This is a genomic window from Roseobacter sp. MED193 (assembly GCF_000152965.1).
Lineage (GTDB): Bacteria > Pseudomonadota > Alphaproteobacteria > Rhodobacterales > Rhodobacteraceae > Pseudophaeobacter.
Genome location: NZ_CH902583.1, coordinates 1,050,546 through 1,108,216, shown reverse-complemented (window position 1 = coordinate 1,108,216; position 57,671 = coordinate 1,050,546). Strand labels below are relative to the sequence as shown.

The window sequence follows — 57,671 nt, the reverse complement described above, 5'->3', positions numbered from 1 at the left end:
CGTTGGCACAAAAGATCTTTGTGAATGGTGTGGATATGTTGAACCTCGCCATCCAGGTGGATGGCGTGTCGCAAAACAACCGCGTATTCCACCATGTAAGCGCCAATGCCTTTGACCCCGGCTTGATGAAATCTGTCCGGGTCGATCCTGGTGTTGCACCGGCGGATGCAGGGCCGCGTGCAATGGCTGGTCGCGTGGTGATGGAGACTGTTGACGCTGAGGATGTCCTTACCGAAGGTCAGAGCATCGGCGGGGTCGCCCGCCTGAGCTATTCAGACAACGGCGACACAGCACAGGGATCCTTGACCCTGGCAGGAGAAAGCAACGGTTTCGAGATCCTCGCCTATGGCAAACGTGCCACCGGTGATAATTACAAAGACGGTAGCGGTGTTGAAATGACCGGCACCGCGGCAAACCTAACTACGGGTCTGCTGAAATTGGCCTATGAATCTCTGCAGGGACATCGCGTTGAATTCTCAGCACAACAGATCGAAGACAACGAGATCCGCAATATGCGGCCAAACTTTGGGCCCAGCGTTAGCGGAGAATACGCGTACCTGACCACGCGCAGCAACTTTTCTCTGCGCTATGAAAACGTGAACAATACAGGACTCTGGGATCCATCGGCGACACTTGGCTATTCTGTCACAGATATTGACCGGCCAGACGATGCCTATGGCAGCTCCACCTTTTCGACCTCGCGCACCTATTCGGTTGTCTTGCAGAACGAATTCCATCTTTCGCAGAACAATACCATCACTGCCGGTGTCGATTTTCAGAACCGGGAAACCTCCATCGAGGGGAGCTGGGTTGCCCCAGATAGGGCCCGCGAAAAGTCTGATAACATTGGTCTCTTTGCGCAGGCGCGTCTCGAGCCGACGAACCGGCTGAGCCTCTCTGCCGGGGCGCGCTATGATTGGCAGGATTTCACCGGCTATCAGTGGCTTAGCACAGATGCGGTTCATAACTCTTCCCATAGTGGCGCCAGTGGAAACCTGTCTTTGGCCTATGATCTGACCGACGACTTTTCGGTTCGCGCCGGGTATTCGAATGTGTTTGGCGGCATAGATCTGGGCGACAGTTTTGAGTTTTGGCTCACGCGAGACTATTCCGGCTTGCGCGCTTCTAGGGCTCAGAACATCATTATCGGGGCAGACTGGACGCCGGGCGCCTGGACGGTCAGCGGGGAGGTGTTCCAGACCGAATTTGACGATGCGCGCGATGGCACGACGACAGTCGATTTCAAAAGTCAGGGCGTGAACCTAGGGGCAACCTATGGCTGGGCAAGTGGTTTTGCGCGCCTGACATATTCCTATAGCGAAGCCGAACTGAATGGCGTGCCCTCCAGCAACTACGATCTGCGGGATTTTGGTGCTCCGCTTGGGCATATTATCGCCTTGGAAGTGCAACAGGAGCTGCAGCAGTATAACATGCTGGTCGGCGGCAGCCTGCAAGCAGCGGCCTCCTATGACCCACAAGGCTCTTATGCCGGGCAAGCCATCCCAGGCTATCAGGTCGTCAATCTTTTTGCAGAATATTCTCCCCCGTCCTTGAATGGGGTGACTATTCGCGGCAGCATCAATAACCTGTTCAATGAAAACTATGCAGACCGAGCAACCTATGGCGGTGAGTTTACAGGCTTTAGCACGATGAACGAGCCTGGCCGTACCCTGCTGATCGAGGCCGTCGCCCGTTTCTAGTAGCCTAGCCCGGAGGCCCCGCTTTCTGGGCGCCTCCGGGCAGCAGTTTGATCAAGAGCCGGGACAGCTGGTAGGCTTCGTCCGTTGTCATATGGGGGCCGATCTCGGCCTGCATGGCGTCCCAGTAGACCGGCCAGATTTCGCCGTGCAGCCCTTTGCCTTTGTCGGTCAGAAACAGGATCTGCTTGCGCCGTCCGTCGCTGATGAATTGACGGCGCAGCAGGCCTTTTTGCTCCATCCGGGAAATATGGCGCGAAAGCGCATATTGGGCGACAAAGAGTTTGTCCTCTAGCGCGGCCATGGGCTGGCCATCTTTGCCTGCCAATTCGACCTCCAACAGGATCTCATACCAGATTGGATCATTGATCCCGCAAGCCTTGAGAGCCTTGGCGATACGCGGCAGGAACTTACGCTGGGCGCGCATGATATTGAACCACACACGGTTGTAGGACACGACAGGGGTGTCGTCTGCGAAAAACTCTGCGTCGCTGGAGCGCTCATCTCTGGCTGTCATGGGGGAACCTACCTGGTTGTACCAGACCCATTCTAGTCGGCGGTGAGATGTGAGTGCAACACTACTGCTGGAAAAAACAACGAAAAGCCAAAATGTTAGCAGGATGTGAGGCCAAAGGGGTCTGAGCCGAAGTGCTGAGGGCGGTGGCCGGGTTTCACTCTGGGCTTGGTTCGTTGAGAAGCGACAAGGCTCTCTAGCTATTGGCGGTGACCCTGCCGAAGAGGTCTAGATCCCCCCCCACCACAGAAGCGCTGGACAGGGCAAAGACAATTGAATACTGACGGGGCCACCCACCCCCGCAGAGCCAGCTTCGGTCAGCCATGCAATATTGATGGAGAAATCAATGTTGAAATCGCTGACTCTCATTGCGGCCCTCGTCTGTGGATCTGCAGCTGTGGCACAAACAGTTGAGGTTCGTACCTTCAGAGGTCTGCAGCAGGCAGAGGCACAACCTGAAAAGGTTGCTGTTTTTGATCTGGCTGCTTTGGATACCCTTGTTGCACTGGGGGTGAAACCCGCCGGTGTGATTGGTAATCTTTATGTAGATTATCTGGATAAGGGGGTTGAGGGCGCGGAAGTCGTGGGTTCATTGTTTGAGCCCGATTTTGAGAGCATCTATGCGCTGCAGCCGGATCTGATCCTTGTTGGCGGGCGCTCCTCCGATCAGGCAGAGGCCCTTGCAGATTTTGCACCGACTCTGGACATGACCATCGACGGCGACGATCTGGTGCAAATCGCGCTGCATCGCCTGGAAGACTATGGTCATCTGTTTGGCAAGGAGGCCGAAGCAACAGCCCTGCGTGACAGTTTTCTGACCAAGCTTGAGGCGACCAAATCGCTCGCCCGGGGCAAGGGTACAGCGCTGCTGATCATGACCAATGGCCCCAAGATATCTGCCTTTGGCGCCATGGGACGTTTTGGCTGGCTGCATTCAAAGCTGGAGGTGCCTCAGGCCGCGGAGGGCTTGGGGGAGAATTCTCATGGCGAGGCGATCTCGTCAGAGTTTATCCGGGATGCCAACCCAGATTACCTTTTCGTGGTCGATCGGCTATCGGCAATCGGGCAGGGGGGGGAAGACGCCAAGGCGACACTCGACAATGATCTGGTGCGCCAGACCTCCGCCTGGAAAAATGGTCATGTGATCTATCTGGACGCTGCGAGCCTCTATATCGCTGGTGGCGGCATCCAGTCGATGAACCGGGTTCTGGATCAACTGATCTCGGCCTATGAGGGCAATGGATAAGCCATGCCACGTCTCTGGCTTTTGACCTGTCTGGGATTGATAATAGCCCTTTCAGTTGTCTCGATCTTTGTTGGGGTGATTGCGCTGTCACCTCTCGACTTGTTTCAGGACCCGGAGGCGTTGCAGCTGCTTGCGGTGAGCCGGTTGCCACGCACGGCGGCAGCGGTTTTGACCGGATGCTCCATGGCTGTGAGTGGCCAGATCATGCAGATCCTGGTGCGCAACAAATTTGTCGAACCCATCAGTGCAGGCACCGGCCAGGCCGCGGCGCTGGGGATACTACTGTCTGTCTTGCTGTTCCCTGCGGCAGGGCTGGCAATCAAGATGAGCCTCGCTGCTGCCACGGCGCTGCTAGGCACCATGGGGTTTTTGGCCTTGGTGCAGCGCCTTCCCCCGACCGAGCCCCTGTTGGTCCCACTGGTTGGGTTGGTCTATGGCGGTATTCTGGGGGCCGTGATGGTGTTTATCGCCTATCAGGCGGATCTGCTTCAATATGTTGATGTCTGGATGCTGGGCGAGTTCTCCGGTGTCATGCGAGGACGTTATGAACTGCTTTGGATTGCCGGGATCGCTGCTCTTGTCAGCTATCTGATTGCCGATCAGTTTGCCATTTTGGGACTGGGTCGCGATATGAGCCTGAGCCTTGGGCTTAATCATCGACAGGTCATGGCGCTGGGACTGCTCTGTGTCTCGGTGGTTTCGGCGCTGACCGTGGTCACGGTGGGCATGTTGCCCTTTATTGGGCTGGTGGTTCCCAATCTGATCAGCCGCCGGCTGGGCGACAACCTGCGCGTGACCCTACCGGTGACGGCATTGCTGGGCGGAGTCTTTGTCTTGGCATGTGACATTCTGGCCCGCGTGATACGCCATCCGTATGAGGTGCCGGTTGGAACGGTTTTTGGAGTTCTGGGAACCCTTGCCTTTTTGTGGCTGATCTATGCGAGGCCACGTCATGCTTAGGCGGCGCTTTTTCTGGCTGCTCCTGGTTCTGGTGGTTGTCTCGGTGTTGTTTTTGACCCTGGGGGCCAAGGGAAGTTGGGGCTTTACCCTGTGGTTTCGTGGTCAAAAACTCGCCAGCCTGCTGTTGATAGGCGGAGCGATCTCTACCGCGACGATCCTGTTTCAGACCATCACCCATAACCGTATCCTGACTCCTTCGATCATGGGGTTTGACGCGCTGTTTCTTCTGATCTTGACGGTGATGGTTTTTGGACTGGGGGCGGGGGGCTATACGCAACTACCCAAAGTCTGGCTGTTCTTCTTGAACCTCGGGGTGTTGACGCTCGCCTCTGTGGGGCTGTTTGCACTGCTGCTGAAAGATCAGAGCAGTGATTTGATGCGCATGGTTTTGACGGGCATAATTTTGGGGGTGATGTTTCGCTCTCTGTCATCGCTGATCCAGCGACTGATTGATCCCAGTGAATTTGCCGTCTTGCAGTCGGCGTCTTTTGCACGGTTCAACCGGGTTGATGCGGATCTGTTATTGCTAAGCACGGGCTTGGTCCTGGTAACCTGGATCTGCCTGTGGACCATGCGCCATCGGTTAGACATCCTCGCGCTGGGAGAGGTGCTGCCCGTTAGCCTTGGGGCCGATCCCAAACGCGGGCAGCTTGTGATTTTGATGTTTATTTCGGTTTTGGTGTCGGTCTCTACCGCCTTGGTGGGACCGGTGGCCTTTTTGGGCCTTTTGGTCAGCAGTCTGACCTACCGTTTGATCCCAAGTTGGCACCATGGCCATATCCTGCCTGCCGCGGTCTTGATTGGCGGCATAACTCTGGTGGGCGGGCAGCTGGTGCTTGAGCGCATCCTGCACTTGGAAACGCCGCTTGCTGTGGTGGTGGAATGTCTTGGTGGTCTGGTCTTTTTGTTCTTGATACTGCGAAAGGGCAGCACATGATCCGTATTCGCAACCTTAGCCATCAGATTGCTGGCCATGACATTCTGCGGAATGTGGATCTCGACCTTTCCAAGGGCGGGCTAACGGCGCTTGTGGGGCCAAACGGCGCTGGCAAATCGACGCTCTTATCTCTGGTGGCCCGACTCGCAGCGACGCAATCAGGGGCGATAGAGATAAACGGTCTGGACCTGAAAAAGATCAGCCATGGCGATCTGGCGCAGCTTTTGGCGATCCTGCCGCAGGTTCTGACCAGCACTCATCGCATCAGCGTTCAGGATCTGGTGGGGTTTGGCCGCTACCCCTATAGCCACGGCCGACTGACCTCAAAGGATCGGCAGGTGATCGAACAGGTGCTGGCGAGTTTTGAGCTCGAGGGCATTCGCCATCGGTTTCTTGACACCCTGTCGGGGGGGCAAAGACAGCGCGCCTATACGGCCATGGCCTGGGCACAGGACACAGAATATCTGCTGCTGGATGAGCCTCTTAACAACCTGGATATCGCCGCCTCGCGCAGCCTGATGGCGCGGCTCAAACGGCTGGCAGAGCAAGAGCGCCGCACAATTGTCATTGTCTTGCATGATATCAACTATGCGGCGGGCTATGCGGACCACATTGTTGCCATGAAGGCCGGAGAGATTGTCGAGGCAGGGGCGCCGGAGGCGATTGTCACGGAGGCGTTTCTTAGCCGTGTCTTTGACACTGAGGCCCAGGTGACCCATGTCGCGGGTCGGCCTCTCGTTGTTGTATGATCTCTTTCAGGGACTGTGACCAGGGCGCTGTAGTGTGGCATTTTTTCATTTTCTTCCCAAAGAAAGAACAGCTTCACCTTGAAGATCCAGAGCCGCTACCTTAGCAGCCTATCGTAGCCAACCCCGCACGGATGTAGCCATTGACCCCACCCTTTAGGAGGCGAAAATGGCCGCTAAAAAACTATCCGTATTATTGTTGATGAGCATGGCACTTGTGCCAGGGTTGGCATCTGCCGAAGAAATCCTTCTTGATCCCATCAATGTCAGTGGTGAAACCGAAGCGCAGCACGGCACGCTCTCTGTGTCTGGTGAGGCCCTGGAGGACCTTGCGCCAAAAGAAATGAGCAGGCTCTTTGCGGGTGAATCCTCGGTCATGAGTTCGGTAATTCCCACCGGAAACAAGACCTATGTCAATGGTCTGGACAGTTCGATGATGAACGTCACTGTTGACGGCACCTTGCAGTCTGACGGTGTTTTCCACCATGCTACAACGGGTATGTTCAATCCGGCACTGTTCAAGGCCGCCACTGTTAAGCCAGGGGTTGTCGCGGCCGACGATGGGCCACGGGCCAATGCCGGCTCCATTTCCTATGAAACCAAAGACGCCGCAGACCTGCTTGAGGTAGGGGACAACTTTGGCGGACTGGCTGGCATGTCCTTTGACAGCAACAGCAAGACCTTTCGTAGCAACCTTGCTCTGTTTGGTCGTCAGGGAGGCTTTGAATATTTGGTCTATGGTGATCGGGCGACAGGGGATAACTACAAAGATGGCTCTGGGACTACCTACCGTGGTTCTGCTGCGGACCTGACCTCTTTCCTGGGAAAAATTGCCTATCAATGGGACAATGGCTACCGCCTGGAGTTTTCGGGTTCCGAAAGCCGCGATGATGGCTGGCGCCAGGCACGGCCAAATTTTGGTGATCTGACGGGCGCCGTCTTCCCGCTGTTTGATACTGAAGTAAAGCAGAGCAACTACGCCCTGTCCCTGAAGAATGAAAATGCTGCGGGGGGCTTTTCCCCTGAATTTCACCTTGGCTTTTCGTCCAGCTTCCTCAATCAGGGGAACCCGAGCGACCCGAGCTACACCAGAGCGCTCTGGGGCGGTGAAGTGGAGACCTGGAACGGCAAGGTCCAGAATGAATTCCTCTTTGGCAAACACAGCCTGACAGCGGGTATCGATTTCTTTAACCAAGAAGGAACCGGCGGTGCGATTGCGGGGACCTATACTGATCCGCTCACACTGAGCGGCTCCTTTGGCCCCTATACCGAGAAAACCCGCAATCTTGGGATCTTTGCCCAAATGCGATCAGAGTTCAGTGATGTCTTTTCAATGTCTTATGGACTGCGGGCGGATTATCAGAGTTTCACGGGCTGGGATGGCACCAAGATCTCTGATGAAGGTATTTCCTACAATGTCGCGGGTAGCTACGCTGTCAGCAATGCGGTGACGCTGGAGGCCGCCTATTCTCAGGTTTGGGGCGGCTATGAACTGGGGGAGACTGGGATCATCAACTACAGTTTCCCTTGGGTGAATTACCAAGGCATGCGGGCGCAAGAGACTGAGAATATGCGGATCGGGGTGACGGTCAATACAGGCAACTGGGACGCCCATTTTGCGCTGTTCCGCACGGATGCAGAAAATGTGCGCGCCCGTAACAGCGCCGATCAGGCGCAGGCCAGCAATATTGTCAGCGAGGGGATTGATGCATCGCTAGGCTATAGCTTTGCAACGGGGTATCTGCGCGGAACCTATACCTATGCGGATGTCACCGAAGATGGTCAAACATCGAGCACCACCAACTATTATTCTGCGCAACCGGTTGGTCATATCCTGGCGCTGCAGGGGGCCTTTGATGTGGCGACAGACTGGAAAGTTGGGGGCACCGCCGAAGCTGCCCTGTCGCTTGATCTCGCGGCGAGCAGGCTTCCAGCCTATGAGGTGGTCAATCTCTTTGCAGAGTATAAACCTTCAAAGGTTGAGGGGCTTACGGTGCGTGCAGAGATCAACAACCTGTTTGACAGCTACTATGTCTCGCGGGCGACTCAGGGCAGCGACAACAGCAGAGTCCTCCCGTTCAGCGAGCCGGGGCGCAGCTTTGCGCTTTATGCGACACTGGCCTTCTGATCCAGAGCTCCTAAGTGAGAACGCAGCGGCCCCAACATGTGTTGGGGCCGTCTTTTTAATTCTAAAACAATCGTTGGGGGCTGGCTCTGGTGAAGGCGCAGAGTTTCAAAGGCCCGGGGTCAGTCCTTCTCTGGCCTTTCTCTTGCCCTTCTCACGATATTTATCTGAGCCTTCCTGTGAGCTGTGAGCTGTGAGCTGTGAGCTGTGAGCTGTGATGCGCCTGACAGGCGGATTGGAGGCTGAGGTTTACGCAAAGGCGTAGTCGCCGCCTTTTTCCAGGGCCCACTTATAGGCTGGGCGGGACTGAATACTGGCCACAAAATCTGCCAGTTTTGGCAGGCTCTTTGCCTGGCCCTGCCGCATTGCGATTTCAGCCGGGAAGCTCAGCATGATGTCTGCTGCAGACAGATCATCCAGCACAAAATGGCCAGAGGGCCGCAGTATCTGCTCCATATAGGCAAAATGGCTCTGCAGTTGCTGGGTGATGCGCGGCGCCAGCGGCGCGCCTGCCTCGCCCAGTTTGCCAACATAGAGCTGCAACAGGATGGGCGTCATGGCAGAGCCTTCGGCAAAATGCATCAGTTCCAGATGGCTGATATAGGCATCGGTGTCGCGGGCTGGCAGCAGATGCGGCCCATGGTTGGCGCAGAGATATTCAACAATTGCCCCACTTTCTGTGATCACGCGCCCGTCCACCTCGATCATCGGGGATTTTCCCAATGGGTGTTTGGCGATCAGGGAGGGAGGCGCCAAATTTGTCACCGCATCGCGTTGATGGTGAACTATTTCATAGGGCAGGCCCAGCTCCTCCATCAGCCAGAGGATGCGCTGTGAGCGAGAATTGTTGAGGTGATGTACGGTATACATTGAGGCCTCCTGACCCGGTCTTTCCCTGTCTTCGCACAGAGGGTGTCGCCCTTTGCTGCGAAGCGCCAGAGTCACGTTGGGTCACGGAGAAGGTGGTATCTTCAGCCCGTCGAGGGCAGGCCGCCAATCTGGCGGATTTCGGCCCAGACCTCTGCCACTCCGACGCGGGCTTTGAGGTTGGTGAAATAGGTTGGCAGGCCCTTGCGCATACGCGCGGCATCCTGCGCCATCACGTCCAGGCTTGCTCCTACATGGGGAGCGAGGTCGGTTTTATTGATCACCAAAATATCCGAACGTGTCACGGCTGGGCCGCCCTTGCGGGGGATTTCTTCGCCCGCCGCCACATCGATCACATAGATGGTCAGGTCAGCCAGCTCAGGACTGAAGGTGGCTGATAGGTTGTCCCCGCCGCTCTCGATCAGAACGATTTCGACCTCAGGGTGCCGGTCAACCATTTCCGCAACCGCTGCCAGATTGATTGAGGCATCTTCGCGGATCGCCGTATGGGGGCAGCCGCCGGTTTCAACCCCTATGATCCGTTCTGAGGGCAAGACCTGCATGCGCACGAGGGCCTCGGCGTCTTCCTGGGTGTAGATGTCATTGGTGATGACACCGATGGAATGTTTGTCCCGCAGGGTTTCTGCCAGGGCAGCAGTCAGTGTCGTCTTGCCGGCACCGACCGGGCCGCCGATGCCAATACGAAGGGGGCCATTGGGGCTACTCATGTGCGAAAAATCCTTGAGCGTTGTGTTTCGTGTTTCATTGCGGCGATATCTGCCAGAAAGGCGGTGGCGGAAAGCCGGGTGAGATCGCCAGAAGCTGTCTCGGCGGCGATCTTGGGCAGACGGGCGCTGAGGCGCTGCAGGATCTGTTGCCCTTCAGTCTGGCCCACCGGCAGCAAGCGCTGGCCTGCTGCGATCAGGTTGGAGACAAAGGCCTGAAGATACATCACCTGTGTCAGATCCAGTGGCAGGTTTTGCGCGGCTGCAGCCGCTCCCAATGCCACTGGGTAGGTCAGGCCGGTGAGCCTGCCCCCCCAGATCGTTTCGGTAACCAGGCCAAAGCTTTGACCTTGCTGGCTCGTTTCAAACAGCCGTTCCTTGCTGGCTGCAAAGGCGCGGGCGTTGGCGTCGACCTCTTCCAGCTCTTGCGCAGTCTGTGCGTGCCAGGCCGCTGCCAGAAAGAGTGCATCCGAACGTCCTGCGCCAAGCTCCAAGACCTCGCCGAGCCAGTCCTCCAGACTGGGGCCGTGGGTGACCCAGCCTTGATCTGCTGCGGCTTCCAGCCCGTGGCTATAGGCAAAGGCGCCAACCGGATAGCTGGGGGTCAGCCATTGGCTTAACGTCAGGATCTGGTTGTTTGTGGCTGTGCTAATGGCTGTGGCCATGGGTGCGTCCGTGGCCATAGGCCCCGCCTTCCGGTGTAAAGGGGGCCTCTACCTCCCGCAGAGTTGCACCAAGTTTTTGCAACATATCACGCAGGACATGGTCCGCCTGGATCAACAGGCGGTCCTGTTCCACCTGGCAGGGGGTGTGGCGATTTCCGATATGCCAGGCGAGCCGGGGCAGATCGCCTGTCACCTCCAAGAGGGTCTCGCTGGCGGGGATCACATCAATCAGTCGGCCATCTGACAGCTTGAAGGCATCGCCTTGCCCCACAGAGGAGGTCTGCGCCAGATCCACCAGGAACTGCGTTCCTCCACTGGTGGTCAGCACTTTGCGCCGCAGGAAACGCGCATCATAGGTGAGAGTGACCTCATCGTCGCCATGGTGGCTGTGGATCACTTCGCGGGCAGTTGGTAGCTCCATCTTCGGCTCCTCAGAACATAAAATAACGTTGTGCCATGGGCAGGACCTCGGCGGGCTGGCAGGTCAGCAGCTCACCATCGGCGCGCACCTCATAGGTTTCAGGGTTCACTTCCATCACCGGGGTGGCGTCATTCAGGAGCAGATCCTTTTTGCCGATGTTGCGGGTGTTTTTCACCGCCAGCGTCTGTTTCGCCAGACCCAGTTTATCGCCGATCCCAGCCTGCTGCGCCGCTTCGGAGACAAAGGTCACAGCGGAGTTTTCAACCGAACGGCCAAAGGCTCCAAACATCGGGCGCGAGTAGACTGGCTGAGGCGTCGGGATCGAAGCATTGGGGTCTCCCATCTGAGCCATCACGATAGAGCCGCCCAGCAGGACCATTTCCGGTTTGACACCAAAGAAGGCCGGATCCCAAAGTACCAGATCGGCGCGCTTGCCCTCGGCCAGACTGCCGATTTCATGGCTCAAGCCATGGGCGATGGCGGGGTTGATGGTGTACTTTGCAATGTAACGGCGCACCCGGTAGTTGTCGTTGTCGCCGGTTTCCTCCGCCAGGCGACCACGTTGTTTCTTCATCTTATCGGCGGTTTGCCAGGTGCGGATTAGGACCTCGCCGACGCGCCCCATGGCCTGGCTATCAGAGGCGATGATGCTGAAGGCGCCCATGTCATGCAGGATATCTTCGGCGGCAATTGTCTCGCGGCGGATGCGGCTTTCGGCAAAGGCGACATCCTCTGGGATGGATTTGTCCAGGTGATGGCAGACCATCAACATGTCCAGATGCTCTTCTAGGGTGTTCACGGTAAAGGGGCGGGTGGGATTGGTCGATGAGGGGAGGACATGGTCTTCGCCGCAGATCTTGATGATATCCGGTGCGTGGCCGCCACCTGCGCCTTCGGTGTGAAACGCATGGATCGTACGGCCCTTGATGGTACCGACCGTGTGTTCGACAAAACCACTCTCGTTCAAGGTATCCGTGTGGATCATCACCTGAACATCCATGGCGTCTGCCACCGAGAGGCAGCAGTCAATCGCCGCGGGCGTGGAGCCCCAGTCCTCGTGCAGTTTCAGCGCGCAGGCGCCCGCCAGAACCTGTTCCTCCAGGGCGGCGGGCAGCGAGGCGTTGCCCTTGCCGGCAAAGGCAAGGTTCATGGGAAAGGCGTCTGCCGATTGCAACATGCGGCCAAGGTGCCAGGCACCGGGGGTGCAGGTGGTGGCCAATGTCCCATGGGCCGGCCCGGTGCCTCCGCCCAGCATGGTGGTGAGGCCAGAATGCAGCGCATCTTCGATTTGTTGCGGGCAGATGAAATGGATATGGCTGTCAAAGCCCCCCGCCGTCAGGATGCGGCCCTCGCCTGCTATCACCTCGGTGCCGGGGCCAACGATCACATCAACGCCGGGCTGAGTATCTGGATTGCCTGCTTTGCCGATCTTGGCAATGCGCCCATCGCGCAGGCCCACGTCGGCCTTGTAAATGCCAGAGTGGTCGACAATCAGCGCATTGGTGATCACCGTATCCACCGCACCTGCGGCCCGTGTCGCCTGTGATTGACCCATGCCATCGCGGATCACTTTGCCGCCGCCAAACTTGACCTCTTCTCCATAGAGTGGCGCATTGGCCGATCCAGCCGCGCGCTCGGCGGTCAGGTCGCGCTCGACCTCGATGATCAGATCAGTATCGGCCAGGCGCAGCCTGTCACCGGTGGTAGGGCCAAACATGGCGGCGTAATCGGCGCGTGAAATCTGGGTGGGCATGATCGCGAAACCTCTGCGTAGCATATTCGTATCAGGTCATCGGCACGGCGGCGTGACCCAGCGACATCAAGGGAGCCTCAGAGCGCCCCCATGACCTTTTGATTGAAACCATAGACATGGCGGTTGCCTGAAATCGGCACCAAATTCACTTCGCGGCGTTGCCCGGGCTCAAACCGCACGGCAGTACCGGCGGCAATGTCCAGGCGGTAGCCATGGGCTGCCGCGCGGGTGAACTCCAGCGCTGGGTTGGCTTCGGCAAAATGGTAGTGGGAGCCGACCTGGACCGGGCGATCCCCGGTATTGGCCACCATCAGAGTGATCTGCGCGGCCCCGGCATTCAGGGTCAGTGCGCCAGCAGCGGGCAGCAGCTCTCCGGGGATCATGTGCGCTTCTTCCAGGCCAGGTAACCGCCCACGACCACCAGGGCGACAAGGGCTGCCAGCCCGACCATCTCTTCAGGGTGGGTATGAATATCTGTAGACCCATGGGCCAGGGCAGGAGAGGCGGCAAGGCTTGCAACGAGGCCGAGAGACAGGTTCTTCATCGGTGAATTCCTTTACAGAGGAGAAGCGTTTAGCGGATCGGGTTGTGGACGGTCACCAGTTTGGTGCCGTCCGGAAAGGTGGCTTCGACCTGGACGTCATGGATCATCTCTGCGATGCCTTCCATGCATTGGTCGCGGCTGACGACTTCGGCCCCGGCTTCCATCATATCCGCGACCGAGCGCCCATCGCGGGCACCTTCGACCACGGCGTCAGTGATCAGGGCAATGGCCTCGGGGTGGTTCAGCTTGACGCCCCGCGCCAGACGGCGGCGGGCGACCTCGGCGGCCATGGCAATCAGCAATTTGTCTTTTTCTCGGGGCGTGAGGTTCATGTCAGATCATCCAGCATCGGGGAAGGGTGTCGCGGGTTAAGCGGTTGAGAATAGGCAGCAGGCTGCGGCGCAGATCATGGGCGTCTGTGGCCAAAATGCGCAGCACCAACAGGTCCTCGCCGATCAATGAGGCCCCGGCCTGATCGGGCAGCATGGCGCGCAGTTGTGCCAGCTGTCCCGGCGCATCCGGGGCGATATAGATCAATGAGACAAGCGCGCGGGCCCCTGCCGCCACATGGGGGCGGTCGAGCTGGGCCTGCATATCACCGTCAAAGCGCATGGCGTCGCGGTACAGGACCTGCCCATCGCGGCGCAGCAAGATCTGATCCTGAAACAGCCCCTGTGTGACCACTTCGCCCATGGCTTTGCGGCCAAAGACAAGCGGTTCGACCACCAAGGCGCTGGCCTCTGGCGCCAGATCGACTTCCAGCCTGCGCCGCAGGGCACAGCTTTGAAACAATATGGTTTCTTGCGGCAGCCAGTTCACATGCCCTGCCGCTGCTACGGTCAGCTTTGTCTGCAATTTGCCCACCTCGCCCGGTTGGGCCCGGTAGGCGCGCTCTGCCGTCTGACTGGTGAGCGTGAGGTTCGCCCCCTTGCCAACCTGTGCTGCGATTTGCATGTCATCGCCACCAGTAATGCCACCGGCCGTATTGATCAAAACCGCCTCCAACGCGCCCGACTTGGGCCGCGGAAACAGGCATCTATAAGAGCCGGACTGACGCAGTCCCTGCAGTGCTGTGCCTCGGGGGGTCTGTTTGACCGAGAGCTTAACTGTCCCCACCGCGCGGGGCTGCACAGGAGCCTTCGCGGCGGGCCGCAAGGGCAAGACAGAAAGTGCCTTTTGCTGCGATATGTTGGCGGTCAGGGTAATGGCCGGATCCTTATCCAAGAGCGACCAACGTCCGAGGTAGGCCGCAATTTCGTTGCCACTTTTTTCGGCAAACCAGCCTGAGAGCTCCACAAAAACTCGCTAAATTCAGGTTTTGAAAACATCTTTGCCTATTTTTTGGCGTGCAACGGGCGGGACTGCGTAACTTTTGGGCAAGTTGCAGCATCAGCGACGAAAACGCGGCAAGGTTTGTTGCGCGGTTTGCTGCAATGCAGAACCACTATAGGGGCCTGATGGGAGAGGATGATTTCCAAAGGGTGTGTGACGACCAGACGAATTGCAGCTCTGAATGGCCGCCACACGGGTGCAACAAAGGTTGCGGGGACTGGGTACGGAAAGATGCGCGTTGACGCAAGCACCCCCGACCCCCTCCGCCGGGAGATAAACATGATCAATCTTAAATCCACACTGGCCGCCACGGCTGCCGTTGCCGCGTTGAGCACTGCGGCCTCTGCCGAAGACTGTTCCATCAAGGTCGGCGTTTTGCATTCCCTGTCCGGGACCATGGCGATTTCTGAGACCACGCTGAAAGACACCATGCTGATGCTGATCGACCAGCAAAACGCTGCCGGTGGCGTCATGGGCTGTGAGCTGGAAGCGGTTGTTGTCGACCCGGCCTCTGACTGGCCTCTGTTTGCGGAAAAAGCCCGCGAATTGCTGACCGTGCACGATGTCGACGTGATCTTTGGCAACTGGACCAGCGTAAGCCGCAAATCTGTGCTGCCTGTGATCGAAGAGTTGAACGGTCTGCTGTTCTACCCCGTGCAATATGAGGGCGAAGAAAGCTCTAAAAACGTATTCTATACCGGTGCCGCGCCCAACCAGCAGGCAATCCCGGCGACGGATTATTTCCTCGAAGAACTGGGCGTTGAGAAGTTTGCGTTGCTGGGCACCGACTATGTCTACCCCCGCACCACCAACAATATTCTGGAAAGCTACCTGCAGTCCAAGGGCATCGCGGGTGAAGATATCTTTGTGAACTACACGCCCTTTGGTCATTCTGACTGGTCTAAGATCGTGGCCGATGTCGTGGCCCTGGCCGCGGACGGCAAAAAGGTCGGCGTGATTTCCACAATCAATGGCGATGCCAACATCGGGTTCTACAAAGAACTGGCCGCTGCGGGCATCTCTGCCGATGATATCCCTGTTGTGGCCTTCTCGGTAGGTGAAGAAGAACTGTCCGGTCTGGATACATCCAACCTGGTGGGTCACCTGGCGGCTTGGAACTACTTTCAGTCGGCCGAGAGCGACGCCAACACCGCCTTTATTGACGCCTGGAAAACAACCATGGGCGATGAGCGCGTGACCAATGATCCCATGGAGGCCCACTACATTGGCTTCAACATGTGGGTGAACGCAGTTGAAGCGGCCAAAACTGCGGATGTGGATGCGGTGCGGACTGCCATGTATGGTCAGGAATTCCCTAACCTGACAGGCGGGACTGCCGTGATGCTGCCAAACCACCATCTGGCCAAGCCAGTGCTGATTGGCGAAATCCAGGAAGACGGCCAGTTTGACATTATCAGCCAGACGACCGAAGTTCCCGGCGACGCCTGGACCGACTTCCTGCCAGCCAGCGCTGTCCTTATGTCCGATTGGAAAGACATCGGTTGCGGTATGTATAACACCGAAACCAAATCCTGCGTTCAGCTGAACTCAAACTACTGATCGTAACAGTCCCGCAGGGCCCCTCGGCTCTGCGGGACATTGAAGGCACCATATCCCATGCGAATTTCCCTATTGGCGGGCCTCATGGTCCTTCTTACAAGTCTTGCTGCCCTGGCGCAGCAGGCCTCTGCACAGACAGCTGTGGATGACCCAGCACCAATGCAGAGCCTGCTGCAAGAGCAGAGCGCTGTCATCCTGAAGAGTTCCCGCAAGACCATTGCCCCGGCGATTGCTGCGATCGCGGGTAGCGAGCTGCCCCAGGCGCAGGCGGTGCTGCAGGCCTGGCAGGCCAAGGCGCTGTGGATGCGCAAATCGGATGGCCTGTTCTTTCGCGGCGAGAAGCTGGAAAGCAAAAGTTACCGCCTGTTTGATTTTGACAGTGGCGCGGTGATTGGTGAATTCCCCAAATCCGATCTGAAACAGATCAAACCCAACAGCGGCATCCGCGCTATGATCGCCACGGCGCTGGTGCAGTTTCAACTGTCGGACCCGGATCCTGCGCGACGCCATGAGGCCCTGCTGGCGATCGAACGCGCCCCTGCTGCGGCGCTTTTGGCCCCTTTGCGAGCCTCGATTGAGACTGAACCTGACGCAGGAATTAAGGCGCGCAAAACACGCATTGCGCAGCTATTGACCATTGCCCATGACGCGGATGAGGCGCGCCGCGTCGAGACCATCAACGCCATGTCCGGCGATCTGGGATTGGATGTGCGTGCCACGCTTAATCCGCTGGTGGCGACCCAGTTGCAGGCCTTTGGCGGGGCTGTGCCAGAGGCGCTGAACATCGCTCGCGAGGTGATGCCCGGCGATGATGCGCTGTCCCGCGATGCCGCCTACGGCCTTCTGGTCGGGGCCAAACTCGCTCCGCCTCTGATCTCAAAGGATGAAATTCGCACCACGCTGGCCGGTCATATTGAGGGCGGTAAGGTCGGCGGTGTGCCGATCGCGCAATTGAACACTGATGAGGCTCGTGCGCGCGCCTATGCGGCCCTGGTTGCAGCGGAAAGGGCTCCGGCGCAAATCACCGAGGCCGAAGTCACCCAAAGCTTGAATGACCATATCTTTGCCGAGGTCTATCAAGAGCCATCGCAGGCGATTACTACCGCAGCTGAGGCGGCCCTCACATCCATTGACACCCAGGTGGCCATTGGCCAGACGGTGGATTTGACATTGGATGCGCTTTCGCTCGCCTCGATCTACTTTCTGGCTGCCATTGGTCTGGCCATCACCTTTGGCGTCATGGGGGTGATTAATATGGCCCATGGTGAGTTTATCATGATGGGCGCCTATACTGGCTATGTGGTGCAGCAGGTGATCCCGAACCACACTGTTTCAATCCTGGTGGCGGTGCCGCTGGCCTTTGCCGTGACCTTCGCCGCAGGCGTGGCAATGGAGCGGTTGGTCATTCGCTGGCTGTACAATCGGCCGCTGGAGACCCTGCTGGCCACCTTTGGTATCTCGATTGCGCTGCAACAACTGGCCAAGAATATCTTTGGCACCCAGGCCCGTCCCTTGACCGCGCCGGGCTGGCTGGATGGCGCCTGGATCATCAACGACGTGGTCTCGATCAGCTATATTCGCATCGCCATCTTTATGCTGGCACTGATTTTTCTGGGTGTCTTCCTGTTCATTATGCGCCGTACCCGGCTGGGGCTGGAGACCCGTGCCGTAACGCAGAACCGTGCTATGGCCGGATCCATGGGGATCAACCCGGAGCGGGTGAATATGCTCACCTTTGGGCTGGGGTCCGGCATCGCTGGCATCGCAGGGGTCGCCATCGGGCTGTTCGCTAAGGTCACATCGGAACTGGGTTCTGATTATATCGTGCAAAGCTTCATGACCGTGGTTGTTGGCGGCGTTGGCAATATCTGGGGCACCCTGGCGGGGGCGACCATGATTGGCTTCTTCCAAAAGGGCGTCGAGTGGCTGAACCCATCAAACACCCTCGCGGCGCAGACCTATATGATCCTTTTCATCATCGTCTTCATTCAATTTCGCCCAAGAGGGATCATCGCTCTCAAAGGCCGGGCGGCGGGAGACTAAGCGATGTCCGACACTTTTCTCAAACGGAACCCCTCGGTCCTGATTTTTCTGGCGGTTCTGGCGCTGTTTGTGCTGGGCGTGACCCTGCTGGCCGAGGGCGCTGGCGCCGGAGTAATCTCCACCAGCTTTGTCAAAACCCTGGGCAAGACGCTCTGTCTGGCCTTGATCGCCGTGGCGATGGATCTGGTCTGGGGCTACACGGGGATCCTTTCGTTGGGGCATTTCGCCTTCTTTGGCCTTGGCGGCTATATGATCGGCATGTGGCTGATGTATGCCCGCACCCAGGCCATTGTGGTCTCATCCCTGGCTGAAGCACCCATCCCCGCCACCGAGAGCGAGATCGTCGATGCCATTGGCAATCAGATCTTTGGCGTGGTGGGATCCAGAGAGTTCCCCCTGATCTGGATGTTTGCGGATAGTCTGGTGTTGCAGCTGGTGTTGGTGGTGGCGGTGCCGGGGATCTTGGCGCTGGTTTTTGGCTGGCTGGCCTTCCGTTCGCGTGTCACAGGTGTTTACCTGTCAATTCTAACCCAGGCGATGACCCTGGGGCTGGCGCTCTATCTGTTTCAAAACGACAGCGGCTTGCGCGGCAACAACGGGCTGTCAGGCCTGCAGAACCTGCCAGGGCTAGATCATGTGCCACAGGCCACCATGTCGATCTGGTTTTTCTGGGCCTCGGCGGCGGCTCTGGCGCTGGGCTATCTGTTTGCCGCCTGGATTGTCTCGGGCAAGTTTGGCTCGGTGTTGCGCGGCATTCGCGACAACGAGGCGCGCGTGCGCTTTCTTGGCTACTCGGTCGAGGGCTACAAGCTGTTCATTTTCACTGTCACAGCCATCATCGCAGGTATCGCCGGCGCGCTTTATTACCCGCAGGCGGGGATCATCAACCCGGCTGAGATCGCGCCGGTGGCTTCGATCTATCTGGCGGTCTGGGTCGCCATTGGTGGCCGCGGGCGGCTGTACGGCGCGGTTATAGGTGCCGTGTTTGTCAGCCTGGTGTCGTCCTGGTTTACCGGCGGGCAAGCCCCGGACCTGGACCTGGGCTTTTACACATTGAAATGGGTCGATTGGTGGCTGATTGTGCTGGGGCTCAGCTTTGTTCTGGTGACGCTGTTTGCGCCCCGCGGCATTGGCGGCCTTGTTGATCTGTGGAGCGAGCGGCGCCAGCCCGACCGCCATGGTGCCGATCTGGGACCGGGGGCAGGGGCCCTACGCGAGAAGGAGGCCAGCAAATGAGTATGCTGCTAGAAGTCTCCGGCGTTTCAGTCAGCTTTGACGGGTTCAAGGCGATCAATAACCTCAGCTTTGCCATTGGCCCGGCCGAGATGCGCGCCATTATTGGACCCAACGGGGCGGGAAAAACCACCTTCATGGATATCGTCACCGGCAAGACGAAGCCGGATGAGGGGCGGGTGACCTGGGGCGAGCGCAATGTCTCGCTTTTGGGAATGAGCGAAGCGCGCATTGCCCGCGAAGGCGTCGGGCGCAAGTTCCAGAAACCAACGGTGTTTGAAGATCAAACGGTGCTGGAAAACCTGTTGATGGCGCTGCGGTCCAATCGCAGCCCCTTTGCGGTGATGTTTTATCGCTCGAACCGGGCTGATCTGGATCGGGTCGAGGAACTGGCGGGTGAGATTGGCCTGCTGGACTCCCTGGGGCGCAAATCCGGCGAGCTGAGCCATGGGCAGAAGCAATGGCTGGAGATCGGCATGTTGCTGGCACAGGAACCACGGCTGCTCTTGGTGGATGAACCCGCGGCGGGGATGACCCCGGCTGAGCGTGAGCATACCACCGCTATTTTAGTCGAGGCGGCCAAAACCCGCGCGGTGGTGGTGGTGGAACATGACATGGAGTTTGTGCGGCGGTTGGATTGCCGTGTCACCGTGCTGCACGAGGGGGCCGTTCTGGCTGAGGGCTCTTTGGATCACGTGACCACCAACAGCCAGGTCATTGACGTTTATCTGGGGCGCTAACAGATGCTGACACTCGACGACTTCACCCTGCACTATGGTCATTCGCAAATATTGCACGGAGTCTCGCTGGAGGCGAAGGCGGGCGCGGTGACCTGTGTGATGGGCACCAATGGGGTGGGCAAAACCAGCCTGATCCGGGCGATCTGCGGCCAGCATCAGCGCTCAGGCGGGCGTATGGTTCTGGATGGCGAAGAGCTGCCACCTATGCCTGCACATCGGCTGGCGCAAAAGGGCGTCGCAGTGGTGCCACAGGGGCGCGAGATCTTTCCGCAGCTCACTGTGCGCGAAAACATGGAAACCGGTTTTTCCTGCCTGCCCAAATCGGAACACCAGATCCCGGATGAGGTGTTTGACCTGTTCCCGATCCTGAAGGATTTCATTGATCGGCGCGGGGGCGATCTGTCGGGGGGGCAACAGCAGCAGCTGGCGATTGCGCGGGCGCTGATCACCCGGCCAAAACTCTTGCTATTGGATGAGCCTACTGAGGGCATTCAGCCCAATGTGATCCAGCAGATCGGTGAAGTGATCCGTCTGTTGCGGGGACGGGGCGACATGGCGATTGTGCTGGTGGAGCAGTATTTCGATTTTGCCTATGATCTGGCGGATCATATCGTTGTTTTGCGTCGTGGAGAGGTGATCTTTGACGGCGATAGGGCCAGCACCAGCCGCGAAGAGGTGCTGCCAAAGGTTTCCGTTTAATCAAAGATTAGCTTATTCGAAAATCACCTCCCCGACAGGTGCGAGATTTCGAAGGGCCATTTAAATATACTAAAACAGCGCCTTGCGGGTCACTCTGCGGGGCGTTGTCGTGTCTGAGGTCTGCGCGATATGCGCTCTATTCCCGATTTGCATGGGTGATTTGAAATTGGCATTGGCCGCTGGTCGACGCCATGGCTTAGGTAGGTGCCACTGTTTCAGGAGGCCAACCAAGGCCACCGACATGGAGGGAAGAATGAACAAATTTATCCGCATTGCTGCGGCTGGTGTGATGTCGCTCGCCTTTGGCGCCGTGGCTCAGGCCGAAGTCACAGTCAAAGTCGCCTATGACGCCGACCCGGTGTCCCTGGACCCACATGAGCAGCTGTCTGGCGGCACGCTGCAATTCTCGCATATGTCCTTTGATCCGCTGGTGCGCTGGACCCAGGACCTGCAGTTTGAGCCCCGCCTGGCAAAAAGCTGGGAGCAGATCGACGAAAACACCACACGGTTTCATCTGCGCAGCGGCGTCAAGTTCCACTCTGGCAACGTGTTGACTGCCGCTGATGTTGACTGGACCTTTGATCGTCTGAAAGAAAGCCCCGATTTCAAGGGTATCTTCAGCCTGTTTACCGATGTCAAAGTGATCGATGATCACACCTTTGACCTGATCACCTCTGAGCCCTATCCGCTGGTGCTGCACACGGTGACCTATATCTTCCCGATGGACAGCAAGTTCTATTCCGGCACCACTGACGACGGCAAGGATCGCGCGGAGCTGGTGAAACATGGCGACAGCTTTGCCTCGCGCAATGTTTCCGGCACCGGCCCCTTTGTGGTGACCTCTCGGGAGCAGGGCGTGAAGATGGTCTTTGACCGTTTTGACGACTACTGGGACACTGAAACCGCAGGCAATGTGGATCAGATCATCCTGACCCCGATCAAGGAAAGCCCCACCCGTGTGGCTGCGCTTTTGTCTGGTGATGTTGATTTCATCGCACCAGTTCCCCCAACCGATCTGGCCCGTGTCGAAGACAATGATGACACCAATCTGATCACCATGGCAGGCACCCGGATCATCACTTTCCAGATGAACCAGAACCGTGTTGAGGCCTTCAAAGATGCGCGCGTGCGTCAGGCTATCGACTATGCCGTTAACAACGCCGGTATCGTGGATCGCATCATGCGCGGCTTTGGCACCGTCGGGGCACAGTCCAGCCCCGCTGGCTATCTGGGGCATAACCCAGATCTGACCCCGCGTTTCGACCTGGCAAAAGCCAAGGAACTGATGGCCGAAGCAGGCTATGCCGATGGGTTTGAGATCTCCATGATGGCGCCCAACAACCGCTATGTGAACGACGACAAGATCGCCCAGGCGGTTGCCTCCATGCTGGCAAAGATCAACATCAAGGTTGACCTGCAAACCATGCCAAAGGCCCAGTACTGGCCTGCTTTTGATGAGCGCGCAGCAGACATGATGATGATCGGTTGGCATTCGGATACCGAGGACTCGGCGAACTTCCATCAGTTCCTGAGCCATTGCTTTGATGAGGCAACGGGCAATGGTCAGTATAACTCGGGCAACTTCTGTAATGCAGAAGCCGATATGCTGATGGCCAAAGCCAATGCAGAGACGGATGCGGCTAAGCGCGCCGAGATGCTGCAGCAGATGGAAACCATCCTCTATAATGAAGCCGCTTTCATTCCGCTGCACTGGCAGAACCTCGCCTGGGGCGCACGCAAAGGCGTTCACGCCGACAAGATCGTGAACGCGCTGAACTTCCCTTACTTCGGTGACCTCGTCGTCGACTAAGGTCAGCACAATCAAAGACCGGAGCAGGTCAGCGCGATCTGCTCCGGCATCATCTCAGGCAATTTCCAGGACAATTTGCCAAGGGTATGCTTCCCGACTGCGCCGGGAGACAAGGTTTGATGCCCTTTGCCAATTGTTCTAGGCCATATTTGTTCCAGGCCCTACGACCCCAGGCCCCACTATCCCAGGAAGAAGGTGTAAAAGCATGTTTGCTTACCTTGTGAAACGCGTGTTCCAGGCCATCGCGGTGATGTTTGTCATCTCGCTGATCGGTTTTGCTATTCAGGACAACCTCGGAGATCCGCTCCGCGAGCTGGTCGGACAATCCGTGAGCGAAGAGGTCCGGCAGGAGCTGCGCGATGAGTTGGGGCTGAATGACAGTTTTCTCACCCAGTATCTGCGCTTTGCCGGTAACGCGTTGCAGGGGGATCTGGGCACCAGCTATTTCTTCAAAGAGCCGGCTCTGGATGTGATCCTGAAAAAACTACCCGCAACGCTGGAACTGGTCATGGGCGCCTCGATCATCATCATCGGCCTGTCGATCCCGCTGGGCGTCTATACAGCAATCTACCCCAATACGATCCTGAGCCGCCTGATCATGGGTATTTCGATCATTGGTATTTCGATCCCGGTGTTTTTGACGGCGATCCTGATGATCTTTGTCTTTGCGGTCGAATTGGGCTGGTTCCCCTCCTATGGACGTGGCGACGTCGTGCATGTCTTTGGATTTTGGGACACCAATTTTGCCAGTCTGGACGGCTGGCAGCATATCCTGCTGCCCTCTATCGCGCTGGCCTCGATCATGCTGCCACTCTTTGTCCGCCTGATCCGCGCTGAGATGATGGAAGTGTTGCAGAGCGAATATGTGAAATATGCCAAGGCCAAGGGCATCCGACCCTGGCGCATCTATTTTGTCCATGCATTGAAGAATACTCTGCTGCCGGTGATCACCGTGGGTGGCGTGCAGATTGGTACCATGGTGGCCTATACGATCCTGACCGAGACTGTGTTCCAGTGGCCCGGCATGGGCTTCATGTTTCTCGAGGCGGTGAACCGCGTCGATACCCCGCTGATCGTCGCCTATCTCATCGTGGTTGGCTTTATCTTTGTTGTCACCAATACAATCGTTGACCTGATCTACGGGCTGGTCAATCCCACCGTCAATCTTGCGAGGATGGGCGCATGAGCAGCCTGAATACCACCGCCGAACCATCGCGCTGGGCGCAGATCTGGAACTCCAACATCGCCTATAGCTTCCGGCGCAATCCGGTGGCCGTTGTGTCGCTACTGGTCTTTGGGGTGATCACGGTGATGTCCTTTCTGGCGCCGCTGATTGCCCCATTTGATCCCTATGATCCGGCACAGATGGACATCATGAACAGCGAATACCCCCCCGTTTGGGTCACTGGAGCTGATCCGCAATTCATGTTGGGCACCGATGATCAGGGCCGCGATCTGTGGTCTACAATCCTTTATGGCACTCGGCTGTCGCTGCTGATTGGCATCTGCGCCGTTGGCCTGCAGGCTTTCCTCGGGATTTCGATCGGGTTGATTGCTGGCTATGTCGGCGGGCGGGTCGACAGTCTACTGATGCGCCTGGCTGATATCCAGCTGTCGTTTTCCACCCTGATGGTGGCAATCATCTTCCTGGCGGTGACCCAGGCGATGTTTGGTTCTGAAACCTTCAACCAATATGCGATCTATTTCCTCATTGCGGTGATCGGCGTGGCGGAATGGCCGCAATATGCCCGCACCGTACGTGCCACCGTGCTGGCAGAAAAGAAAAAGGAATATGTCGACAGCGCCCGGGTGCTGGGCTTTGGCCCTATCCGCATCATGGTGCGCCATATCCTGCCCAATTCACTGTCGCCGATCTTTGTGATCTCCACCGTTCAGGTGGCCAATGCGATCATCTCTGAGGCCTCTTTGTCCTTTTTGGGACTGGGCATGCCGCCCAGTCAACCCTCGTTGGGATCGCTGATCTCTTCTGGCTTTGACTATATCTTTTCGGGAAGTTGGTGGATTACCGCCATTCCCGGCATCGTGCTGGTGGTTCTGGTGCTGGTGATCAATCTCTTGGGCGACTGGCTGCGTGATGCCTTGAACCCAAAACTGTATAAGGGATAAGCGCGATGTCCTTGCTTTCCGTACGCGATCTGAGCGTGAAATTCGCCATGCGCGACAACACCGTAACCGCCCTCAACCAGATCAGCTTTGATCTGTGCAAAGGCGAACGTCTGGGCATCGTCGGGGAATCCGGCGCTGGCAAATCCATCACCGGATTTGCCCTGATGAACCTGCTGAGCCGCCCGGGCTATATCGACAGTGGCAAGATCCAGTTTCTGGGAGATGACATCACCCAGATGCCTGAGGCCAAGATGCGCAACATCCGCGGCAACGAGATGGCGATGATCTTTCAGGATCCGATGGTGACGCTGAATCCGGTGCTGACCATTGGCCAACAGATGGTGGAAACTCTGATGGCCCACCGCAAACTCAGCAAGGCAGAGGCGGAGCAGATCGCCATCGTCAAACTGCGCGAGGTCTATATCCCGTCGCCAGAGGAGCGGCTGGACCAATACCCGCATGAGCTGTCGGGCGGTATGCGCCAGCGGATCATTATCGCCATTGCCCTGCTGCTGGACCCGCAGTTGATCATCGCGGATGAGCCAACAACGGCGCTGGATGTGACCATTCAGGCCGATATTATGGAGCTCCTGCTCGAGCTCTGTGAATCCAACAAGGTGGGCCTAATCCTGATCACCCATGATCTGGGCGTCGTGAGTCAGATGACTGAGCGCACGCTGGTAATGTATGCCGGGCGCATCATTGAATCTGGCCGCACCCGCGAGATCATCAACGACCCGCAGCATCCCTATACTCAGGGGTTGATCAACGCGCTGCCGCAGCAGACCAAACCGGGGCAGCGGCTGAAACAGATCCCGGGCAATATGCCCTCGCTAACCTCGATCCCTAAGGGATGCCCCTTTAGTCCGCGCTGCGAATACGTGCAGGACCATTGCCTCACCGAGGCGCCTAAACCGGTGCAATACACCCATGTCGAGGTTGCCTGCCACGAGGTGAACCGGCTGCACAGCGACAAAGCCGAGGAGATGAACTGATGACGATTTCTCGGCCTCTGTTGAAAATTCACAACCTGGAAAAACGCTTTGAGCTGGACCGTGGTTTCCTGGAAACCCTGAAGTTCAAGCGCGGCAAGCTGGTGCAGGAAAAGCGCGAAGTGCATGCCGTGAACAATATCTCGCTGGAGGTTGCCCCGGGAGAGGCGCTTTGTGTGGTGGGGGAAAGTGGCTGTGGCAAATCCACCGTGGCCCGGCTGATCGCGGGGTTGTTGACCCCCAGTGCCGGTGAAATCCACTACGATGGGGAACGGATCGACAACCGTTCGCGTCGTGCGCTGATGCCGCTGCGCAAGAAGATGCAGATGATCTTTCAGAACCCCTATGCCTCGCTGAACCCACGTATGACCATCCAGCAGGCGTTGGAAGAACCGGTGCGCTATCACAATCCTGGCCTGTCCAAAGGAGAAGTGCGCGACAAGGTGGCAGAAGTGATGCGGTCGGTTGGGGTCGATCCCAGCTGGGCCGGGCGCTACCCGCATGAGTTCTCTGGCGGTCAGCGGCAGCGGATTGCCATTGCGCGGGCTTTGACGGTGGATCCTGAATTCATTATCGCGGATGAGCCGATCTCGGCGTTGGATGTGTCGATTCAGGCGCAGGTGCTGAACCTGATGCTAGAGGCCAAGGACGAGCGCGGCCTTACCTATTTGTTCATCACCCATGACCTGAGCGTGGTGCAGCACTTTGGCACCAAGGTGGCGGTGCTCTATCTGGGCTCGGTCTGTGAGCTGTCGGATACGGCCACGTTGTTTGAGAACCCAAAGCATCCCTATACCCGTGCTTTGCTTTCGGCGGTTCCGCAGTTAAAAGATGACCATCCCAACCACATCAGATTGCGTGGCGAAATTCCGACACCGATCAACCTGCCACAGGGATGTCCGTTTGAAAGCCGCTGTGCCCATGCCAATAGCCGGTGCCAGAGTGAAAAACCCCGCCCGCAACTGCACCCCGACGGTGCGCTGGTGGCCTGTCACGCTGTCGAAGAAGGTCGGCTGGACGGGTAGGGCCCCGGACATGATAAACGGGATGACACAGTGGACATAGCCTGGCTCAGAGATTTTGAAGCCCTCGTTGCGCAAAAGAATTTCTCGCGCGCGGCCGAGGAGCGCAATGTCAGCCAGCCGGCTTTCTCTCGGCGCATTCGTGCGCTTGAAGAGGAGTTTGGCGTCAAACTGATCAACCGCCAAACCTTGCCCTTGTCGCTGACGCCGGCGGGGGAGGTGTTCCTGGCCCAGTCGCGGGTGATGCTGCGCACCTATGATGAGACGCTGGAGCGCTGCCAGATCATTGATGCGGCGGGGGAAAACGTCATTCGCTTTGCCACCTCGCAGTCGCTTTATATGACCCACTACAAGACCCACATTGCCCCGATGGTCGACGAAGGCGGGTTGGAAATCGACCTGAACTCTACCGGCTGGGCGGCGGATCAGTTTGTTTCCGCTTTGCAGCAACGCTACTGCGATGTGATCCTGACCTATTGGCATCCTTCCATGGATGCTTTGGCGCCGCTTGCCCTGGGCAATTGTGACTATATCACCCTGACTGATGATGTTTTTGTCCCGGTATCAAAAACGGGCCCTGATGGCCCGCTGCATCGGTTTGAAAGCACGTCCAAAAAGCCGGTCTCCCTGCTGTCCTACGGCACGGTTTCGGCGCTGCGTTCGGTGGTGGAACATGCCCTGCGCCAAAACACTGACGGACCAAAGATGTTGGTGGTGAACCAAAGCGCGTTGGCCAGTTCGGTAAAGGCGATGGTGATGGAGGGATTTGGTCTAGGCTGGTTGCCGCAAGAGCTGTGCAAGGACGAGCTGGCGGCGGGCCGGATGCAGATCGTGGGCGGTGCCGCGCAGCGCCACCCACTGGAGATCCGGCTCTACCGTGACAAAGACAACGACAAACCTACATTGGATCGCCTCTGGCGCGATATGCAGGCGTTGTCTTCCAGGACGGGACAGTAGGCGCTTGGCGGTCCCGGCCTATTTGGATGAGGTGTCAACGGTATAGGGCTGTAGGCTGTCCAAGAAAGTATCCACAAAATCCAGTGAGAGCAGGGACCTGCTGCCAGAGGCGGGGCGCAGGATCGAAAGCCAGTGATAGAGCTCAGGCTCAAAGGGGCGGCTTTCGACGTTTTTTGATTTGAACTGATCCGCATCCAGCGCGCTGACAACCGAAACACCCTGACCCTCAGCCACCATGAGGCAAGCGGTGGAAAACTGGCGCACCTCGACCCAGGAATTCAGCAAGACTCCGTGGTCTGAAAAGACCTGCGATAGGCTTTTGTAAAAGGTACTGCTCTTGCGGGTGTGGATGATTTTTTCGTCCACCAGATCCAGCGGCGAGATCCGCTCCAGTTTGGCCAGCCGGTGCCCTCGTGGGAAGATACATACGGTTTTGATAGCGATATCAATATGTTCAACCGCCGGATGCCCCGAAAACCCATCTGTTATGCCACAGTCATATTGCTCCCCTATGATCCATTCCAGGATCCGTTCCGGGCGGTCCGGCTCAAGCGTGAGATTCACCCCGGGACGCTGCTGCAAAAACGTGGCCAGCAGCTGTGGCAAATGGGAGCTGGCAAACCCCGGCAGGCAGGCAATACGCAGATGCCCGGCCGTACGATCCGTCAAGTCACGGTTGAGTTCCTCTAGATGACGGAGGCTGTCAAACACCCGACCGACCTCGGACAAAAGATAGCGGGCCTCGCTGGTTGGAATCAGCATGCCGTCTTTGCGCTGAAAGAGCTCGATTGCGACCGAGTTTGAAAAGTCTGACAAGAGGCGGCTGGTGGCGGGTTGTGAAATGCCCAAAGTTTTTGCAGCGCGCGTGACCGATCCGGTCTGAGCTACGGCTTGAAAGGCCTCTAACTGCCTCAGCTTGAATTTCAATGGCTTAGCTCCAAATTGGTAGCGGTATTTTGCATGAACATAACATTTTATTATGTCTGATGTCAAAAAACTTTCACTTGCATTATGGTCAATTCTGCTCACTCTTTGGGCATCAGATGAACGGGGAGAACTCATATGTCTATCAAATCACTTCTTTGCACGTCGGCCATTCTGGCCTCAACCGCGGGTGTTGCCTTTGCTGAAACCGAGGTTCAGTGGTGGCATGCTATGGGCGGCGCCAATGGCGAACGCGTCAACAAAATCGCCGAAGATTTCAATGCCACGCAGAGCGAGTACAAGGTCGTTCCTGTTTACAAGGGCAACTATACAGAAACCATGACAGCTGCGATTGCAGCCTTCCGTGCCAAAGAGCACCCGCAGATTGTGCAGGTCTTTGAAGTTGGCACCGCCACCATGATGGCTGCCAAAGGCGCAATCTACCCTGTTGAGAAACTGATGAATGACGCAGGCGAGGCCTTTGACGGTGACGCATTCCTGCCCGCTGTTGTCTCCTACTACGAGACCCCAGAGGGTGAGCTGCTGTCGATGCCATTCAACAGCTCTACCCCTGTGATGTGGTACAACAAAACTGCATTGGACGCGGCCGGCGCCTCTGTGCCAACCACCTGGGATGAGGTGAAGGAAACCGCGCAGAAGCTGGTCGACAACGGTATGGATTGCGGTGTGTCCTTTGGCTGGCAGTCCTGGGTCATGGTTGAGAACTTCTCGGCTTGGCACAACATCGGCATGGGCACCAAAGAAAACGGCTTTGCCGGTTTCGACACTGAGTTCTCCTTCAACAACGAAGCGGTTGCGGCCCGTCTGGATGGCATCGCTGCCATGTCCGAAGGCAACCTGTTCAAATATGGTGGCCGTCGTGGTGACAGTCTGCCCATGTTTACCAATGGCGAATGTGGCATGTGGATGAACTCTTCTGCCTATTACGGTTCGATCAAGAGCCAGGCCGAGTTTGAGTTTGGTCAGACCATGCTGCCGCTGGATACCTCCGTGGCTGATGCTCCGCAAAACTCGATCATTGGCGGCGCGACTCTCTGGGTTCTCGCTGGACACGACGAGGAAGAGTATAAGGGCACTGCACAGTTCCTGACCTATCTGTCTTCGCCTGAGGTTCAAGCCTGGTGGCACCAGGAAACCGGCTATGTGCCGATCACCACTGCCGCTTATGAGCTGTCCAAAGAACAGGGCTTTTACGAGAGCAACCCTGGCACCGACACTGCGATCCAGCAGCTGAGCCTGAACACCCCAACCCCGAACAGCCGTGGCCTGCGCTTTGGCAACTTTGTTCAGGTGCGTGACGTGATCAACGAAGAGCTGGAAGCTGTCTGGGCAGGCGACAAGTCTGCAACCGACGCGCTGAATGCAGCGGCCGAGCGTGGCAACACCCTACTGCGCAAGTTCGAACGCTCCGCCAAATAAGCACTGCTTAATGATCTGAGCCATGCCGCCCCTAGGGCGGCATGGTCTCGTTTTACCTGCCGTTAGACCGGCGGGGTTTGCAGGGTACTACACAGGGCACAATACGGGGCACTCTATGCTGAAACGCGTCCACTTTCCTTCTTCGCCACTGCCCTATCTGCTGGTGGCACCGCAGCTGGCGATTACGCTGGTGTTTTTTATCTGGCCCGCCAGTCAGGCGATGTATCAGTCCTTTCTGATCGAAGACGCCTTTGGCCTTGGCTCCGAATTTGTCTGGTTTGAGAACTTCGAGGTTCTTTGGGAGGACCAGCATTATCTGGATGCCTTTTGGCGTACGGCCATTTTCTCGCTTTTGGTGGCGGCGCTCTCCATGGGGTTTGCCCTTGTGTTGGCTGGGTTTGCCCAGCGGGTGGTGCGCGGTGCAATGGCCTACCGAACCCTGTTGATCTGGCCCTATGCGGTTGCCCCGGTTCTGGCAGGGGCGCTGTGGGTATTCATGTTCAACCCGACGCTTGGGATCTTTCCTTATTTCCTCGATTTTGTCGGCATCGATTGGAATCACTATCTGAATGGCAATCAGGCCATGGCGCTGGTGGTTATGGCCGCGGCCTGGAAACAGGTCGCCTATAACTTTTTATTCTATCTCGCCGCCATGCAGTCGATACCCAATAGTGTGATTGAGGCCGCGGCGATCGACGGCGCGGGCCCAGGGCGGAGGTTCTTTAATATCATCCTGCCGCTGATCTCTCCGACGACGTTTTTCCTGTTGGTCATCAACATGGTCTACGCTTTCTTTGAAACCTTCGGCATCATCCATGCCGTGACCCAGGGCGGGCCGGGCACCTCGACCACCATCCTGGTCTACAAAGTGTTTAATGATGGCTTTGTGGGCCTGGATCTTGGCGGCTCAGCGGCACAGTCCGTGGTACTGATGGTTCTGGTCATTGCCATGACCGTTGTCCAATTCCGCTATGTTGAAAGAAAGGTGGAATACTGATGGTTGAACGTCGTCCACTCACCTCGCTGCTCACCCATTTTGTGCTGGTGCTTGGCGTCATTGCCATTGCCCTGCCAATCTGGATCACCTTTGTCGCGGCCACTCATGATCAATACCGCATGAACCAGGTGCCACTGCCGCTTTGGCCGGGCACCCATCTGTGGGATAATCTGAGCCAGACCCTGTTTGGCGCGGGCCTCAGCGGTACGGAAGGCGCCCCCGTTTGGTTGATGCTGTTCAACAGTCTGGCCATGGCGCTGATGATCTCGCTGGGCAAGATTGCCATCTCGCTGCTTTCGGCCTTTGCCATCGTCTATTTCCGCTTTCCCTTCCGCATGACCTGCTTCTGGATGATCTTCATCACCCTGATGCTGCCGGTCGAGGTGCGGATCCTGCCCACCTTTGAGGTCGTCGCCAACCTCGGCATGCTGAACAGCTACTGGGGCCTGTCGATCCCGCTGATTGCCTCGGCCACGGCGACCTTCATGTTCCGGCAGGTGTTCCTGACGGTGCCAGACGAGATGCTGGAAAGCGCGCGGATTGATGGGGCAGGGCCAATGCGGTTCTTCTGGGATATCCTCTTGCCGCTGTCGCGGACCAATATCGCGGCACTCTTTGTGATCCTCTTCATCTTTGGCTGGAACCAGTACCTCTGGCCACTGTTGATCACCACTGACACCTCGATGACCACCATCGTCATGTCGATCAAGCAGATGCTGGAGGCGGCCGAGCAAAGCCCGCAATGGAATATCATCATGACGACTGCCCTTCTGGCAATGATCCCGCCGATCTTTGTCGTCATCTCGATGCAAAAGCTCTTTGTGCAGGGCTTGACGGAAACTGATAAATAGGACGCCCCGCAAATGGCTGAAATCAAACTAACCGACCTGACCAAATCCTATGGTCCTACCGAAGTGCTGCACCATGTTGAGGGCGAAATCAAAGATGGCGAATTTATCGTCATCGTTGGACCCTCTGGTTGCGGTAAATCGACCCTTTTGCGCATGGTTGCAGGGCTTGAGACCGTCACATCTGGCGAGATCGCAATTGCGGGCCGTCGGGTGAATGAACTGGAGCCTTCGGCGCGCGATATCGCCATGGTGTTTCAGAACTACGCGCTCTACCCGCATATGTCGGTGCGCGAAAACATGGCCTATGGGCTGAAGATCCGCAAACTCTCCAAGGCGGAGATTAACAAACGCGTCGAAGAGGCGGCGGATATTTTGGAAATCCGCCAGTATCTTGACCGCAAGCCACGGCAATTGTCGGGTGGCCAGCGTCAGCGGGTGGCCATGGGGCGCGCCATCGTGCGCGATCCGCAGGTCTTCCTGTTTGACGAACCGCTGTCAAATTTGGATGCCAAGCTGCGGGTGCAAATGCGTCTGGAGATCCGCAAGCTGCAACAGCGCCTTGGGGTGACCTCGATCTATGTCACCCATGATCAGGTGGAGGCCATGACATTGGGCGACCGCCTGATGGTGCTGAACGGCGGCTATGTGGAGCAGTTTGGCACGCCGATTGAGCTTTATGACCGGCCTGCCTCGGTTTTCGTTGCAGGGTTCATCGGCAGCCCGGCGATGAACTTTATCCCGGCGATGGTTGAGGGGGACACGATGGTCCTGTCGACCCAAGCCAAACTGCCCGCGATCTCTTCCTATCGCGGGGCCGCGCTGCTGGGTATTCGCCCTGAGCATCTGACACCGGATGAAAACGGCCCTATCGCGATTGATGTGGACATGGTGGAGCAGTTGGGCGCCAATACCCTGCTGCATGGTAAGCTCAATGGAAGTGACCATGAGATGGTGGCCTCTGTTCCGGGTCATGTGAGCACTGAGACCGGTGCGCAGCACCGGTTCTCGGTTGCGTCAGAGCTGTTACATCTGTTTGATCCTGCGACAGAAAAACGGCTGGAAGCATGAAGCAATTCCCGCAGGTGGCGGCCTTTTCGGGTCGTGAAGGTCTTATCCGGGTGGTTGGGCATCGGGGCGCGCGCGGCATTATGCCGGAAAACACGATGGAGGGTTTTGCCTTTACATTGGACTGCGGCGTGCGCCTGCTGGAATTCGACGTTGTGATGACCCGCGATGGGGTGCCAGTGATCACCCATAACCACAGCTTGACCAACTCGATTGTGCGGGATCGGTCGGGCAATTGGTTGCAGGGGGAGGAGCCCAAAGTCTCTGACCTGGATTGGGCTGATCTGGCTCATCTGGATGTTGGCGGCCTGGACGGGCGCAGCGACTATGGGCAGCGTTTCCCTGACCAGGCCTTTCTTTATGGGGTTCGCATCCCGCGTCTGAGCGATCTCTGTGCCTTGATTGCGCAACCAGTCTATCAGGATGTGCATCTGATGCTGGAGATCAAATCAGACCCAGACAAGCTCAAAGATGCGACGGCGCGCGCCGATGTGGTGGCCGCCGTGGTGGCAGAGGTGCGTGCGCTGGGGCTTACTCAACGCACCTTGATGCATAGTTTTGACTGGGCGCTTTTGGCCGAGTGCAAAAAACAAGCGCCAGAAATGCCAACCTCTTACCTCACGCAGCTGCCAGAAAACGCCGCTGATATCGGCGAGGACCATGCAGCACCAGCGAGCCCCGACTTGACCGTGGCGGGCGTCAGTGTGCCCGACCTGGTGGCACAGGAAGCTGGCGCGCTCTGGTGCCCCTATTACCTGGATGTCACGGCAATCCAGGTGGCACGGGCGCGGGAATTGGGCCTGCGCGTTGCGGTCTGGACGGTGAACGAAGTCGCCGACATCGACCGCATGATTGGTCTGGGGGTCGATGCCATCGTCACGGATTATCCCGGCAGGGTGCAGCGCAGGTTGCTGGCCCAGGGCTTTGTCTGGTCTGAACAGGACGCGCCCGCCCAATAGGGAACGACCTGGCTCGCCAGCCGGGCCTAGGACCTGAAACCTGCCTCGCAAAAGGCCAGCAGTTCCTCCGTTAGATCTTCTGCGGTCTCGCCATCGGCGAGGCCGGCAATACGCCAGCGCGAGGTGCAGAGCGCCAACATGGCAGAGACCATAAAGACCAGATGCGCGCTGATCTTTTGCTGCGAGGCTCCTGGCAATACCGCTGAAATCTCTGCCAGGAACAACTTCACGGTTGGGTCAAAGCAGCTTTGGGCAATGTGCTGCCAGCGTCTATCCGACGAGACATGGGCGATCAGCCGTCCATAGGCGGCCCAGCTGGGGCCTCCGTTGCGGGTCTTGTCGATAAAGGGTTCAATAAAGCAGGTCAGAATCTGGCGCAGAGTCAGCGGTCCGGCGGCCTTCGCCTGCGCCAGGGCCTGCTGACGCAGTTGGGCCAGCTCATCCGCCCGCCGTGCAACTACAGTGGCAAACAGCGTTTCCTTGCTGCCACCGTGATGATTGACCAGCGCCCCCTGCACGCCAGCGGCCTTGGCGATGTCCCGCACCGAAGCTCCTTCGAATCCTCGCTCAGAAAACAGCTGTTCTGCGGCATCGAAAATGCGCTCGCGGGTGGCCAGGGAGCGCTTGCTGGGCGCGCGTTGCCTTTGATTTTCTTGCACTTTACCAGTCATTTCAGAAACAGCTTGCCCTATTTTTAACAGTCGTTCAATCTAAAAGCGCACCCCCAGGGTGCACATGGGAGGAAAGATAATGACGGCACAGGCAAGCGGGGCGCTCAACGGCGCCGCGGCGGGGAGCTTTGCATTGATTGGCGCGGGGCCCATGGGGCTGGCTATGGCGAAGGTTCTGAAAGAGCAGGGTATTCCCTTTCAGGGGTTTGAGCTGCATTCCGATGTGGGTGGGTTGTGGGATATCGATGCGCCCCATTCGACGATGTATGAAAGCGCGCATTTGATTTCGTCCAAAAAGATGACTCAATTTGACGACTTTCCCATGAGAGAGGAGGTTGCGGAGTACCCTTCGCACCGGGAGATGCGGCGCTATTTTCGCGATTTTGCCCGGCATTATGACCTCTACCAAGATTACGCCTTCAACTGTGAGGTGCTGTCTTGTGAACCCCTTGGCGACAGCGGCGCGGGTTGGCGTCTGACCTGGCGCGACGGCGAGGGGCAGGAACAGAGCCAAGTCTTTGCAGGTGTGTTGATCGCCAATGGCACCCTGGCGGAGCCCAATATGCCCAGCTTCAAGGGCCAGTTTGACGGCGATATGATCCATGCAGCTCAATACCGCGACCCCCGGCAATTTGCCGATAAGCGGGTGTTGATCGTGGGAGCAGGCAATTCGGGCTGCGATATCGCAGTGGATGCCATTCACCACGGGGTGAGCTGCGACATCTCCATGCGGCGCGGATATTACTTTGTGCCCAAATATGTTTTTGGCAAACCGGCCGATACCATGGGCGGCGCCATTCGCCTTCCCATGTGGCTAAAGCGCCGGGTCGATGGCATGATTTTGAAATGGTTCGTGGGGGAGCCGCAGAAATACGGCTTCCCCAAGCCGGATTACGCGCTCTATGAGAGCCATCCGGTCGTCAACTCGCTGATCCTGTTCCACGCGGGCCACGGCGACCTGAAGGTGCGACCGGATATTGATCATATCGATGGTAAAACGGTGTATTTCACCGACGGGGCGAAAGCCGAGTATGACATGATACTGACCGCCACAGGCTATTTGCTGCACTATCCCTTTATCGATCAGGAGCTGTTGAACTGGCAGGGCGCTGCACCGCATCTCTACCTCAACTGCATGCATCCCAGCCGCGATGATCTCTTTGTGCTGGGCATGGTTGAGGCTTCCGGCCTGGGCTGGCAGGGACGTCACGAGCAGGCAGAAATGGTCGCCCGCTATATCAATGGGTTGCAGGAGGGCAATGCTGGCGCAGCGCGGCTAAAACAGGAGAAATCTGCGGGTTTTGAGCGGGCCACCGGGGGCATGAACTACCTCAAATTGGCGCGCATGGCCTATTATGTTGACAAGGCCACCTACCGCAAAGCCGTGACTGGCTGGATAAGGGCCCTGACAGGAGGTCGCAAATGACCGATCTGGACCGGGTTGTTCTCAACTTCAGCGGCTCCAGCCTGCTGGTCATGAATGCCATTTTGGCCATTGTGATGTTTTCCATCGCGCTGGATCTGAAGCTCAGCGATTTTGCCCGGCTGGCGCGGGCCCCTAAACCGGTTCTGACCGGACTGATTTCGCAGTTCTTGGTGCTACCCGCGCTCAGCTTTTGTTTGGTGCTTCTGGTCGAACCTCGGGCCTCAATTGCGCTGGGTCTGATCCTGGTTGCCGCCTGTCCGGGCGGCAATATCTCAAACTTTATCACCCACCGTGCCGGCGGGAATGCGGCGCTGTCTGTTTCGATGACCGCCTTTGCCACCGTCGGCGCCATCCTGATCACCCCGCTCAATATTGCCTTTTGGGGGCAGCTCTATGCGCCTACGCGGGAGATCTTGAACCGGGTGGAGATTGATCCGGTTCAGATCGCGATCACCGTGTCCTTGATGTTGGTGCTGCCGCTGATCCTGGGGATTTACCTCAACAGCCGTCAGCCGACATTGGCTGACCGGGTGCGTAGGCCGATGCAAAACCTCTCGATGCTGATCTTTCTGGCCTTTGTGGTGCTGGCGCTTGCGGCAAACTGGAGCTTCTTTTTACAGTTTGCCCCCTATGTGGGCGGGCTGGTGGTGGTGCATAATGCCATTGCATTGGCCGCCGGCTATGGCTGTGCCAGCCTGGCCGGCCTGTCTGACTATGACCGTCGGGCCGTCACCATTGAAACGGGCATTCAGAACTCTGGCCTTGGGTTGGTGCTGATCTTTGGCTTTTTTGACGGGCTGGGCGGCATGGCTGTGGTCGCAGCGCTCTGGGGCATATGGCATGCGATTTCGGGCCTCTGCCTGGCGCAGATCATGTCCCGTCGGGAGGCGAAGCGATGATAAAAATCCTGATCACAGGGGCCGCAGGCGATGTGGGATCTGCCCTGCTGCGCGAACTCGCCCAGTCTGAGGACAGCGCTTATGAGGTGGTGGCAACAGATATCCGACCCCCAGCCGATCTGCCGACTGGTATTCGGTTTGAAACCTTGGATGTACGCGGGGATGATCCCGATCAGGTGATCGGACGCGAACGTCCGGATGTGGTGATCCACCTGGCCTCAATCGTTGCGCCAACGACGCGCGACTTTGCTCATGCGGTAGATGTTATTGGCTCGCGCAATGTATTGACCGCCTGCATTGCCCATGGGGTCAAGCGCCTGGTGGTGACCTCCTCTGGGGCGGCCTATGGCTATCACGCCGATAACGCCATTCCCCTGGTCGAGAGCGATCCGATGCGTGGCAACCCAGAGTTCGCCTATTCGGATCACAAACGTCAGGTGGAAGAGATGCTGGCCAAAGCCCGCGCCGAGGTGCCGGAGCTTGAACAGGTGGTGCTGCGGGTTGGCACGGTGCTAGGCGCAGGGCTGGAAAACCAGATTACTGCGCTTTTTCACAAGCCGCGTCTCTTGGCCCTTGCAGGTTGCGAAAGCCCCTTTGTTTTTATTTGGACCCGAGATCTGGCGCGTATTCTGCAACGCGCAATTTCCCAAGGCCCAGAGGGGATTTACAACGTTGCCGGAGACGGTGCCCTAGGCGTGACGGATTTGGCAGGGGCTTTGGGCAAACCAGTGCTACGGCTGCCGGTCTGGCTGCTCAAGCTGGCGCTTGGCATCGCCCATCCGCTGAAGCTATCACGCTATGGACCCAATCAAGTACGGTTTCTGCAATATCGCCCGGTGTTGGATAATCGTGCCTTGAAGGAACAGTTTGGCTATGTGCCGGATCTGACCAGCGCTGAGGTCTTTGCGCTGTGGCAAAAGGCGGCGGGGCTATGAGCGAAAATAGGAGCCACAAAAAGACGGCAATTATCACCGGTGGTGCAGGTGGGCTGGGGTTGGCTCTGGACGCTGGCCTGCGGCAGGCGGGCTGGTCAACCGTATTGATAGATCTGCCTGGCCCCGTACTCGATGGGCTGCCAGATGTGGCGGGACGGAAGATCTATGGCTGTGATCTGACCGAACAAAGTGCCCTGGCAGCGCTGTGTCAACGGATCCGGCAAGAGCAGGATTCGATTGATCTGGTGATCTATAATGCTGGCATTACCTGGATTGGGGCCTGTGCAGAGCTGAGCCCAGTCGCCCATCGCAAAGTCTTTGACATCAACTACTTTGCGGCCACTGAGATGGCTCAGGCGTTGCAGGACGATCTACGTCGAAGCAAGGGAACCCATCTGGCGATATCCTCTGTTGCCGGGTTCAGCCCGCTGTTTCATCGCACAGCCTATGCCGCCAGCAAACATGCGTTGGAGGGGTTCTTTAAATCGCTGCGCTCGGAAGAAAAACAACACGGCGTCAGCGTTGTGATTGCCGCACCTAGTTTTGTCGCCACCAATATCGGTCGGTCTGAGGCCCAGGAAAACGGGATTGCCCGGCCGGGATCTGCCGGGGATGGGGTGGATTACATGACCCCCGATAGAGCGGCACAGGCGATCCTAAAAGGGGTGCACCGGCGCCGGGACTTTATCCCTGTGGGGCGCATTGCCTGGATCTCCTGGATCCTCAACCGCCTGTCGCCGGGCCTGTTTGCTACACTGATGGAGCGCAATATCAACGCGACGGGCAAAAGATGACTTGCGAACCTATGGTCCGGGCTTAATCCCATTCGCGCTGATTTGTTAACCAATTCGAACGCAAAAGGCGCGTTTCCAAACGGAGCGCTTGATTTCCTAATTCTCGGCGAATAGTTGAATTTTATTCACTTTTTCGCGGCGTTTGACCGCAGCAGTTCGTTTGATTGGGAGAGGCCGTTGGTACATTTTGGCGCACAGTTACGCGCGGGCCTTAAACAGCGGTTGGACCAACCAGCGCTGATTTGTGAAGAGGTCGGGCCATTGACGGGGGCGCGTTGCCTTGCCGCCCTGGACCAGCTCATTCTAGAGATCTACGCATCCAAGGTGGAGCCCGGTGCCCCGATCGCGGTCATTGCCCCACAGGCCCGTCATGCTGTACTGGGCTTTCTGGCCTGTTTGCATGGACATGTCGCAGCCCCCTTAAACCCGGACTACAGCACCGAAGAGTTCCTATTCTACCTCAGGGATCTGCAACCGGGCTTGGTTCTGGTGGGGGCGGGCGCTAGCGCTTCCGCTCATGCGGCTATTGCGGCGGCAGGTGTTGCCAGTTTGGTCATCGACGACGGGCTATTAGACGCGGTACCGCAGCCTGTGGCGCTGCCTGCCCAGTCGGCCGCTTCTGCGCCTGGGCTGATCCTGCATACCTCTGGCACCACAGCGCGCCCCAAGATGGTGCAGCTGACCCAGCAGAACCTCGCGGTTTCAGCGCGTAATATCGCAGGGTCTCTTGAACTGAGCGATCAGGATGTCTCGCTCTGCGCCATGCCGCTGTTCCATATCCACGGGTTGATGGCCTGTCTGGGCGCAGCCTTGGTTGCTGGCGGGGCTGTGGTCCTGGCGGGTAAATTCCAGCCCCATGGGTTCGTCGACAGTCTACAACACCACAAAGTCACCTGGTTCTCGGCGGTGCCAACCATGCACTTGGTGTTGATCCAGCACCTGGAAAAGCGCGCAGAGCCGCTGCCGCATAACCTGCGCTTTATCCGCTCCTCCTCAGCCCCTTTACCGGCATCAGTGATTGCCCGGATTGAACGCTATTTTGGTGCGCCAGTGATCGAAGCCTACGGCATGACTGAGGCCAGCCATCAGATTGCGGCGAACCCGCTGCCGCCCGCGCGGCGCAAACCGGGCACCGTGGGCCAAGCACGGGGCACCAGCATTTCCATTCTTGATGATGCGGGCCGCCCAATTGGCGCCGACGCTGTCGGCAACGTTGTTATACAGGGCGGCGCTGTCACGCCGGGATATCTGCAAAACCCAGAGGCCAATAGCGAGGCCTTCCGGCAGGGCGGCTTTTGGACTGGTGATTTGGGTATGGTGGACGCCGAGGGCTATCTGACCCTCACCGGGCGGCGCAAAGAGATCGTCAATCGCGGCGGGCAAAAGATCTCCCCGCGTGAGATTGATGAGGCCCTGCTGGACATTGACGGTATCACGGATGCGGTGGCTTTTGCGCAGCCGCATCAAAGCCTGGGCGATGATCTTGTGGCTGCGGTCTGCCTGGACCGTGAGACCGGGCTGACGGTGGAGGCAATTCGTAGCCAGCTTTTCACCCGGCTGATAGATTACAAGGTGCCCAGTCAGATCATCATCGTGGATGCAATTCCAGTGGGCGCCACTGGAAAGCGCCAGCGTCTTCAGATGTGGGAGAGCCTGAAACCGCATTTCGCCACCTCTTTTCGCGCGCCAAGAACCGCCGTTGAGATCATCCTGTGCGAATTCACCGCTGAGGTGCTTGATCTGGAGCGCATTGGGCTGGATGACAATTTCTTCAACTGTGGTGGCAACTCCATTCTGGGGGTTCAGCTCTCGATCACCTTGGGAGAGCTGCTGGGCTGCTATATTCCGCCAACGGTGATCTTTCGTCATCCAACGCCGCTTGCGCTGTCGCACTATGTGCTGGGCCTTTTGTCGGAGCAGGACGTGGAGCAGTTGGAACAGGCTGTGAAGGATTTGGTCGGGTCTGAAGCAGTTGCTTTGGTCTGAAGGTGTGCATCGCTTGGGCGGCAGGGAGAACCATGAAGATTGACGCGACCACAGGCACAGGAGCGCCAAAGAACCGCCCATCCGTATTGCGCAGAAAACTGGCGCGCCGCCTTGCCCCTAATGGGCACCAAGCCATTGCGCAGGCTCTTAAAACAGGGGGCATCACCCATGTCTACTCGCTGCCCGGAAACCCGGTTTATGCCACCCTGGCTGCCTGTGTCGAAATTGGGTTGGTGGTCGTCGGCTGTCGCAGCCAATCCGGCGCCCTGAGTGCGGCCATGGCGCATAATTATCAAGCGGGGCGGTTTTGTGCCCTGGCCCTGTGCTCGCCTGCGCCGGGGGTGACCAATTCCGTCACGGCTCTGTCTGACGCAATGAGTAACCAGTGGCCCATGGTCCTGATTGCCGGCGTTGTCGAGCCGCCAGAGCCAGGGCAGAAGGACCAAGGGACCGCACCGCTGTTTCAGAGTTTTGATGGCGCCAGAGCCGCAGCGCCCTGCTGCAAGGCGGTGATGCAGCTGCAGGATCGCGCCGCGCTTACCGCCAGCATCCATCTGGCCCTGGAGCAGGCCAGAAGCAGGCCGCGCGGCCCGGTTTTTGTTGAGGTGGGGCTGAGCGTTCTGAACGCGCGTCACCCAGATGCTCTGCCTGCGCCGATTCCGAAATTGAGCCCGAAATCGCTCCCCAAACCGCTCCCCAAACCAAGGGGGTCGGCGCAGTGGCTGAGCGGTTCACATCGCCCCATTTTGATCCTTGGCGAGGATCTGCGCTGGGGCGGTGCCCCGACGCCAGATGAGCTCTGCCAGTTTCGGGCTCTGCTTGAGGAGCTGGATTTGCCGGTTTTGGCCACCGACATGGGGCGCGGTATATTGCCTGATGGCCATCGGCTGAGCGTTTTCCTGGCAAAGGAAGAGGCGTTGCAGAACTGCGATCATGTACTGCTCTGTGGCGCTGATCTGGATTGGCGCTTTAGCGCCCGCAGCCTGCTGGGCCCAGAGGTGCCAATTGATCCGCTTCCCCTTGAGTTTGAGGATCTGTTGACCCAACTTGCAGCGGCCAGCCCAGAGCCGCGCCGTACAGAGTGGGTAGATTGCCTAGCCCGGACCCACGCGCAGACCCTTGTGAATTTGCGGCAGCAGGCCGAGGCAGATGTCGAGGCCAGGCAGATGAACCTGCTCTGTGAGGCGCTGGCGCGCTGGGGGCCAGAGAATGCCGTGACAATCATCGACAGTGGGCTTGGCCTAGCCAGCGGCCATAACCTCTGGGCGGTTCACAGGCCCTTTTCAAGAGTGACGCCTGGCCAGAATGGGACCATCGGTGTGGGGATTCCCTTTGCGCTGGGCGCTGCAATGCAGCAGCTTCAGCTCCCAGTCGAGCAACGGCAATGGGTGGTGGCGCTGGTGGGAGACGTTGGCTTTGGCCTGTCCGCCAGCGAACTGGAGACAGCCCAGCGGCTGGGGACCAGGCTAATCGTCGTTGTGGCCGACAATGGCGGGATCAATGGCCCCAGCTTTCAGGATAAATGGTTTCCGGCCCAAAGCCCGGATATCGTCCGTTATGGTGCTACCGTGGACTATGCGCAGGTTGCCCGAGGGTGGGGCGCGCGGGGGGTGCGAGTCCATTCCCCGGAGGCGCTGCAACGGGCTTTGTCCCAGGCGCTAACACCGGCCATGTTGGACGATGGGGCAACCGTCATTTCAGTCTCTTTGGCCGACTGTTTTGGGAAGGCCCCAGCCGACGAAAGTGGGGCCTAGATGGTTTTTGCAGTTAATGATTTGCGGGCCAGATTGCGCCGACGGCTTGCGGGCAGGGGCCGTGACCCTCTGGACGGCAAAACGCGCCGCGCCGCTGGGGATGTCACGGTGGTTGCGCCAAAAGCTCAACAGGATTTCTGGTGCTTGGATCAATTGGCGCCGCAAAAAGGCATCGCAAATGTTAGCCGCGCATGGCGTATTGAGGGGGATTTTGATCCCAAAGGCTGTCGGCAGGCTCTGATGGTGCTGACCCACCGGCACGATTGTCTGCGCATGGCCCTGTACGAGAAGCGGGGCCTCTTACAGATGTGTGTTTCAGAGGAGAAAGCGGTAGATTTTGCCGAAATGGACCTGCGACAGTCTGTACAAGGTACCTGTTCTGATCTGTCGATTGAGGCGATCTTGGGATGCGAAGGTCAGCGTGCTTTTGACACGGGTCGCGACCCTTTGTTGCGGCTGCGGGTCTATCGGATCGCCGATCAGGCCTGGGTGCTGCATCTGGTCTATCACCATGCAATCATGGATGCCTGGTCCCTGAGGCAATTCTGTCAAGAGCTGGGAGAATGCTACGATGCCATAACCGGGAGGGGGGCAGCTGTTGAGGGGACAGCCGGGGCTTCAGCACCAGAGCGTCCTGTTTTTGATTTTGCCGATCATGCCTTGGATTTGGCTCAGCCTGCGCCTCCCTTGGCTATGCCAAAGGAAGAGGTGTTGGTCAGCCGTGATCAGTCGCCGCTGGAAGAACTGGCGCTGCCCTTTGATTTCGCCGCGCCAACAGCGCCCTCATTCGAAGGTAACAGCACTCCAGTGCAGATCGACGCAAAAACCTGGTCCGCTATTGAGGCGCTGGCCGGGGGGCTGCATGTCTCGCCTGTCGCAGTGCTTCTGGCGGCCTTTCGTCTGTCGTTGAGTGCGATTTCAGGCCAGCGCGAGATCTGTATCGGCAACACTGCGATGACCCGCGATGGGCCGGGATTACAAGGGGTGCTAGGTGCCTTTGTACAGACTCTCCCCATTCGCACGGCCCTGATACAGGGCGCGAGTTTTGCACAGGTTTGTCAGGCGGAACAGGTTGCATTGACCAAGGGGTTGGAACAGGGGAGTGCTTTACTGAACCAGTCCTCTTACGCTTCTGCCAGTCACACAGCACTCTCGCATGAAGCATTTCAGGTGGTGTTGAACCATCGCGGGTTTTCAACCCGTAGCCTGTCTTTTGCTGGGTGCTCCAGTCACTCTTTGACCCAGATTGGGCGCGCTACCCCCTTTGCGCTGGCTTTGAATCTGGAGCGCTGCGAGGGGGGCGTCGAGGGGGAGCTGCTCGGGAATGCTGACCGCTTCACCGCGGCCACCGCCGCGCGGATATTCCAGCACTTCATAGCGGTACTCAAAGGCGCATTGAAACGGCCCAAAGCCGCGATTGAATCCTTGTTGCAGAATGGGGCAGAGACGGCAGAGAGCCAAGGGGTGTTGACCTGTCCCGCCGTCACGCCCAGCCCCTTGGTGGGGGACCTGCTGACCAGGGCTTTTGCCCAGTACCGGGAGAAACCCGCGCTACGCTGTGGCGATCTGCACTGGAGCTACGCTGATCTGGAGCGGGAAAGTGCGGCCTGGACGCAGGCAATTTTGGCGGCGCCGGGCGCCGCAGGGGATCTTATAGCCCTGGCCTTACCGCGTGGGGCTGGTTTTGTGGCGGCATTGATTGGTATCCTGCGGGCAGGGCGCGCTTTTGTGCCGCTATCGGTGTTGGATCCACCGGAGCGGATTAAGCGTATCTTGCAACAGGCCGGGCCAAAGCATCTGATCGCCCCAGATGATCTGGCACAGGCGTTGGAAATGCCGGTACTGACACTTGGTGATAGAGGGAACAGGGTCCCTAGGGCGACGTCGGGCACTGAGTATTTTACTCCTGACGATTTTACCCCGGACGATTTGGCCCCTGATGATTTGGCCCCTGATGATCTGGCCTATGTGATGTTCACCTCCGGCTCCAGCGGAGCGCCCAAGGGCGTGGCGGTCCCGCATCGGGCGCTTGCGAACCATTTGGCCGGGGTGCGGCAGGTCTTTGCACTGCGCCCGGGTGAGGGGATGCTGTCGTGCAGCGCCACCACCTTTGACAGCATCATCTATGAGGTTTTGTCGCCGCTGGTCACTGGCGGCGAACTGATCTTGGTCGAAGAGGCGCTGCGGCGCGATCCCTGGCATATTGTACAGCTTATGGAGGCCACAGCGCCGCAGCATTTCTTTGCTACGCCGTCGCTCTGGCGGATGTTGATTGCAGCGGGGCTACCCAAAATGCCCCAGCTCAAGGCGCTGGTGGGCGGAGAGACGGTTCACCCGGAGCTCGTCGCCCAAATCCGGCCCCGTGTGGGACGGCTTTTTAATGTGTATGGCCCAACAGAGGCCACGGTGTTTTCCACCTGGCAGGAAATTCCCTCCCAGATGTTCGATGAGGCGGCAAAACGCCCCGTGGGATCGCAGATCGGGCAGCCCTTTCCCGGCTATAGCCTTGCGATCAAGGACCCTTTGGGGCAGCCGGTCTGGCCGGGAATGTTGGGGGAGATCTGGATTTCGGGCGCCGGGCTTGCCCTGGGCTATTTAAACTCGCCAGAGCAGACAGCGCAGAGTTTTCTCTGGGAGAAAGAACCTGATCAGACAGAGCGCTGGTATCGCACAGGGGATCGGGGTCGCATGGGCGGAGATGGGACCACCAGCTGCGCCGGACGGTTGGATGATCAGGTGAAAATCAGTGGCCAACGGATCGAACCGGGTGAGATTGAAAACCTTCTACTGACCAGCGGATTGACCCTTGGCGCGGCTGTCTTTGCGGCCCCGATCGCTGGTAAGACCATATTGGCTGCCTTTTACATCCCGCAAGATCAGGGCTCAGAGCCACAGGTGCGCCGCTACCTGCGGAGCAATCTGCCTTCAGCTTGGGTTCCTGGCTTGATCGCTCCTTGTGCGACCTTGCCCTTGACAGCCTCGGGCAAGATAGACCGTCGGGCGCTGGTGCAGCGGGCCCAACAGATCTTTGCAGGCTCCAAAAATCTCGCGGATCAGGAGGCGGCGCTGCAACCCGATTTGGCTCCCGCTATCCTAGACGGCTGGCGACAGGTTCTGGGGCAGGCGCCTGCCGCTCTGGATCAGGATTTTTTTACCGCTGGTGGCAACTCACTTTTGCTGATTGCGTTGCTTGCCCGCATTCGAGAGCGCACCAGCTGTCATTTGCCGGTTGCAACGGCCTTTGGCGATCCTACGCCACGCGGTTTACAGGCGCTCTTGGCGAAAACGCCTCCGCAGGATCTGCACCAGGCGCTGGTGAACGCAAAAGAGGGGCGCGGGAGCGAGCCCGTTATCTTTTTGCCGGGCTTGGTGCCGAGCGGGCCAAACCTGACGATGATGATGCAACAGGCGCCACAGGATCTAGGTTGCTTTATCCTGCAGCGACCAATGGCGGCGGCTGAAGGTGGGCAGCGCAGTTTTGCAGATCAGGCGCGGTATTATGCCAGGGTTCTGGATCATGGCTTTCCGAACACAAAGCTGCATCTGGCCGGATTTTCCTATGGCGGGGCCGAAGCCTTTGAAACCGCGCGCGAGCTTGCCGGGCTGAACAGCCCCGCGGCGAGTGTCTGTGTGATCGACAACGGGCCGGTATTTCGCAAGCTGGGGCCACCGGATTCCAACTGGGGAGAACAGGGGCTGCAGGCAGAGGCATTGCGGCGTGATCACCTGTTGGAACCTTTGGACGGCAATATGCGACTGCTGCGCGGGGACCGCTACAATCTGTTGTCGCTGGCGATGATTGGCTATGGTTGGGAGGACTTCGTTGAGGGGGAGGTCGACGTCTATCTGCTGCCGGGGCATCACGACGAGCTTTTGCATGGCCGCGCCGACCTGACCATGCAGGCACTGCTGACCAAGCGCCCTCCCGATTGCGTTTTGACCCCGCAGCCAGGCGCGGCTGAGCGGCGCCGGGTCTCGCATCTTTTGGCCACAAACCAGCCCAAAGCCGCACTGGATCTATTGCGCGCCAGTTGCCGTGCGCATCCAACTCATGCCTGGTCTGCCTTGGTTGCGGATAATCTGGCGACAGATCTGGAGGAAGAAGGCACAGGCGTGCTGACCGATTGGCTGGCGGGTCAACCCACAGAGCAGCCAAAGGGCGTGCCGCTGCTGGCCTGGCATGCGGCGCGGGCGCAGGCTTTGTTGCGCTTGGATGACCCAGCGGCTGCCCTGACAGAGATCGAGGCCGCCCGCGCGGCTGCGCGCCCGACTGCAGGGCTCATTCGGGATCTGGAGGTCTGCTATGGCTATTGGCTGTTACAGCTGGGCCACGTCCCAAAAGCGATTGAAGTGCTGCAACACGTTGGAAAGCACTGTGGCTATCGGGCCGATATCTGGGCCTACCTGGGCCTTTGTTTCGCCAGACAAGAGCAATTTCACCGAGCATTTCCGCTGTTGCAGGCGGCGGTAAAAGGTCCTCTGGTCACGGAAGAGATCCAGAACTGGTTCGACAGAACCCAGCAGGCCATCAGGGCTGGCGCAGGGGGCTAGCTCTGGTTTTTTTCGGGGGGGAGCGGAAAGCGAATTTTGCACAGCCCTTTAGAGCCGCGGCATCATCCAGTATGCAATAGACAGGCGGCGTGAGATCGGGGAGGAGCGGATCAGGCTGGTTGTAGCAGTGTAGAAACGCGGATTTAGCGCCCCCCACCAGCAGGTTACGGGCAACGGATCCGGCAAAATAGAGCCCGCCACTGGGCAAAAAACCCTTCCTCAGATTACGGCTCAGCTGGCCCAGGAGATCGGCATAAAAGTGGAGAAAGGCCCTGGTCTGCGCCCTATCAGAATCCGCTATGATATCAGCGGGAGATTGTGCTTTGGCCTCGGGCGCAAAGGCCGCATGAAGGGCCGCAAAGCCACGGCCGGAAAAACAGCATTCCACGGTTTTGAAGGCGTGGGCCTTCTCGCCAATCTGCGCGACTAGAGCCTGGTGTAGATCGAGCGGCAGGGCGACATGGCCGTATTCGGATTTCAGGCAGCTGACGCCCAAGGGGGTGGCACTCACAGGGCTGACATTAAACCCGGTGCCAATCCCGATGACCAGTTTTTGTGCCAAAGGCGCGGTGCTGTCCTCTGGTTGGATTATGGCCAGATCGCCTGTCTCCAGATCGGCAAGGCTGTGTCCCAGGGCACTAAGGTCATTGAATAAATGAACTGGGATCTCTCCCATTGATTGGGACAGTTCTTGCGAGTCCAGCTGCCAGCCCCGATTGGTCAACTCCGCGCTTTGCCCCGTTGCACGGTCTGTGACAGGACCGGCGACAGCAATCACTATTTCGGCAAATCGGGGCTGACCAGCATCAATTAGATACTGGCCAAGCAGATCAGGAAAACTGTCGAAGGCCGCATTTGGGTAGCTCTGCATGGCTGCCAGGGGACGCCCCAGGCCTGTGCTAATGGCAAGACGGCAATTGGTGCCACCAAGATCCGCAACCAAACGCGTCATATCAGTTCAACCGCTCCCCGGTGTCTGGCGCAAAAAAGGAAACCTTTGCCAGATCAAAAGCCAGATCCAGCATGGCGCCGGGCTGGGCCTTGGTCTCAGCATGGAGCCGCGCGGTGACCTGTCTGCCGCCCAGCTCTGAGACCACATAGGTATCCGCCCCTGCAGGTTCTACCAGATCGATACGGCATTTTGCGGCCTGCACATTGGCCCCGCTGCGCATTCCGGCCTCGATGATGTCTTCGGGACGTAGCCCCAGGATAATATCCTCGGGCAGATCCTGCACCTGCGGCCCTTGCAGGATCATTGGCGCCCCCTCGGGGCGAGTGATTTCAATCTGAATGCCGCTCTCGGCCCGTTGGGTGCGCGCCGGGATAAGATTCATCGCAGGCGAGCCCATGAAATCGGCGACAAAGAGGTTTGCCGGGTGATTGTAGATTTCCGCTGGCGTGCCGATCTGCTGTACCACGCCACCCTTCATCACCACAATTTTGGTGGCCAGTGTCATGGCTTCGATCTGATCATGTGTAACATAGACCATGGTGGCGCCAAGGTTCTGGTGCAGCTTCTTGATTTCCGAACGCATGCTGACCCGCAGTTTGGCATCCAGGTTTGATAGCGGCTCGTCGAACAGAAACAGCTTTGGATCCCGCACCAATGCGCGCCCCATAGCCACCCGCTGGCGTTGCCCGCCTGACAATTGGCCAGGGCGGCGATCCAGCAGCGGCTCGATCTGCAATTGTCGCGCTACCTCTGCCAGTTTGCGGGCCTGGGTGGCGGCATCTACACCGCGCACTTTCATGCCAAAAGTGATGTTTTTGGCCACCGTCATGGTCGGGTAGAGCGCGTAGGACTGGAACACCATGGCAATATCGCGGTCCTTGGGGCTCACCTGGGTCATGTCGCGCCCATCAATACTGATCGACCCACCTGAGATCGGCTCCAGCCCAGCGATACAGTTCAGCAGGGTGGATTTACCGCAGCCGGAGGGGCCAACAAGAACCAGGAAATCACCGGGATCGATGGCGACATTCACATCCTTGAGGATCTCCACCGCGCCGTAGTTTTTGCTGAGGGACTGGATGTTCAGGATCGGAGACATAGCATTAGCCTTTTACAGAACCGGCGGTGAGGCCGCGAATAAAGTATTTTCCTGCAACCACATAGACCAACAGGGTGGGTAGGCCGGCGATGATGGCGGCGGCCATGTCGACATTGTATTCTTTGACGCCAGTAGTGGAGTTGACGATATTGTTCAGCGCCACAGTCACCGGCTGGGTGCCCGCTTGGCTAAAGCTGACGCCAAACAGGAAATCGTTCCAGATCTGGGTGAACTGCCAGATCACTGTAACGACGATGATTGGCAGGCTCAGCGGCAGAAATATCGACCAAAAGATGCGAAAGAACCCGGCGCCATCCACCTTGGCCGCCTTGACCAGATCACCAGGGATGGTGACGTAGAAATTGCGGAAAAACAGCGTGGTAAAGCCGATACCGTAGATCACATGGGCAAAGATCAGCCCCGGAATAGTACCTGCCAGCCCCATCAGCCCCAGCATCCGTGCCATGGGTAGCAGCACGACTTGGAAGGGGATGAAACACCCAAAGAGCATGGCCGAGAAGATCAGATTGGCACCGCGAAAATTCCACTGCGCGATGATATAGCCATTGGCCGCGCCCAGAAAGGTTGAGATCAGTACTGCGGGCACCGCCAACAGCACCGAGTTCCAGAAATAGGGCCGCAGACCTTCGCATTGAATGCCGGTGCAGGCCTCGGACCAGGCAGTACGCCAGGCGTCAAACGTGACCTCGCGCGGCAGGGCCACCAGACTGCCACTGCGGATTTCCTCCAGGCTTTTGAGCGAGGTGGTCAGCATGACAAAGAGCGGCATCAGGTAAAATAGCGCGAATAATCCCAGCAAGGAAAACAGCAGCCAGCGCAGGGCGATTTGGCCGGGGCGTACAGGCGGGGACACAGCCGGAGTGGCAGAAAAATCAGACATGTTTCGCCCTCAGTTCGGAATAGAGATAGGGAACGACAATGGCAAAGACGACGCCCATCATCACCATTGCGGAACTTGCGGCCTGACCAATGTCGCCCCGCGAAAAGGCCATGGCATACATATAGGTGGCAGGCAGATCGGTGGCATAACCCGGCCCGCCGCCGGTTAGGGCCACCACCAGATCAAAGCTCTTGATCGCCAGATGGGCCAATACGATAAACGCGGACAGAAAGATCGGTGCCATTGAAGGCAGGATAATGGCCGAATAGATCCGCCAGCCAGGAATGCCATCGATCTGCGCGGCCTTGATGATCTCTCCATCGACGCTGCGCAGCCCGGCCAGGAATAGCGCCATGACAAAGCCCGAGGCCTGCCAGACCCCGGCGATGACCACCGCATAAATGGCCATATCGGGATCAATCACCCAGTTGAAGGTAAAGTTCTCAAATCCCCAACCCCGCACCATGGCCTCGATCCCGAGGCCGGGGTTCATGATCCATTTCCAGGCGGTGCCGGTGACGATCATCGACAGGGCCATAGGGTAGAGGTAGATGGTACGCAGTACGCCTTCAACGCGAATGCGTTGGTCCAGCAGGATTGCCAGCAACAATCCCAGGGCCATGGAAATACAGATGAACAGCGCGCCAAACAGGAACAGGTTGTCCATCGCGGTGTCCCAGCGTGGTGCTGCAAACAGTCGTTTATACTGGATGACCCCGTGCAGGTCGTATTTGGGCAGTAGTTTTGATCGGGTCAAGGAGATCCAGGCTGTCCAGCCGATAAAGCCATAGACAAAGATGAGGATCGCCACGAACGAGGGAGCCAGCACCATCTTGGGGATCTGACGTTCCAGCCATGCGCGCATTTGATCGGGCCTTTTTCAGAGGGTGCTCCGTCCTGGGTGTCCAGGACGGAACGGCTCATAGGTGAGTGGAGCAGGTCGTTCCAGAGAACTGCCTCAGAGCGAATTTGCCACCGCGGCAACCAACATCTCTACGGCATCTGCCGAGGACATATCGGAATTGAAATGCGCTGTGACCACATCGGTGATTGCCCCAGATTGGGCGCCACGCATGGCCATACCATGGGCATAGCTGGGCAGCAGCGAGCCCTCTTTTGAGCTGGTGGTCATCTCTGCCGATGACAGATGTGCGCAGGAGTCAAACTCATCCATTGCGACATCAACCCGCGCAGGGATCGAGCCTTTGTTGAGGTTAAACACCTTCTGGAAGTTTTGACCGACGATCAGTTTCGCCAACAGGTCCTGGCCCTGCTGTTTGTCGTCGCCATCCACGTCGAACATGGCAAAACTGTCGACATTATAGAGAAAACCAGCCCCAGGTGCAGAGGCGCAGAGGAAGTCTTGCCCAGGCACTTTGCCAGCGGCGAGGAACTCGCCCTTGGCCCAGTCGCCCATGATCTGAAAAGCCGCTTCGCCGTTCATCACCATAGAGGTGGCGAGGTTCCAGTCGCGGCCGGGGAAATTGGGATCCACATAGCCGCGCATCTTACGCATCTGATCAAAGACTGCGACCATCTTATCCGAGCCCAGCATTTCCGGATCCAGATCAACAAAGGCCTTGTCAAAGCCTTCAGCGCCCAGAATGCCTAGGGCGACGACCTCAAACACAGTGGCATCCTGCCAGGCCTGCCCCCCATGGGCCAAGGGGATCACTCCGGCGGCCATCAGCTTATCGGCAGCGGCATTGAAATCTTCCCAGCTGCTGGGCATCGCGATATCATTGGCGGCCAGGATTTCGGCATTGGCCCAGAGCCAATCCACCCGGTGCACATTCACCGGCGCCGCGCACCACTGGCCTTCACATTTCATATGGGCCGCAATCGAGGCTGGCAGTACCTTGTCCCAGCCCTCGGCTTCGGCGACGGAGGTGATATCCGCCAAGACGCCCTCTTCATACCATTCTTGAATGGCGGGGCCTTTCAGCTGCACGGCGGTGGGGGCATTGCCAGACAAAACACGCGCACGCAACGCGGTCATGGCTGCATCGCCACCGCCGCCGGCCACGGGCATATCGGTCCAGGTGCCGCCATTGGCAGAAAACTCCTGCTGCAGCACCGCGACGGATTTGGCCTCCCCGCCTGAGGTCCACCAGTGCAGAACCTCTGCCTCGGGGCCAGCCTGGGCCATGGATGTGACGGATGCGGCGACCAGCGCCAGCGTGGATACGGCCGTAAACACGGATCTCTTCATAGTGTCGTCCTCCCTAGAGTCGTAAAGAGCCCAATGAGCCCCCTTTGGACTGCGCCGCCTCTTCCTCCAAGATGCATTGGCGCAGATGTCGCCTGCTGGGCGACGGTCTTATGAGAGCTAGCCTGCGCCGACACAGGGGGATGTCGCAATGGCTGAGAAACCTGTCAAAGCCGCCAAAACGCAGAAAACTGCGGCTTCCGTTACAACTTGTTACCTAGAGATACCTTTGCCGCTAAAAATGGGGCAGTCTTGCAGGCAAGAATTCCACTGCGGTCTGCGCAAACAACAAAGGCAGAGAATGAGGCTATGACGATACCCCGACTTCTGGTGGTGGACGATGACGAAGAAACCCGTAGCATGCTGACGCAGTTTTTGCAGCAGAACGGGTTCATCGCCCATGGCGCCCAAACCGAGGCAGAGATCCGGGACCGCATGCAGGCGGGGCGGGTGGATCTGATCCTGCTGGACGTGATGCTGGGATCCGAGAGCGGCGTTGAAATCTGCGCCCGACTGCGGCGCGAACAGGATGTGCCGATCATTCTTGTCTCTGCCCTGTCACAGGACCACCAGCGGATGGCAGGTTATGAGGTCGGGGCCGACGACTATGTGGCCAAGCCCTTTAACCCTGATTTGTTGTTGGCACGGGTGCGGGCGGTGTTGCAACGGGCCAGCCGCAGCGCCTCCCTTGTCTATCGCCGCCAGTTGGCACTGTTTCGCTTTGGCGGCTGGAGCTATGACGGCAAGCGCGATGAGGTTCTGTCCCCGCAGGGGTTTCAGGTGGCGCTGTCCCAGCGGGAGAGTGGCCTGCTCAAGGTGTTTCTCGCCAACCCCCATATTCCTCTGAGACGCGAGGAGATCCAGGCCGCTCTCTCGGAGAGGCTTGCCGCTGCGAGCGGCGCGGAGAGCGAGGGAACCGGGCGGGCGATTGATATGCTGGTGGGGCGGCTGCGTTCAAAGATTGAGAGCGACCCCAAAGATCCCCAGATGCTGCGCACTGCGCGGGGGGTCGGCTATGTGCTGGCGGTGGATGTGACTGAGGAAAGCCCCGCGTGAGCCGTGGCTGGGCTCTGAAAACCCAGGCGCGCCTGTGGATTCTGGCAGGCTTCGCTCTTGGGCTGGGGGCTGCGGTGCTCTGGCTGCACTCAACACGGGCCTGGGAGCAGCATCTGGAGCGCAGTCAAATGGCCGGTGTCTTGCTGTATCAGAGCCTGCAAAGCGATACGCCCTTACCTACAGGCCTAACGGTTCTGCCAGCGCCAGCGCTGTCTCCCGATGGCGGCGCTGCGGCAGTCCTGAACCGGCCTGCTGTTCAGAGCGGCGGCATTGTGACTGAAATCTCGATCCAGTCTGGAGCGGATCACGGGCCGGACCTGGGCACGGTTCTGCGGCTGATGATCGTCTCTGACCTGTTGCGCTATGCGATTGCCGAGCTTGAAACCGCGCCACGGCCAACCGCAGCACAACAATTGGGGGCGCTCACGGCACTGCTGGCTCGCCATTGCAGTGATCCTGCGGTCTTTGCCCAATATGGGGACAGGGGCTGGGTGCAGATTGAAGGGGGGGGCTACTGGAGCTGCCAGGCGGCCCCGACCGATCTGCGCCTGCTTGCGGCTCTCCTGGCGGCGGTGGGGCTGGCGATTGTGCTCAGCCTCAGTGCGGAAATCACGGCCAGCTTTGGGGCCTTTGCCCGGCTGCTGCGGCGGCCGCGCCTGTTGGGGGAGGCGGACAACTATTCCGTCTCTGGCCCGGCGGAGCTGCAAGAGATTGTATCTGCAGTGAATGACCACCTGGCAGGCGCGCGGGCCCAGATCGAGAAACGGGCCACGGTGCTTTCTGGGGTGAGCCATGATCTGGGCACACCTGCAACGCGGCTGCGGCTGCGTGCGGCGCTGATCCAGGACCAGACCCTGCGTCACAAGCTGGAGGCGGATATCGACAGTATGACGGGCATGATCGAAAGCGTGCTGACCTATACGCGATCTGAACTGAGCCTGGAGGTGCCACGGCAGGTTTCGCTTACCGCACTGGTGGAGGCCCTGGTGGCTGACTATCAGGATCTGGGTCGCCCCGTAAGCTACCGTGGCATGGAGCCGGAAGTGGTACAGGGGGGGCAATCGCTGTTTTCCGCGCGCGCAGGGCAGGGTGCCTTGCCCGATGCCCGTCGGATTCTGGCAACAGCGCGGCCCATTTTGCTGCAGCGTGCCCTGACCAATTTGATCGACAATGCCCTGAAATACGGCCGCCGTGCCGAGGTGCAACTCGAAGCAGACGCGGATCGAGCGGTGATCACGGTGGAGGACGAAGGATCCGAATTAACCGTCGCAGAGATCGAAGAGGTGCTGGCCCCGTTTCAGCGCGGCGCCAATAGTCGCGCAATCGACGGGTTTGGCTTGGGGCTGACCATCGTCGCCACCGTTGCAGAGCAACATGGAGGCACCCTGCGCTTTGAACGAGGACGGCAGGGGCTGCGCGCCCGGTTAGAGATTCTGCGCAATTAGCCTGAGGGCCTGATGCCGCTGTGCCCCGGTGTTTAACGTTGATCTATCAGGGGATTGGGTTTGGCAAAGCCTTCAAGATCTTGCTGATTGGTGATGGTGATCTGTCTGCCAGTGACGCAGACCCCATAGGGACGCAGCCCTTTGAAGGCACGGCTCAGGTTTTCTGAGGTCATGCCCAAAACCGAAGCCACGCGGCGCTTTTCGGTGTCCAGAGTAAAGACCGGAGCACCGCCACAGCGGGCCTGCTGGCGCAGCAGATAATTGGCCAGTCGCTCCAGCGAGGTGCGCAGCTTCAGGTCTTTGGTGTTTTTGATAACGCCCCGGTAGCACTGGGCCAGCTCATCCACGATCGCACGCGCGAATTGTCCGTCCTGATCAAAAACTTCGCGCACATTCTGGCTGGGGATCAGCATGATCCGGCTTTTTTCTATGGTGCGCGCAGACATCAGATAGGGGGCGTCGCGCACTGTGGCGGCCAGAATGAAGGTCGAAATGGGGCGCACCGTGGCCATGCTGGTTTCCCGATCGTTCCAGCTGGAGAATAAATCCACTGAGCCCGTGAGCAGCACATGCAGGAAATCGCTGGGGTCGCCTTCGGTGATCAGTTCGATCTGTGGCGGAAAATTCTGCACATAGGCGGCGCGGATAAGGCTCTGGAAATGCTGGTCTTCCATTTCGGAAAACAGATGCAAATCCCGAATGTCCTGCGAATATGAATCGGGCATGCCTAGTGTCACCAGCTGAGAGATTTCATCTCTGTTGATCGCGCATTCACTTGATAAATGTCAACTCTCGGCTTGCAGCTTGCCAAGGGTTGCCTTGATACCTGCGGTGAATGCAGTTGATGAAATTAGTTAAGTCATTTATTTCACTTCATTTATTTTGATTTCATGATCTAAATCAAACTGCCTTGAACAAGAAGGGCGCAAGCCTCTGTTCAAACTCGCCTAAGCGGGTCTTCGTAAAATTCGGAGGGACACCGATGGAAATTCAAAACAAGGCAACCAGTCTCTGGGGAAATTTCTTCAACGTGAAGATGGTGCAGATCCGCACCTTCCACATGACTTGGTTTGCTTTCTTCTCTTGCTTCTTCGCCTGGTTCGGCATCGCGCCTTTGATGATCATCGTGCGTGACGAGTTGCAACTGACCAAATCCCAGGTGGGCTGGTCGATCATTGCTTCGGTGGCGGTGACGGTCTTTGCCCGCTTCTTCATCGGCTGGCTCTGTGACCGGATTGGCCCCAGGCTGTCCTATACCTATCTGTTGATCTTTGGGGCCTTTCCAGTGGCCGGCATCGGTCTGGCGGACAGCTTTGAGACCTTCCTGTTCTTTCGCCTGCTGATCGGCATCATTGGCGCGGCCTTTGTAATCACCCAGTACCATACCACCGTCATGTTCGCCCCAAATGTGGTGGGCACCGCCAATGCGACCTCCGCCGGTTGGGGCAACCTAGGTGGCGGTGTGACCCAGTTTGCCATGCCCATGGTGTTTTCGGTCTTGGTGGTTGGCTTTGGGTTTTCTGAGGCCGTTGGCTGGCGCCTGTCGATGATGGTTGTAGGTGCTGTGATCTTTGTGGTCGGCATCGCCTATTACTTCCTGACCCAGGATGCGCCCGAAGGAAACTACAAGGAGTTGCGCGAGCAGGGTAAACTGCCACCGAAAAAATCGGTCACCGCGGATTACTTTCGGGCGATGGCAGATTACCGGGTCTGGATCCTGTTCCTGATCTACGGCGCCTGCTTTGGGATTGAGCTGACCGTCAACAATGTCGCGGCGCTCTACTTCTATGACTACTTCGACCTGAGCCTGGTGGCTGCGGGTGGTGTTGCGGCCTCCTTTGGGCTGATGAACATCTTTGCCCGCACTCTGGGCGGTATCTTTGGCGACAACTTTGGCGCGCTTTGGGGTCTCAAAGGTCGCAGCTTCTGGCTTTTCATCGTGTTGCTGGGCGAAGGCTGTGCCTTGATGGTGTTCAGCCAGATGCAGGTGCTGTTTCTGGCGCTGCCGATGCTGATCATCTTCTCGCTATTCACTCAGATGGCCGAAGGCGCGACCTATTCGGTGGTTCCCTTCATCAACAAAAAGGCACTTGGTGCGGTTGCCGGTGTGGTGGGTGCGGGCGGTAACGCCGGTGCAGTGGCCGCAGGCTTCTTGTTCAAGGGCGCGATGGACTGGCCCGATGTCTTCTTTGTCATTGGTGTCACTGTCGCCTGCGCCTCGGTTCTTGCCTTCTTTGTCCGTTTCTCTGAGGCGCAGGAAGAAGAGGAAAAAGCCAACTTCGAGGCGGCCTCTCTGGACGCACTGCGGGTCCGTGCGGAGCGCGCCAACGCGGCCCTAGCGCAGTCGGTTGCTGTGGTGGAGCAATGGAACGCCCAGCACCCCGAAGCCCCTAAATCCTGAATTCTAATAAGGACGGGCCACCCTCGGCCTGTCGCAACCTCATGACGAGGAGGAAATAACGTGGGACAAGACCTAAGAAATTACACCCCAGAGGACGAGAGCTATTGGGCCTCTACGGGTAAATCCATCGCCACTCGTAACCTGTGGATTTCGATCCCCTCGCTGCTGTGCGGTTTTGCGGTGTGGCTCTACTGGGGCATCATCACCGTTCAGATGATCAACCTCGGCTTCAGCTTTGAAAAGTCAGAGCTGTTTACCCTGGCGGCGATTGCCGGTCTGACCGGCGCGACCCTGCGGATCCCGTCGACCTTTTTCATCCGTATCGCTGGAGGACGAAACACCATCTTTTTTACGACAGCCCTGCTGATGATCCCCGCTGTGGGCGCCGGTATTGCGCTGCAAAACCCTGACACGCCGCTCTGGCAGTTCCAGGTGCTGGCCTTCCTGTCGGGGATTGGGGGCGGTAACTTCTCCTCCTCGATGTCCAACATCTCGTTTTTCTACCCCAAAAAGGTGCAGGGCTATGCGCTGGGCATGAACGCGGGTCTGGGCAACTTTGGTGTGACCACCATGCAGATCGTTATTCCGCTGGTGATGACATTTGGTCTGTTTGGCGGCGAGCCAATGATCCTTGAAAACAC

At 58.2% G+C, this 57,671-nt stretch carries 51 protein-coding genes (2 of these 51 cut by a window edge); 33 read left to right on the top strand and 18 right to left on the bottom strand.

Features of this window, described 5'->3' with window-relative positions:
• Window positions 1–1,700, top strand: partial view of a TonB-dependent siderophore receptor gene (locus tag MED193_RS07720; protein WP_009809129.1) — the 3' portion only. The gene continues 271 nt to the left of window position 1, outside the view; the window shows 1,700 of its 1,971 coding nt (coding positions 272–1,971); its start codon lies beyond the left edge, outside the window; the stop codon is at window positions 1,698–1,700.
• Window positions 1,701–1,704: 4 nt separating this feature from the next.
• Here MED193_RS07720 and MED193_RS07715 read toward each other — a convergent pair whose 3' ends face one another.
• Complete coding sequence (locus MED193_RS07715; protein WP_009809128.1) at window positions 1,705–2,214, bottom strand: MarR family winged helix-turn-helix transcriptional regulator; 510 nt, start codon at window positions 2,212–2,214, stop codon at window positions 1,705–1,707.
• A gap of 343 nt (window positions 2,215–2,557) precedes the next feature.
• Between MED193_RS07715 and MED193_RS07710 the strand changes: the two genes are divergently transcribed.
• The 5 genes from MED193_RS07710 to MED193_RS07690 all read left to right on the top strand — a co-directional run bounded on the left by MED193_RS07710 (window position 2,558) and on the right by MED193_RS07690 (window position 8,228).
• Window positions 2,558–3,457, top strand: coding sequence for a siderophore ABC transporter substrate-binding protein (locus MED193_RS07710; RefSeq protein ID WP_009809127.1), 900 nt, complete (start codon window positions 2,558–2,560; stop codon window positions 3,455–3,457).
• Window positions 3,458–3,460: 3 nt separating this feature from the next.
• Entirely contained in the window at window positions 3,461–4,417 is a 957-nt protein-coding gene (locus MED193_RS07705) for an ABC transporter permease (protein WP_009809126.1), read from the top strand.
• Window positions 4,410–5,354 (top strand): iron chelate uptake ABC transporter family permease subunit, encoded by a 945-nt coding sequence (locus MED193_RS07700; protein WP_009809125.1) that lies wholly within the window; start codon window positions 4,410–4,412, stop codon window positions 5,352–5,354. Before MED193_RS07705 ends, MED193_RS07700 begins: the two co-directional genes overlap by 8 nt.
• Window positions 5,351–6,103 (top strand): ABC transporter ATP-binding protein, encoded by a 753-nt coding sequence (locus tag MED193_RS07695; RefSeq protein WP_009809124.1) that lies wholly within the window; start codon window positions 5,351–5,353, stop codon window positions 6,101–6,103. The genes MED193_RS07700 and MED193_RS07695 overlap by 4 nt, the downstream gene beginning before the upstream one ends.
• Before the next feature lie 166 nt (window positions 6,104–6,269).
• The gene (locus MED193_RS07690; protein WP_254655439.1) at window positions 6,270–8,228 is read left to right on the top strand and encodes a TonB-dependent receptor; all 1,959 of its coding nucleotides are present in this window, start codon (window positions 6,270–6,272) and stop codon (window positions 8,226–8,228) included.
• A gap of 246 nt (window positions 8,229–8,474) precedes the next feature.
• Here MED193_RS07690 and MED193_RS07685 read toward each other — a convergent pair whose 3' ends face one another.
• The 9 genes from MED193_RS07685 to MED193_RS07650 form a co-directional block, all read right to left on the bottom strand.
• Window positions 8,475–9,095, bottom strand: coding sequence for a glutathione S-transferase family protein (locus MED193_RS07685; RefSeq protein WP_009809122.1), 621 nt, complete (start codon window positions 9,093–9,095; stop codon window positions 8,475–8,477).
• A gap of 101 nt (window positions 9,096–9,196) precedes the next feature.
• Complete coding sequence (gene ureG, locus MED193_RS07680) at window positions 9,197–9,820, bottom strand: urease accessory protein UreG (RefSeq protein WP_009809121.1); 624 nt, start codon at window positions 9,818–9,820, stop codon at window positions 9,197–9,199.
• The gene (locus MED193_RS07675) at window positions 9,817–10,482 is read right to left on the bottom strand and encodes an urease accessory protein UreF (RefSeq protein ID WP_009809120.1); all 666 of its coding nucleotides are present in this window, start codon (window positions 10,480–10,482) and stop codon (window positions 9,817–9,819) included. Before MED193_RS07675 ends, ureG begins: the two co-directional genes overlap by 4 nt.
• Window positions 10,466–10,903, bottom strand: a complete 438-nt coding sequence (locus MED193_RS07670) for an urease accessory protein UreE (protein WP_009809119.1) — start codon at window positions 10,901–10,903, stop codon at window positions 10,466–10,468. The genes MED193_RS07675 and MED193_RS07670 overlap by 17 nt, the downstream gene beginning before the upstream one ends.
• A 10-nt stretch (window positions 10,904–10,913) precedes the next feature.
• On the bottom strand, window positions 10,914–12,656 hold the full coding sequence (gene ureC / locus MED193_RS07665; protein WP_009809118.1) for an urease subunit alpha: 1,743 nt from the start codon (window positions 12,654–12,656) through the stop codon (window positions 10,914–10,916).
• Window positions 12,657–12,733: 77 nt separating this feature from the next.
• Window positions 12,734–13,039, bottom strand: a complete 306-nt coding sequence (locus MED193_RS07660) for an urease subunit beta (RefSeq protein ID WP_009809117.1) — start codon at window positions 13,037–13,039, stop codon at window positions 12,734–12,736.
• Window positions 13,036–13,200, bottom strand: a complete 165-nt coding sequence (locus tag MED193_RS22905; protein ID WP_009809116.1) for a hypothetical protein — start codon at window positions 13,198–13,200, stop codon at window positions 13,036–13,038. The genes MED193_RS07660 and MED193_RS22905 overlap by 4 nt, the downstream gene beginning before the upstream one ends.
• A 29-nt stretch (window positions 13,201–13,229) precedes the next feature.
• The gene (locus tag MED193_RS07655; protein ID WP_009809115.1) at window positions 13,230–13,532 is read right to left on the bottom strand and encodes an urease subunit gamma; all 303 of its coding nucleotides are present in this window, start codon (window positions 13,530–13,532) and stop codon (window positions 13,230–13,232) included.
• Window position 13,533: 1 nt separating this feature from the next.
• On the bottom strand, window positions 13,534–14,193 hold the full coding sequence (locus MED193_RS07650; RefSeq protein WP_254655438.1) for an urease accessory protein UreD: 660 nt from the start codon (window positions 14,191–14,193) through the stop codon (window positions 13,534–13,536).
• Between the two features lie 618 nt (window positions 14,194–14,811).
• Here MED193_RS07650 and urtA point away from each other — a divergent pair.
• From urtA to MED193_RS07595, 11 genes are all read left to right on the top strand, one after another.
• Window positions 14,812–16,092, top strand: a complete 1,281-nt coding sequence (gene urtA, locus MED193_RS07645) for an urea ABC transporter substrate-binding protein (protein ID WP_039966004.1) — start codon at window positions 14,812–14,814, stop codon at window positions 16,090–16,092.
• Window positions 16,093–16,176: 84 nt separating this feature from the next.
• Window positions 16,177–18,135, top strand: coding sequence for an urea ABC transporter permease subunit UrtB (gene urtB, locus MED193_RS07640; RefSeq protein WP_254655437.1), 1,959 nt, complete (start codon window positions 16,177–16,179; stop codon window positions 18,133–18,135).
• Between the two features lie 3 nt (window positions 18,136–18,138).
• Window positions 18,139–19,371: an urea ABC transporter permease subunit UrtC gene (gene urtC, locus MED193_RS07635; protein WP_009809111.1), complete on the top strand. Its 1,233-nt coding sequence runs from the start codon at window positions 18,139–18,141 to the stop codon at window positions 19,369–19,371.
• Window positions 19,368–20,108, top strand: a complete 741-nt coding sequence (gene urtD, locus MED193_RS07630; RefSeq protein WP_009809110.1) for an urea ABC transporter ATP-binding protein UrtD — start codon at window positions 19,368–19,370, stop codon at window positions 20,106–20,108. The genes urtC and urtD overlap by 4 nt, the downstream gene beginning before the upstream one ends.
• A gap of 3 nt (window positions 20,109–20,111) precedes the next feature.
• The gene (gene urtE, locus MED193_RS07625) at window positions 20,112–20,807 is read left to right on the top strand and encodes an urea ABC transporter ATP-binding subunit UrtE (protein WP_009809109.1); all 696 of its coding nucleotides are present in this window, start codon (window positions 20,112–20,114) and stop codon (window positions 20,805–20,807) included.
• Between the two features lie 253 nt (window positions 20,808–21,060).
• On the top strand, window positions 21,061–22,617 hold the full coding sequence (locus tag MED193_RS07620; RefSeq protein ID WP_009809108.1) for an ABC transporter substrate-binding protein: 1,557 nt from the start codon (window positions 21,061–21,063) through the stop codon (window positions 22,615–22,617).
• Between the two features lie 205 nt (window positions 22,618–22,822).
• On the top strand, window positions 22,823–23,803 hold the full coding sequence (locus MED193_RS07615; RefSeq protein ID WP_009809107.1) for an ABC transporter permease: 981 nt from the start codon (window positions 22,823–22,825) through the stop codon (window positions 23,801–23,803).
• Window positions 23,800–24,744 carry an ABC transporter permease gene (locus MED193_RS07610; RefSeq protein ID WP_009809106.1) on the top strand — a complete coding sequence of 315 codons (945 nt, stop codon included), beginning with the start codon at window positions 23,800–23,802 and terminating at the stop codon, window positions 24,742–24,744. The genes MED193_RS07615 and MED193_RS07610 overlap by 4 nt, the downstream gene beginning before the upstream one ends.
• Window positions 24,745–24,749: 5 nt before the next feature.
• Window positions 24,750–25,739, top strand: a complete 990-nt coding sequence (locus MED193_RS07605) for an ABC transporter ATP-binding protein (protein WP_009809105.1) — start codon at window positions 24,750–24,752, stop codon at window positions 25,737–25,739.
• Window positions 25,739–26,761: an ABC transporter ATP-binding protein gene (locus MED193_RS07600; RefSeq protein ID WP_009809104.1), complete on the top strand. Its 1,023-nt coding sequence runs from the start codon at window positions 25,739–25,741 to the stop codon at window positions 26,759–26,761. Before MED193_RS07605 ends, MED193_RS07600 begins: the two co-directional genes overlap by 1 nt.
• A 30-nt stretch (window positions 26,762–26,791) precedes the next feature.
• Window positions 26,792–27,715 carry a LysR family transcriptional regulator gene (locus MED193_RS07595; RefSeq protein ID WP_009809103.1) on the top strand — a complete coding sequence of 308 codons (924 nt, stop codon included), beginning with the start codon at window positions 26,792–26,794 and terminating at the stop codon, window positions 27,713–27,715.
• An 18-nt stretch (window positions 27,716–27,733) separates the two neighbouring features.
• Here the strand turns inward: MED193_RS07595 and MED193_RS07590 are convergent, their stop codons facing one another.
• The gene (locus MED193_RS07590) at window positions 27,734–28,642 is read right to left on the bottom strand and encodes a LysR substrate-binding domain-containing protein (protein WP_009809102.1); all 909 of its coding nucleotides are present in this window, start codon (window positions 28,640–28,642) and stop codon (window positions 27,734–27,736) included.
• A 135-nt stretch (window positions 28,643–28,777) separates the two neighbouring features.
• Here MED193_RS07590 and ugpB point away from each other — a divergent pair, with 135 nt between their 5' ends.
• From ugpB to MED193_RS07565, 5 genes are all read left to right on the top strand, one after another.
• Window positions 28,778–30,079: a sn-glycerol-3-phosphate ABC transporter substrate-binding protein UgpB gene (gene ugpB / locus MED193_RS07585; protein WP_009809101.1), complete on the top strand. Its 1,302-nt coding sequence runs from the start codon at window positions 28,778–28,780 to the stop codon at window positions 30,077–30,079.
• A 115-nt stretch (window positions 30,080–30,194) separates the two neighbouring features.
• Window positions 30,195–31,076 (top strand): sn-glycerol-3-phosphate ABC transporter permease UgpA, encoded by an 882-nt coding sequence (ugpA, locus tag MED193_RS07580; RefSeq protein WP_009809100.1) that lies wholly within the window; start codon window positions 30,195–30,197, stop codon window positions 31,074–31,076.
• Window positions 31,076–31,927, top strand: coding sequence for a sn-glycerol-3-phosphate ABC transporter permease UgpE (gene ugpE / locus MED193_RS07575; RefSeq protein ID WP_009809099.1), 852 nt, complete (start codon window positions 31,076–31,078; stop codon window positions 31,925–31,927). Before ugpA ends, ugpE begins: the two co-directional genes overlap by 1 nt.
• A gap of 12 nt (window positions 31,928–31,939) precedes the next feature.
• Entirely contained in the window at window positions 31,940–32,995 is a 1,056-nt protein-coding gene (locus MED193_RS07570) for a sn-glycerol-3-phosphate import ATP-binding protein UgpC (RefSeq protein WP_009809098.1), read from the top strand.
• Window positions 32,992–33,951 (top strand): glycerophosphodiester phosphodiesterase family protein, encoded by a 960-nt coding sequence (locus MED193_RS07565; RefSeq protein ID WP_009809097.1) that lies wholly within the window; start codon window positions 32,992–32,994, stop codon window positions 33,949–33,951. Before MED193_RS07570 ends, MED193_RS07565 begins: the two co-directional genes overlap by 4 nt.
• 26 nt (window positions 33,952–33,977) lie before the next feature.
• On the opposite strand, the gene MED193_RS07560 is transcribed toward MED193_RS07565, so the two are convergent.
• Complete coding sequence (locus MED193_RS07560) at window positions 33,978–34,622, bottom strand: TetR/AcrR family transcriptional regulator (protein ID WP_009809096.1); 645 nt, start codon at window positions 34,620–34,622, stop codon at window positions 33,978–33,980.
• Window positions 34,623–34,701: 79 nt separating this feature from the next.
• Between MED193_RS07560 and MED193_RS07555 the strand changes: the two genes are divergently transcribed.
• From MED193_RS07555 to MED193_RS07525, 7 genes are all read left to right on the top strand, one after another.
• A complete protein-coding gene (locus tag MED193_RS07555; protein WP_009809095.1) occupies window positions 34,702–36,048 on the top strand; it encodes an NAD(P)/FAD-dependent oxidoreductase in 1,347 nt (448 codons plus the stop codon).
• The gene (locus MED193_RS07550; protein ID WP_009809094.1) at window positions 36,045–36,947 is read left to right on the top strand and encodes a bile acid:sodium symporter family protein; all 903 of its coding nucleotides are present in this window, start codon (window positions 36,045–36,047) and stop codon (window positions 36,945–36,947) included. Before MED193_RS07555 ends, MED193_RS07550 begins: the two co-directional genes overlap by 4 nt.
• Window positions 36,944–37,882: an SDR family oxidoreductase gene (locus MED193_RS07545; RefSeq protein ID WP_009809093.1), complete on the top strand. Its 939-nt coding sequence runs from the start codon at window positions 36,944–36,946 to the stop codon at window positions 37,880–37,882. The genes MED193_RS07550 and MED193_RS07545 overlap by 4 nt, the downstream gene beginning before the upstream one ends.
• On the top strand, window positions 37,879–38,676 hold the full coding sequence (locus tag MED193_RS07540; protein WP_009809092.1) for an SDR family oxidoreductase: 798 nt from the start codon (window positions 37,879–37,881) through the stop codon (window positions 38,674–38,676). Before MED193_RS07545 ends, MED193_RS07540 begins: the two co-directional genes overlap by 4 nt.
• A 177-nt stretch (window positions 38,677–38,853) precedes the next feature.
• The gene (locus tag MED193_RS07535) at window positions 38,854–40,662 is read left to right on the top strand and encodes an AMP-binding protein (protein WP_050757577.1); all 1,809 of its coding nucleotides are present in this window, start codon (window positions 38,854–38,856) and stop codon (window positions 40,660–40,662) included.
• A gap of 32 nt (window positions 40,663–40,694) precedes the next feature.
• Window positions 40,695–42,416, top strand: coding sequence for a thiamine pyrophosphate-binding protein (locus MED193_RS07530; protein WP_009809090.1), 1,722 nt, complete (start codon window positions 40,695–40,697; stop codon window positions 42,414–42,416).
• Complete coding sequence (locus MED193_RS07525; RefSeq protein ID WP_009809089.1) at window positions 42,417–46,967, top strand: non-ribosomal peptide synthetase; 4,551 nt, start codon at window positions 42,417–42,419, stop codon at window positions 46,965–46,967.
• Here the strand turns inward: MED193_RS07525 and MED193_RS07520 are convergent.
• The 5 genes from MED193_RS07520 to MED193_RS07500 form a co-directional block, all read right to left on the bottom strand.
• Window positions 46,945–47,919 carry a glucokinase gene (locus tag MED193_RS07520; protein ID WP_009809088.1) on the bottom strand — a complete coding sequence of 325 codons (975 nt, stop codon included), beginning with the start codon at window positions 47,917–47,919 and terminating at the stop codon, window positions 46,945–46,947. The two genes, MED193_RS07525 and MED193_RS07520, sit on opposite strands and share 23 nt — an antisense overlap.
• Before the next feature lies 1 nt (window position 47,920).
• Window positions 47,921–49,018, bottom strand: coding sequence for an ABC transporter ATP-binding protein (locus tag MED193_RS07515; RefSeq protein WP_009809087.1), 1,098 nt, complete (start codon window positions 49,016–49,018; stop codon window positions 47,921–47,923).
• Window positions 49,019–49,022: 4 nt separating this feature from the next.
• Complete coding sequence (locus tag MED193_RS07510; protein WP_009809086.1) at window positions 49,023–49,919, bottom strand: carbohydrate ABC transporter permease; 897 nt, start codon at window positions 49,917–49,919, stop codon at window positions 49,023–49,025.
• Window positions 49,912–50,784, bottom strand: a complete 873-nt coding sequence (locus MED193_RS07505) for a carbohydrate ABC transporter permease (protein WP_009809085.1) — start codon at window positions 50,782–50,784, stop codon at window positions 49,912–49,914. Before MED193_RS07505 ends, MED193_RS07510 begins: the two co-directional genes overlap by 8 nt.
• Before the next feature lie 93 nt (window positions 50,785–50,877).
• Complete coding sequence (locus MED193_RS07500; RefSeq protein WP_009809084.1) at window positions 50,878–52,131, bottom strand: ABC transporter substrate-binding protein; 1,254 nt, start codon at window positions 52,129–52,131, stop codon at window positions 50,878–50,880.
• 306 nt (window positions 52,132–52,437) lie between these two features.
• Here MED193_RS07500 and MED193_RS07495 point away from each other — a divergent pair, with 306 nt between their 5' ends.
• Window positions 52,438–53,184, top strand: coding sequence for a response regulator transcription factor (locus MED193_RS07495; RefSeq protein WP_009809083.1), 747 nt, complete (start codon window positions 52,438–52,440; stop codon window positions 53,182–53,184).
• Window positions 53,181–54,629 (top strand): ATP-binding protein, encoded by a 1,449-nt coding sequence (locus MED193_RS07490; RefSeq protein ID WP_009809082.1) that lies wholly within the window; start codon window positions 53,181–53,183, stop codon window positions 54,627–54,629. The genes MED193_RS07495 and MED193_RS07490 overlap by 4 nt, the downstream gene beginning before the upstream one ends.
• A gap of 32 nt (window positions 54,630–54,661) precedes the next feature.
• On the opposite strand, the gene MED193_RS07485 is transcribed toward MED193_RS07490, so the two are convergent.
• Window positions 54,662–55,354 carry a cyclic nucleotide-binding domain-containing protein gene (locus tag MED193_RS07485; RefSeq protein ID WP_009809081.1) on the bottom strand — a complete coding sequence of 231 codons (693 nt, stop codon included), beginning with the start codon at window positions 55,352–55,354 and terminating at the stop codon, window positions 54,662–54,664.
• Window positions 55,355–55,611: 257 nt separating this feature from the next.
• On the opposite strand from MED193_RS07485, the gene MED193_RS07480 reads away from it, so the two are divergent.
• A complete protein-coding gene (locus MED193_RS07480) occupies window positions 55,612–57,030 on the top strand; it encodes an MFS transporter (protein WP_009809080.1) in 1,419 nt (472 codons plus the stop codon).
• A gap of 60 nt (window positions 57,031–57,090) precedes the next feature.
• On the top strand, window positions 57,091–57,671 hold the 5' portion of the coding sequence (locus MED193_RS07475) for an MFS transporter (protein ID WP_009809079.1). Its footprint extends 1,027 nt past the window's final position; only the first 581 of its 1,608 coding nucleotides appear in the window; the start codon lies at window positions 57,091–57,093; its stop codon lies off the right edge, out of view.

Bases quoted from the DNA above. Each gene is read 5' to 3' on its own strand.
- ugpA (WP_009809100.1), top strand. From the start codon at position 30,195: ATGCTGAAACGCGTCCACTTTCCTTCTTCGCCACTGCCCTATCTGCTG.
- MED193_RS07555 (WP_009809095.1), top strand. From the start codon at position 34,702: ATGACGGCACAGGCAAGCGGGGCGCTCAACGGCGCCGCGGCGGGGAGC.
- MED193_RS07685 (WP_009809122.1), bottom strand. From the start codon at position 9,095: ATGTATACCGTACATCACCTCAACAATTCTCGCTCACAGCGCATCCTC.
- MED193_RS07545 (WP_009809093.1), top strand. From the start codon at position 36,944: ATGATAAAAATCCTGATCACAGGGGCCGCAGGCGATGTGGGATCTGCC.
- MED193_RS07480 (WP_009809080.1), top strand. From the start codon at position 55,612: ATGGAAATTCAAAACAAGGCAACCAGTCTCTGGGGAAATTTCTTCAAC.
- MED193_RS07560 (WP_009809096.1), bottom strand. From the start codon at position 34,622: ATGACTGGTAAAGTGCAAGAAAATCAAAGGCAACGCGCGCCCAGCAAG.
- MED193_RS07620 (WP_009809108.1), top strand. From the start codon at position 21,061: ATGAACAAATTTATCCGCATTGCTGCGGCTGGTGTGATGTCGCTCGCC.
- MED193_RS07615 (WP_009809107.1), top strand. From the start codon at position 22,823: ATGTTTGCTTACCTTGTGAAACGCGTGTTCCAGGCCATCGCGGTGATG.
- MED193_RS07530 (WP_009809090.1), top strand. From the start codon at position 40,695: ATGAAGATTGACGCGACCACAGGCACAGGAGCGCCAAAGAACCGCCCA.
- MED193_RS07705 (WP_009809126.1), top strand. From the start codon at position 3,461: ATGCCACGTCTCTGGCTTTTGACCTGTCTGGGATTGATAATAGCCCTT.
- urtD (WP_009809110.1), top strand. From the start codon at position 19,368: ATGAGTATGCTGCTAGAAGTCTCCGGCGTTTCAGTCAGCTTTGACGGG.
- MED193_RS07540 (WP_009809092.1), top strand. From the start codon at position 37,879: ATGAGCGAAAATAGGAGCCACAAAAAGACGGCAATTATCACCGGTGGT.
- urtA (WP_039966004.1), top strand. From the start codon at position 14,812: ATGATCAATCTTAAATCCACACTGGCCGCCACGGCTGCCGTTGCCGCG.
- MED193_RS22905 (WP_009809116.1), bottom strand. From the start codon at position 13,200: ATGAAGAACCTGTCTCTCGGCCTCGTTGCAAGCCTTGCCGCCTCTCCT.
- MED193_RS07600 (WP_009809104.1), top strand. From the start codon at position 25,739: ATGACGATTTCTCGGCCTCTGTTGAAAATTCACAACCTGGAAAAACGC.
- MED193_RS07550 (WP_009809094.1), top strand. From the start codon at position 36,045: ATGACCGATCTGGACCGGGTTGTTCTCAACTTCAGCGGCTCCAGCCTG.
- MED193_RS07525 (WP_009809089.1), top strand. From the start codon at position 42,417: ATGGTTTTTGCAGTTAATGATTTGCGGGCCAGATTGCGCCGACGGCTT.
- MED193_RS07500 (WP_009809084.1), bottom strand. From the start codon at position 52,131: ATGAAGAGATCCGTGTTTACGGCCGTATCCACGCTGGCGCTGGTCGCC.
- MED193_RS07610 (WP_009809106.1), top strand. From the start codon at position 23,800: ATGAGCAGCCTGAATACCACCGCCGAACCATCGCGCTGGGCGCAGATC.
- MED193_RS07700 (WP_009809125.1), top strand. From the start codon at position 4,410: ATGCTTAGGCGGCGCTTTTTCTGGCTGCTCCTGGTTCTGGTGGTTGTC.
- MED193_RS07690 (WP_254655439.1), top strand. From the start codon at position 6,270: ATGGCCGCTAAAAAACTATCCGTATTATTGTTGATGAGCATGGCACTT.
- MED193_RS07570 (WP_009809098.1), top strand. From the start codon at position 31,940: ATGGCTGAAATCAAACTAACCGACCTGACCAAATCCTATGGTCCTACC.
- MED193_RS07710 (WP_009809127.1), top strand. From the start codon at position 2,558: ATGTTGAAATCGCTGACTCTCATTGCGGCCCTCGTCTGTGGATCTGCA.
- MED193_RS07605 (WP_009809105.1), top strand. From the start codon at position 24,750: ATGTCCTTGCTTTCCGTACGCGATCTGAGCGTGAAATTCGCCATGCGC.
- MED193_RS07675 (WP_009809120.1), bottom strand. From the start codon at position 10,482: ATGGCCACAGCCATTAGCACAGCCACAAACAACCAGATCCTGACGTTA.
- ureG (WP_009809121.1), bottom strand. From the start codon at position 9,820: ATGAGTAGCCCCAATGGCCCCCTTCGTATTGGCATCGGCGGCCCGGTC.
- urtC (WP_009809111.1), top strand. From the start codon at position 18,139: ATGTCCGACACTTTTCTCAAACGGAACCCCTCGGTCCTGATTTTTCTG.
- MED193_RS07515 (WP_009809087.1), bottom strand. From the start codon at position 49,018: ATGTCTCCGATCCTGAACATCCAGTCCCTCAGCAAAAACTACGGCGCG.
- urtE (WP_009809109.1), top strand. From the start codon at position 20,112: ATGCTGACACTCGACGACTTCACCCTGCACTATGGTCATTCGCAAATA.
- urtB (WP_254655437.1), top strand. From the start codon at position 16,177: ATGGTCCTTCTTACAAGTCTTGCTGCCCTGGCGCAGCAGGCCTCTGCA.
- MED193_RS07495 (WP_009809083.1), top strand. From the start codon at position 52,438: ATGACGATACCCCGACTTCTGGTGGTGGACGATGACGAAGAAACCCGT.
- MED193_RS07565 (WP_009809097.1), top strand. From the start codon at position 32,992: ATGAAGCAATTCCCGCAGGTGGCGGCCTTTTCGGGTCGTGAAGGTCTT.
- MED193_RS07655 (WP_009809115.1), bottom strand. From the start codon at position 13,532: ATGAACCTCACGCCCCGAGAAAAAGACAAATTGCTGATTGCCATGGCC.
- MED193_RS07520 (WP_009809088.1), bottom strand. From the start codon at position 47,919: ATGACGCGTTTGGTTGCGGATCTTGGTGGCACCAATTGCCGTCTTGCC.
- MED193_RS07485 (WP_009809081.1), bottom strand. From the start codon at position 55,354: ATGCCCGATTCATATTCGCAGGACATTCGGGATTTGCATCTGTTTTCC.
- MED193_RS07715 (WP_009809128.1), bottom strand. From the start codon at position 2,214: ATGACAGCCAGAGATGAGCGCTCCAGCGACGCAGAGTTTTTCGCAGAC.
- MED193_RS07695 (WP_009809124.1), top strand. From the start codon at position 5,351: ATGATCCGTATTCGCAACCTTAGCCATCAGATTGCTGGCCATGACATT.
- ugpB (WP_009809101.1), top strand. From the start codon at position 28,778: ATGTCTATCAAATCACTTCTTTGCACGTCGGCCATTCTGGCCTCAACC.
- MED193_RS07510 (WP_009809086.1), bottom strand. From the start codon at position 49,919: ATGTCTGATTTTTCTGCCACTCCGGCTGTGTCCCCGCCTGTACGCCCC.
- MED193_RS07660 (WP_009809117.1), bottom strand. From the start codon at position 13,039: ATGATCCCCGGAGAGCTGCTGCCCGCTGCTGGCGCACTGACCCTGAAT.
- ugpE (WP_009809099.1), top strand. From the start codon at position 31,076: ATGGTTGAACGTCGTCCACTCACCTCGCTGCTCACCCATTTTGTGCTG.
- MED193_RS07505 (WP_009809085.1), bottom strand. From the start codon at position 50,784: ATGCGCGCATGGCTGGAACGTCAGATCCCCAAGATGGTGCTGGCTCCC.
- MED193_RS07670 (WP_009809119.1), bottom strand. From the start codon at position 10,903: ATGGAGCTACCAACTGCCCGCGAAGTGATCCACAGCCACCATGGCGAC.
- ureC (WP_009809118.1), bottom strand. From the start codon at position 12,656: ATGCCCACCCAGATTTCACGCGCCGATTACGCCGCCATGTTTGGCCCT.